At 73.1% G+C, this 53,614-nt stretch carries 53 protein-coding genes and 1 riboswitch (1 of these 54 running past the window's edge); of the genes, 33 read left to right on the forward strand and 20 right to left on the reverse strand.

Translation table 11 applies throughout. The features are described 5' to 3' along the window. From ABZX22_RS21875 to ABZX22_RS21895, 5 genes are all read right to left on the reverse strand, one after another. On the reverse strand, window positions 1-140 hold the start of the coding sequence (locus tag ABZX22_RS21875) for a hypothetical protein (RefSeq protein ID WP_354911862.1). The gene continues 241 nt to the left of window position 1, outside the view; 140 of the gene's 381 nt are visible here — the first part of the coding sequence; it begins with the start codon at window positions 138-140; its stop codon lies beyond the left edge, outside the window. Further along, the gene (locus ABZX22_RS21880) at window positions 130-324 is read right to left on the reverse strand and encodes a helix-turn-helix transcriptional regulator (protein WP_354911865.1); all 195 of its coding nucleotides are present in this window, start codon (window positions 322-324) and stop codon (window positions 130-132) included. The genes ABZX22_RS21875 and ABZX22_RS21880 overlap by 11 nt, the downstream gene beginning before the upstream one ends. Window positions 325-395: 71 nt before the next feature. Next, window positions 396-611 carry a hypothetical protein gene (locus tag ABZX22_RS21885; protein ID WP_354911867.1) on the reverse strand — a complete coding sequence of 72 codons (216 nt, stop codon included), beginning with the start codon at window positions 609-611 and terminating at the stop codon, window positions 396-398. Between the two features lie 11 nt (window positions 612-622). Next, complete coding sequence (locus tag ABZX22_RS21890; protein WP_354911869.1) at window positions 623-958, reverse strand: glycosyltransferase; 336 nt, start codon at window positions 956-958, stop codon at window positions 623-625. Between the two features lie 174 nt (window positions 959-1,132). After that, window positions 1,133-1,711 carry a TetR/AcrR family transcriptional regulator gene (locus tag ABZX22_RS21895; RefSeq protein ID WP_354911871.1) on the reverse strand — a complete coding sequence of 193 codons (579 nt, stop codon included), beginning with the start codon at window positions 1,709-1,711 and terminating at the stop codon, window positions 1,133-1,135. A gap of 74 nt (window positions 1,712-1,785) precedes the next feature. On the opposite strand from ABZX22_RS21895, the gene ABZX22_RS21900 reads away from it, so the two are divergent. Together ABZX22_RS21900 and ABZX22_RS21905 are read left to right on the forward strand one after the other, a co-directional pair. Further along, entirely contained in the window at window positions 1,786-2,610 is an 825-nt protein-coding gene (locus tag ABZX22_RS21900) for an alpha/beta hydrolase (protein ID WP_354911875.1), read from the forward strand. 371 nt (window positions 2,611-2,981) lie between these two features. Next, window positions 2,982-3,746, forward strand: a complete 765-nt coding sequence (locus ABZX22_RS21905; RefSeq protein WP_354911878.1) for an ankyrin repeat domain-containing protein — start codon at window positions 2,982-2,984, stop codon at window positions 3,744-3,746. Between the two features lie 151 nt (window positions 3,747-3,897). Here ABZX22_RS21905 and ABZX22_RS21910 read toward each other — a convergent pair whose 3' ends face one another. After that, window positions 3,898-5,070: an MFS transporter gene (locus tag ABZX22_RS21910; protein ID WP_354911881.1), complete on the reverse strand. Its 1,173-nt coding sequence runs from the start codon at window positions 5,068-5,070 to the stop codon at window positions 3,898-3,900. Window positions 5,071-5,143: 73 nt separating this feature from the next. On the opposite strand from ABZX22_RS21910, the gene ABZX22_RS21915 reads away from it, so the two are divergent. The 10 genes from ABZX22_RS21915 (at window position 5,144) to ABZX22_RS21960 (ending at window position 16,414) form a co-directional block, all read left to right on the forward strand. Beyond that, window positions 5,144-6,166, forward strand: coding sequence for an ROK family transcriptional regulator (locus ABZX22_RS21915; protein WP_354911884.1), 1,023 nt, complete (start codon window positions 5,144-5,146; stop codon window positions 6,164-6,166). A gap of 144 nt (window positions 6,167-6,310) precedes the next feature. Further along, complete coding sequence (locus ABZX22_RS21920) at window positions 6,311-6,595, forward strand: hypothetical protein (protein ID WP_354911886.1); 285 nt, start codon at window positions 6,311-6,313, stop codon at window positions 6,593-6,595. Window positions 6,596-6,879: 284 nt separating this feature from the next. Continuing rightward, the gene (locus ABZX22_RS21925) at window positions 6,880-8,091 is read left to right on the forward strand and encodes a hypothetical protein (protein ID WP_354911889.1); all 1,212 of its coding nucleotides are present in this window, start codon (window positions 6,880-6,882) and stop codon (window positions 8,089-8,091) included. Between the two features lie 25 nt (window positions 8,092-8,116). After that, complete coding sequence (locus ABZX22_RS21930) at window positions 8,117-9,901, forward strand: hypothetical protein (RefSeq protein ID WP_354911892.1); 1,785 nt, start codon at window positions 8,117-8,119, stop codon at window positions 9,899-9,901. After that, window positions 9,898-11,349 carry a hypothetical protein gene (locus tag ABZX22_RS21935; RefSeq protein ID WP_354911895.1) on the forward strand — a complete coding sequence of 484 codons (1,452 nt, stop codon included), beginning with the start codon at window positions 9,898-9,900 and terminating at the stop codon, window positions 11,347-11,349. The genes ABZX22_RS21930 and ABZX22_RS21935 overlap by 4 nt, the downstream gene beginning before the upstream one ends. Window positions 11,350-11,371: 22 nt before the next feature. Then, window positions 11,372-12,361 carry a MinD/ParA family protein gene (locus ABZX22_RS21940; RefSeq protein ID WP_354911897.1) on the forward strand — a complete coding sequence of 330 codons (990 nt, stop codon included), beginning with the start codon at window positions 11,372-11,374 and terminating at the stop codon, window positions 12,359-12,361. 11 nt (window positions 12,362-12,372) lie between these two features. After that, on the forward strand, window positions 12,373-13,071 hold the full coding sequence (locus ABZX22_RS21945; protein ID WP_354911900.1) for a hypothetical protein: 699 nt from the start codon (window positions 12,373-12,375) through the stop codon (window positions 13,069-13,071). 520 nt (window positions 13,072-13,591) lie between these two features. Then, window positions 13,592-14,581 carry a hypothetical protein gene (locus tag ABZX22_RS21950; protein WP_354911902.1) on the forward strand — a complete coding sequence of 330 codons (990 nt, stop codon included), beginning with the start codon at window positions 13,592-13,594 and terminating at the stop codon, window positions 14,579-14,581. Then, window positions 14,578-15,318 carry a glycoside hydrolase family 16 protein gene (locus ABZX22_RS21955; protein WP_354911905.1) on the forward strand — a complete coding sequence of 247 codons (741 nt, stop codon included), beginning with the start codon at window positions 14,578-14,580 and terminating at the stop codon, window positions 15,316-15,318. Before ABZX22_RS21950 ends, ABZX22_RS21955 begins: the two co-directional genes overlap by 4 nt. 259 nt (window positions 15,319-15,577) lie before the next feature. After that, on the forward strand, window positions 15,578-16,414 hold the full coding sequence (locus ABZX22_RS21960) for an SAM-dependent methyltransferase (protein ID WP_354911908.1): 837 nt from the start codon (window positions 15,578-15,580) through the stop codon (window positions 16,412-16,414). Window positions 16,415-16,593: 179 nt separating this feature from the next. Here ABZX22_RS21960 and ABZX22_RS21965 read toward each other — a convergent pair whose 3' ends face one another. Then, entirely contained in the window at window positions 16,594-18,816 is a 2,223-nt protein-coding gene (locus ABZX22_RS21965; RefSeq protein WP_354912009.1) for an excinuclease ABC subunit UvrA, read from the reverse strand. Between the two features lie 320 nt (window positions 18,817-19,136). Between ABZX22_RS21965 and ABZX22_RS21970 the strand changes: the two genes are divergently transcribed. The 5 genes from ABZX22_RS21970 to ABZX22_RS21990 all read left to right on the forward strand — a co-directional run bounded on the left by ABZX22_RS21970 (window position 19,137) and on the right by ABZX22_RS21990 (window position 24,963). Beyond that, the gene (locus tag ABZX22_RS21970; RefSeq protein WP_354911910.1) at window positions 19,137-19,898 is read left to right on the forward strand and encodes a MerR family transcriptional regulator; all 762 of its coding nucleotides are present in this window, start codon (window positions 19,137-19,139) and stop codon (window positions 19,896-19,898) included. 177 nt (window positions 19,899-20,075) lie between these two features. Next, on the forward strand, window positions 20,076-21,704 hold the full coding sequence (locus ABZX22_RS21975) for a hypothetical protein (RefSeq protein ID WP_354911911.1): 1,629 nt from the start codon (window positions 20,076-20,078) through the stop codon (window positions 21,702-21,704). Window positions 21,705-21,716: 12 nt separating this feature from the next. Further along, window positions 21,717-23,540 carry a PQQ-binding-like beta-propeller repeat protein gene (locus ABZX22_RS21980; RefSeq protein WP_354911914.1) on the forward strand — a complete coding sequence of 608 codons (1,824 nt, stop codon included), beginning with the start codon at window positions 21,717-21,719 and terminating at the stop codon, window positions 23,538-23,540. Between the two features lie 104 nt (window positions 23,541-23,644). Beyond that, window positions 23,645-24,127, forward strand: coding sequence for a metallophosphoesterase family protein (locus ABZX22_RS21985; protein ID WP_354911916.1), 483 nt, complete (start codon window positions 23,645-23,647; stop codon window positions 24,125-24,127). 77 nt (window positions 24,128-24,204) lie between these two features. Beyond that, on the forward strand, window positions 24,205-24,963 hold the full coding sequence (locus ABZX22_RS21990) for an IclR family transcriptional regulator (protein WP_354911918.1): 759 nt from the start codon (window positions 24,205-24,207) through the stop codon (window positions 24,961-24,963). Window positions 24,964-25,038: 75 nt separating this feature from the next. Here the strand turns inward: ABZX22_RS21990 and ABZX22_RS21995 are convergent, their stop codons facing one another. Continuing rightward, window positions 25,039-25,194 carry a hypothetical protein gene (locus tag ABZX22_RS21995; protein ID WP_354911921.1) on the reverse strand — a complete coding sequence of 52 codons (156 nt, stop codon included), beginning with the start codon at window positions 25,192-25,194 and terminating at the stop codon, window positions 25,039-25,041. 58 nt (window positions 25,195-25,252) lie between these two features. Here ABZX22_RS21995 and ABZX22_RS22000 point away from each other — a divergent pair, with 58 nt between their 5' ends. Next, entirely contained in the window at window positions 25,253-26,350 is a 1,098-nt protein-coding gene (locus ABZX22_RS22000; RefSeq protein WP_354911923.1) for an endo alpha-1,4 polygalactosaminidase, read from the forward strand. Window positions 26,351-27,054: 704 nt separating this feature from the next. Here ABZX22_RS22000 and ABZX22_RS22005 read toward each other — a convergent pair. Next, window positions 27,055-27,807 (reverse strand): fumarylacetoacetate hydrolase family protein, encoded by a 753-nt coding sequence (locus ABZX22_RS22005; RefSeq protein WP_354911926.1) that lies wholly within the window; start codon window positions 27,805-27,807, stop codon window positions 27,055-27,057. Here ABZX22_RS22005 and ABZX22_RS22010 point away from each other — a divergent pair. After that, on the forward strand, window positions 27,691-28,191 hold the full coding sequence (locus ABZX22_RS22010) for an SDR family oxidoreductase (RefSeq protein WP_354911929.1): 501 nt from the start codon (window positions 27,691-27,693) through the stop codon (window positions 28,189-28,191). The two genes, ABZX22_RS22005 and ABZX22_RS22010, sit on opposite strands and share 117 nt — an antisense overlap. Window positions 28,192-28,259: 68 nt before the next feature. Next, complete coding sequence (locus ABZX22_RS22015; protein ID WP_354911932.1) at window positions 28,260-30,029, forward strand: cytochrome P450; 1,770 nt, start codon at window positions 28,260-28,262, stop codon at window positions 30,027-30,029. An 86-nt stretch (window positions 30,030-30,115) separates the two neighbouring features. Here the strand turns inward: ABZX22_RS22015 and ABZX22_RS22020 are convergent, their stop codons facing one another. Further along, window positions 30,116-30,913, reverse strand: coding sequence for a phytanoyl-CoA dioxygenase family protein (locus ABZX22_RS22020; RefSeq protein WP_354911934.1), 798 nt, complete (start codon window positions 30,911-30,913; stop codon window positions 30,116-30,118). Between the two features lie 59 nt (window positions 30,914-30,972). On the opposite strand from ABZX22_RS22020, the gene ABZX22_RS22025 reads away from it, so the two are divergent. From ABZX22_RS22025 to ABZX22_RS22040, 4 genes are all read left to right on the forward strand, one after another. Further along, window positions 30,973-31,863: a helix-turn-helix domain-containing protein gene (locus ABZX22_RS22025; protein ID WP_354912012.1), complete on the forward strand. Its 891-nt coding sequence runs from the start codon at window positions 30,973-30,975 to the stop codon at window positions 31,861-31,863. A gap of 75 nt (window positions 31,864-31,938) precedes the next feature. Further along, window positions 31,939-32,637 carry a carbonic anhydrase gene (locus ABZX22_RS22030; protein ID WP_354911935.1) on the forward strand — a complete coding sequence of 233 codons (699 nt, stop codon included), beginning with the start codon at window positions 31,939-31,941 and terminating at the stop codon, window positions 32,635-32,637. 38 nt (window positions 32,638-32,675) lie between these two features. Beyond that, window positions 32,676-33,470, forward strand: a complete 795-nt coding sequence (locus ABZX22_RS22035; RefSeq protein WP_354911938.1) for a maleylpyruvate isomerase family mycothiol-dependent enzyme — start codon at window positions 32,676-32,678, stop codon at window positions 33,468-33,470. A gap of 133 nt (window positions 33,471-33,603) precedes the next feature. Then, on the forward strand, window positions 33,604-34,467 hold the full coding sequence (locus ABZX22_RS22040; protein WP_354911941.1) for an SDR family oxidoreductase: 864 nt from the start codon (window positions 33,604-33,606) through the stop codon (window positions 34,465-34,467). Between the two features lie 29 nt (window positions 34,468-34,496). On the opposite strand, the gene ABZX22_RS22045 is transcribed toward ABZX22_RS22040, so the two are convergent. Then, complete coding sequence (locus ABZX22_RS22045; RefSeq protein ID WP_354911944.1) at window positions 34,497-34,943, reverse strand: MerR family transcriptional regulator; 447 nt, start codon at window positions 34,941-34,943, stop codon at window positions 34,497-34,499. 28 nt (window positions 34,944-34,971) lie between these two features. On the opposite strand from ABZX22_RS22045, the gene ABZX22_RS22050 reads away from it, so the two are divergent. The 7 genes from ABZX22_RS22050 to ABZX22_RS22080 all read left to right on the forward strand — a co-directional run bounded on the left by ABZX22_RS22050 (window position 34,972) and on the right by ABZX22_RS22080 (window position 40,871). Further along, a complete protein-coding gene (locus ABZX22_RS22050) occupies window positions 34,972-35,913 on the forward strand; it encodes an NAD(P)/FAD-dependent oxidoreductase (protein ID WP_354911947.1) in 942 nt (313 codons plus the stop codon). A gap of 5 nt (window positions 35,914-35,918) precedes the next feature. Beyond that, window positions 35,919-37,307 carry a DHA2 family efflux MFS transporter permease subunit gene (locus tag ABZX22_RS22055; RefSeq protein ID WP_354911950.1) on the forward strand — a complete coding sequence of 463 codons (1,389 nt, stop codon included), beginning with the start codon at window positions 35,919-35,921 and terminating at the stop codon, window positions 37,305-37,307. 273 nt (window positions 37,308-37,580) lie between these two features. After that, window positions 37,581-38,189 carry a hypothetical protein gene (locus tag ABZX22_RS22060; RefSeq protein ID WP_354911953.1) on the forward strand — a complete coding sequence of 203 codons (609 nt, stop codon included), beginning with the start codon at window positions 37,581-37,583 and terminating at the stop codon, window positions 38,187-38,189. Between the two features lie 65 nt (window positions 38,190-38,254). Continuing rightward, entirely contained in the window at window positions 38,255-38,824 is a 570-nt protein-coding gene (locus ABZX22_RS22065) for a DsbA family protein (RefSeq protein ID WP_354911956.1), read from the forward strand. A gap of 76 nt (window positions 38,825-38,900) precedes the next feature. Beyond that, window positions 38,901-39,467: a CGNR zinc finger domain-containing protein gene (locus ABZX22_RS22070; protein WP_354911958.1), complete on the forward strand. Its 567-nt coding sequence runs from the start codon at window positions 38,901-38,903 to the stop codon at window positions 39,465-39,467. Between the two features lie 84 nt (window positions 39,468-39,551). Then, window positions 39,552-39,998 carry a VOC family protein gene (locus tag ABZX22_RS22075; RefSeq protein ID WP_354911961.1) on the forward strand — a complete coding sequence of 149 codons (447 nt, stop codon included), beginning with the start codon at window positions 39,552-39,554 and terminating at the stop codon, window positions 39,996-39,998. 3 nt (window positions 39,999-40,001) lie between these two features. Beyond that, window positions 40,002-40,871, forward strand: a complete 870-nt coding sequence (locus tag ABZX22_RS22080; protein WP_354911964.1) for a pyridoxamine 5'-phosphate oxidase family protein — start codon at window positions 40,002-40,004, stop codon at window positions 40,869-40,871. Window positions 40,872-40,886: 15 nt separating this feature from the next. Here ABZX22_RS22080 and ABZX22_RS22085 read toward each other — a convergent pair whose 3' ends face one another. The 4 genes from ABZX22_RS22085 to ABZX22_RS22100 all read right to left on the reverse strand — a co-directional run bounded on the left by ABZX22_RS22085 (window position 40,887) and on the right by ABZX22_RS22100 (window position 44,030). Further along, complete coding sequence (locus tag ABZX22_RS22085) at window positions 40,887-41,591, reverse strand: copper resistance protein CopC (protein ID WP_354911967.1); 705 nt, start codon at window positions 41,589-41,591, stop codon at window positions 40,887-40,889. After that, on the reverse strand, window positions 41,588-42,796 hold the full coding sequence (locus tag ABZX22_RS22090; RefSeq protein WP_354911971.1) for a Dyp-type peroxidase: 1,209 nt from the start codon (window positions 42,794-42,796) through the stop codon (window positions 41,588-41,590). The genes ABZX22_RS22085 and ABZX22_RS22090 overlap by 4 nt, the downstream gene beginning before the upstream one ends. Then, window positions 42,789-43,349, reverse strand: coding sequence for a copper chaperone PCu(A)C (locus ABZX22_RS22095; protein WP_354911973.1), 561 nt, complete (start codon window positions 43,347-43,349; stop codon window positions 42,789-42,791). Before ABZX22_RS22095 ends, ABZX22_RS22090 begins: the two co-directional genes overlap by 8 nt. Window positions 43,350-43,481: 132 nt before the next feature. Beyond that, the gene (locus ABZX22_RS22100) at window positions 43,482-44,030 is read right to left on the reverse strand and encodes an MFS transporter (protein ID WP_354911976.1); all 549 of its coding nucleotides are present in this window, start codon (window positions 44,028-44,030) and stop codon (window positions 43,482-43,484) included. A gap of 199 nt (window positions 44,031-44,229) precedes the next feature. Beyond that, window positions 44,230-44,430, forward strand: a riboswitch (cobalamin riboswitch). 29 nt (window positions 44,431-44,459) lie between these two features. Between ABZX22_RS22100 and bluB the strand changes: the two genes are divergently transcribed. After that, window positions 44,460-45,092, forward strand: coding sequence for a 5,6-dimethylbenzimidazole synthase (gene bluB, locus ABZX22_RS22105; RefSeq protein WP_354911979.1), 633 nt, complete (start codon window positions 44,460-44,462; stop codon window positions 45,090-45,092). Window positions 45,093-45,170: 78 nt separating this feature from the next. On the opposite strand, the gene ABZX22_RS22110 is transcribed toward bluB, so the two are convergent. The 4 genes from ABZX22_RS22110 to ABZX22_RS22125 form a co-directional block, all read right to left on the reverse strand. After that, window positions 45,171-48,185 carry a DUF6493 family protein gene (locus ABZX22_RS22110; RefSeq protein ID WP_354911981.1) on the reverse strand — a complete coding sequence of 1,005 codons (3,015 nt, stop codon included), beginning with the start codon at window positions 48,183-48,185 and terminating at the stop codon, window positions 45,171-45,173. Continuing rightward, a complete protein-coding gene (locus tag ABZX22_RS22115) occupies window positions 48,182-49,522 on the reverse strand; it encodes an SWIM zinc finger family protein (protein ID WP_354911984.1) in 1,341 nt (446 codons plus the stop codon). The genes ABZX22_RS22110 and ABZX22_RS22115 overlap by 4 nt, the downstream gene beginning before the upstream one ends. A 130-nt stretch (window positions 49,523-49,652) precedes the next feature. Then, a complete protein-coding gene (locus tag ABZX22_RS22120; RefSeq protein WP_354911987.1) occupies window positions 49,653-51,137 on the reverse strand; it encodes an MFS transporter in 1,485 nt (494 codons plus the stop codon). 136 nt (window positions 51,138-51,273) lie between these two features. Beyond that, window positions 51,274-51,678 (reverse strand): hypothetical protein, encoded by a 405-nt coding sequence (locus tag ABZX22_RS22125; RefSeq protein WP_354911989.1) that lies wholly within the window; start codon window positions 51,676-51,678, stop codon window positions 51,274-51,276. A gap of 129 nt (window positions 51,679-51,807) precedes the next feature. On the opposite strand from ABZX22_RS22125, the gene ABZX22_RS22130 reads away from it, so the two are divergent. After that, window positions 51,808-52,449, forward strand: coding sequence for a response regulator transcription factor (locus tag ABZX22_RS22130; RefSeq protein WP_354911991.1), 642 nt, complete (start codon window positions 51,808-51,810; stop codon window positions 52,447-52,449). Between the two features lie 34 nt (window positions 52,450-52,483). Here the strand turns inward: ABZX22_RS22130 and ABZX22_RS22135 are convergent. Next, window positions 52,484-53,614, reverse strand: a 1,131-nt coding sequence (locus ABZX22_RS22135; protein WP_354911993.1) for a GAF domain-containing protein, incomplete at its 5' end; no start/stop codon positions are given.

The following is a 53,614-nucleotide window of genomic DNA, read 5'->3' on the forward strand; positions in this document are numbered from 1 at the left end:
ACGAGGAAGGCTGCGTATCCGGCCATGACCCCGAAGAGCGCGAGCCCGAGGACGACCTGGCCGCGGAGCATGAACGGCACGCCGAGCAGCAGCCCGAGCACGAGGCTGAACGCCGTGATGAACCAGCGGTTAGTCGTCACATTGGAAGATCTCCTCGACGGTCCGGCCGAAGAATCGGGCCATGCGGATGGCGAGCGGGAGCGACGGGTCATACCGGCCCTGCTCGATGGCGTTGATCGTTTGCCGGGAGACCCCGAGACGCTCCCCGAGGGCCTGCTGGGAGAGCCCCGCGGCGTTCCGGAGCTCTCTGATGTCGTTGTCCACAACGTAAAGCTCCCTTTACTTCAACCTCACGATGGAAAGTACCCTTGACACCGGCGGGTGTCAAGGGAGCTTTACTTCGTGAGCACCCGCACGTGGTCGACCAGCATGGGCCGTCCCGGCACGGTGGCGGCCGTTGGTCCGCCACCGAACGCCTGGGGCAGCCCGCCGCCGACGGCCACGTTCAGGATCAGGAAGAAGCCGTGGCGGGTTGCTTGCTCCCAGGTGGCCGCGTCCATCCGGGTCGCCTCCACGGTGAAGGACAGCCGCCCGTCCAGGTACCAACGCACCTCGCGCTCGGTCAGCTCGACCGCGTAGGTGTGGAAGGAGCCGTGGCAGGTGGGGCACGGCCGCTCGCCCGAGGTGATCCCGCGCGGCTCTGCGGGTCCTCCAGGCAGGGGACGAGATGGCGCAGGAAGTCGGGCCGAGGGCAGAAGTCGGCGTCGAACACGGCGACCAGGTCGGCGTCGCCGAGGGTCAGGCCGTGGTTGAGGTTGCCCGCCTTCTTCAGGTGGCCACGGTCGGGCCGCGAGTCGTAGTCGAAGGCGTGCTCGCGTGCCAGGCGCTTGACCTCGGGCCGGGCGGCGTCGTCGAGCACGAGGACGCGTTGTGGAGCGTTCCAGCTCAGGGCCGCCACGTGGCGGAAGGTGTTGGCCGGCACCTCTTCCGGCTCGCCCAGGGTGTGCAGGAGAACGTCGACGGAGGGCAGGGCCGCCGGGCGCCAGGAGCGGAAGAGCAGGAGGTGCGACTCCCAAGTGGTGGTGTGCTGGCGCTTTGCCGTCGACGTAGGAGAACACCCAGCTCGTCAGGTTCAGCGCGAGGGCGGCGCGGCCAGCAGGCGGCCGAGGAGGTCGTCGACCACCCGCTCGGCCCTGTCCGTCTCACCCGTGCGCGCCACCAGCAACGCCACCTCGTTGATCGCCGCCAGCAGCATGTGGGCGTACATCCCCAGGTGGTCGTCCCGGACGGCTCCGGTGGCCCGCAGCGCCCCTCTAAGCATGCCGAAGGCGTGGCGGGCCTCGACCTCGCGCCATTTCTCCCAGCCGAGGACCGAGGGGGCGTCGACGAGGACGATCCGCCGGACGACCTCGTCGCCCGCCAGGCGGATCCAGGCCAGGACGCCCAGGCGCAGCGCCTGCTCCGGGCTCACGGCATCGCGCACGGTGTCGGCGATCCGGCGGCCGACCTCCGTCTCCACCGCCTCGAGGACCGCCTCGAACAGGGCGTCCTTGCCGGCGTAGTGGTGGTAGAGCGCTCCCCTGCTCAGACCCGACTCGTGCAGGACCGTCTCGATCGAGGTGCCCTCGTAGCCGTGCTCGGCGAACAGGCGGGTGGCGATGGCCAGGACCCTGTCGCGCGTGGCGGCGCCGCGCTCTGCCTTGCGGTTCATGACCACCACTCTAGACATACCGACCAACGGTCGGTTATTTTCCAGACCGACAGTCGGTTTGTCATGGAGGAACGATGAGGACACATCACGGCATCTCCTACGTCGACGAAGGCGACGGGCCCGTCGCGCTGTTCGTGCACGGCGCCGGCACCAACGCGAGCCTGTGGAGCAACGCCATCGCCGAACTGCGCCTCGAACGCAGGTGCGTGGCCCTCGACCTGCCGCTGCACGGTCGGAGCGAGGCGAGGGACGAGCTGTCGCTGCCCGCCCTCGCCGAGCTGGTCGAGGAGTTCTGCGCCGATCTCGGCCTCGGCACGGTCGACCTCGTCGCCAACGACAGCGGCGGCGCCATCGCGCAGGTCCTCGCGGTCAGGCACCCGGAACGGCTGCGCACGCTCACGCTGACCAACTGCGACGTGCACGACAACCTGCCGCCCGAGGCCTTCAAGCCCACCGTCGAGCTCGCGGCGAAGGGAGAACTCGTGCCGCTCACCGCCGTACTGCTCGACCGGCCCGCGCTCGTGGCCGGAAGCGTCTTCGGCGCGGGCTACGAGCGCATCGACGACCCCGAGGCGCTGGTCGAGCGGTTCCTCCGGCCGATCTTCGGCGATCCCGAGCGCGGCCGCGCCTTCGAGCGGTTCCTGGTGGGGCTGGACGCCAAGGACCTCGTCGCCATCGAGCCGGAGCTGAGGCGGCTGGCCGTACCCACGCTGGTGGTGTGGGGCACCGGCGACCCGTTCTTCGAGCCCCGGTGGGCGCGGTGGCTGCGCGACACCGTTCCAGGGGTCAGGAAGGTCGTCGAGATCGAGGGCGGCAGGCTCTTCTTCGTGGAGGAGCGGGCCGGCGAGCTCGTCCCCCACCTGCGCGAGCACTTCGCCTTCGGGCTCCGGCAGGCCTGAGGCCCACGTCCGGTGCGCCCCGCGTCGGGTCGCCGCCGCTCCCCCCGCTTCGTCGTCGCCGCGGCGGCCGGGAGCCCGTGCGCCGGCCTGGGACCCGTGCCGGTCTGGGACCCGTGCCGGACGGGGAGCCCGTGCGCCGGAAAGGCGCCCACGCGGACCGAGAAGAGCGCGCCCGGGAAAACAGGAGAAAGCCCCGCACACCCCGGGAAAACGCCCACGCACGGGGAGGAGAGCGCGCAGGGGGGTAAACGCCCCGGCACGCACAGGAAAGCTCGCACGCCTGGGGTAAACGCCCCGGCACGCTGAGGAAAGGCCCGCACGCAGGGAAAACCGGTGGAGAGCGACGCGCAGCGCCGTCCACACTGGGCCGCGTGACAGAGAACGCATTGGTGACGGCAACGACGACCGGAGCCGCCGACGAGGTGAGACGGCTGCTGGAGAGCGGAGCCTCCCCCGACGAGCCCGACGACGAGGGCAGCACCGCCCTCTACCGAGCGGCCGTCCAGGGGCACGCGGAGATCGTGCGCGCGCTGCTGGCGGCCGGGGCCGATCCGGACCGGGAGAGCGGCGGCGGCAGCGAGGGGCTGCCACTGTGCGCCGCGGCCACCTGGGGGCGGCTGGACGTGGTGGTCGCCCTGCTCGACGCGGGCGCCGACCCGGACCTGAAGGAGGATCCGGACAGACACGCGATGGCCGCCCTGCACTGGGCCGCCGCCAAGGACCATCTCGCCGTCGTGTCAGCGCTGCTCGGCAGGGGCGCCGACCCCGACGTCCTGGACAGCGCGGGCAACACCGCGCTCGTCCACGCCACCCGGTACGGCGCGGCGGCCGTGGTCCGGGTGCTCCTCGACCACGGAGCCGACCCCTCGATCACCGACGGCCAGGGACGGCTTGCCCTCGATCTGGCCCGCGACCTGGCCGGCCAGGACATCGAAACGGTGGTCCGCGACCGGGCCGGGGAGTACGCCCCGGCGGGCGCGCGGATCAGCGTGCGCCGCGAGAAGCCGGAAGGCGGTGGTGAGCGCGTCGTGGCCGAGGTGCGGGAGAGTGACGGCCGGTTGCGTTCGGAGTCGTTCCTCGGGACCGGCCACGCCGAGATCGTCCGCCTCCTGGAGGCCCGCCCGGCCGGCGCGTAGGCCTCCGTTCCCGAGGTCCCGCACCGGAAAGGAAGGCAGCCCGCCCGCGGGATCCCGCGCCAGGCCGGCCTGCGGTCCTCCACGGGGTCCGGGGCGGCGGACAGCCCCATCCACGCGAGGTCCCGTGCCGGGCGGACCGGCCGCGTCTCGTTCACACCTCGCAGGGGGTGAGTCCGGCCGCCTCGGCCTGTCGCACGCGCGGGCGCATGACCGCCGACAGCAGCACCATCAGCACGGCCACCCCGGTGATCATGGCGAAGGCCGCCGGGTAGGAGACGCCGCCCGCGACCCAGCCGGTCACCGCGGGAGCCGTCAGGCCGGACAGGTAGGTGATCGTCGCGACTCCCGCCACGCCCTCGCCGGGCGTGGGCCCCGCGTTTCCCGCCGCGGCGAACACCAGCGGCACGATGGCCGCCACGCCCAGCCCGATCAGCGCGAAGCCGATGACGCACAGCACCGGCGTGCGGGCGGCGACCACGGTGACGCCGCCGGCGACGGCCAGGACCCCGCCCGCCCTGACCACCGTCACCGGCCCGAACCGGTGGACGAGACGGTCACCGGCCAGGCGGGCGCCCGCCATGCAGAGCATGAAGATCGTGTAGCTGGCGGCGGCCGTGCCGGGGCCCGCGTCGGCGACCTCGGTCAGGTAGACGGCCGACCAGTTCGCGCTCGCGCCCTCGACGAAGGTGCCGCAGAAGCCGACCACGCCGATGCCCAGGACGGCCTTGGGCGGCAGCGCGAAGCGGCGCGGTGCGGGCGCGTCGCCGAGCGTGCCGCCCGGCGGGTCGGGGAACAGGCCGCGCCCCGCGACCGTGCCGGCCAGCAGCATCACCAGCGCCATCGCGCCGAGGTGTGTCCGGGCGTCGGTGCCCGTCTGGGCGGCCAGGATGCCGACGCCGCCGCCGGCCAGGCTGCCCAGGCACCACATGCCGTGCAGCCCTGAGATGATCGGGCGGCCCAGGCGCCGTTCCAGGACGACACCGTGCGCGTTCATGACGACGTCGCACATGCCGGCGGCCGCGCCGTACAGGAGGAAGACGGCGAACAGCACGGCGGGCACGGGGGCGAGGGCGGGCAGTGCCAGCGCGAGGCACCACAGCGCGAGCACGATCCTGGTCGCCCTGGCGCTGCCGAGCCGGTAGCTGAGGCGGCTGGCCATGGGCATGGCGACGAACGCGCCGATCGACGGGCAGAGCAGGGCCAGTCCGAGGGTGATGGCGCCGAGGCCGAGGTGGTCCTGGATCCAGGGGATGCGGGTGGCCAGGCTGCCCGCGACGGCGCCGTGGACGGCGAAGACGGCGGCGATGGCACGGTGGGGGCTCATGGCGCAGAAATTATCAGGAAGCCTTCCTGATGAAAAGAGGTAATAGGCAGGCTCCCTGCTTATTATGAGGAGCGTGAAGACCGCCACGCCGGCCATGGCCCGCGCGATCAACGACCGGCTCGCCCTCGACCTGCTGCTGGAGCGCGGCCCGCTGACCGCTCCCCAGCTGCGCGAGCTCACCGGCCTGTCCAGGCCCACCGTCTCCGACCTGGTCGAGAGGCTCATGGAGGGCGGCCTGGTCGAGGTGACCGGGGAGTGCGGCCAGGACCGGCGCGGGCCGAAGGCGCGCCTCTACGGCATCGTCGCCGGCCGCGCCCACGTGGCAGGCGTGGACCTGCGGCGCGCGACGGTCGAGGTGACCGTCGCCGACATCACAGGGACGACGGTCGGCACCGCCGTACGCGATCTGCCCGAGCATCCCGACCTCGCCGCGTTCGTGGAGAGCACGGTCAGCGCGGCCGCCGGCGACCGCGCGCTGGACACGGTGGCGATCGGCGCGCCCGGCCTGGTCGATCCGCGGCACGGCGAGCTGGTCGCCGGCAACGGCGTGCCGGGCTGGGGGCCCGGCTTCGTGCAGGAGGTACGGCACCGCCTGGGCGTGCCGGTGATCCTGGAGAACGAGGTGAACCTGGCCGCCGTCGCCGAGCACCGCACCGGGGCGGCCATGGGGAGCGACGACTTCGTCCTGCTGTGGCTCGATGACGGCGTCGGCGCGGCGGTCGTGCTGGACGGCAGGCTGCGGCGCGGGGCGTCGGGCGGCGCGGGCGAGATCGGGCTGCTCGAGGTGGACGGCACGACGTTCTGCGAGAGCGTGGCCAGCGGCGCGGCGCGCGAACTAGGCGGCGAGGAACTGGCTGGGCGGATCGCGCTGGCCGCCTTCGCGATGGTGACGATCCTCGATCCGGGCGTGGTCGTGCTCGGCGGGAAGACGGGGCGGGCCGAGGGCGACACGCTCGCCGGGCTGGTGGGCGAGCGGCTCGGCGCACTGTCGCCCGCGCCCACCAGGGTGCTGGCGAGCACCGTGGCGGGCAACGCGATCCTGCAGGGCGCGGTACTGACGGCCCTCGACACGGCCCGCGACAGGATCTTCGGCTGACGCCGGCGCGCCCAGGGCCGCGGCGATCTCCTCCCGCCGGTCGGCGGACTCGCGTTGAGCCGGCCCCCCGCAAGAACGACAAAAGGGACTTGCAACCGGCTTCGACTAGAAAGCCCCCATTGCTCCACGGACAGGGGGACGACCGTGACCGATGCGCACGAGCTTCAGCGCCCGGCGCCGGAGGCGCTTCGCGTGCGCGGCCTGCCGTTCGGCCGGGCCAAGAATGTGATCGCGGACATGGCGTTCGCCGGGCTGCGCCTGCTGATCACCATGGGCCGGTTGATCCAGCCACCGGCCCGCCGCTCGCGGCGACTCTGGCGACCCTCCCCGTCCTGCCTGGCGACGAGCCGGCGGGCGGATTTCGGTTGGGCCTTCATCGGCGAAGAGATCGACCGAAGACAATTCATCCCGACGCCGCCCAGTAAATGATCTAGAGCGGCCCGTCGAGGCCCTTCGGCATCCGGCACGACGGACGAGCCGTCCATCTATAACGTACTGTCAGGAGCCAGTCAAGGACGCAAATTATACTTTTTGGTACTTCTCTATAGACATTGCCGAAATAGCGTTCTAATAACATCCGGAAAGTTCGATTACTAGATTTATGACCCTTGAAAGGACGGGCCGTAAGTCTAATATCTGGGTTTGTGTCCCATGATCCATCGGACTTACCGGACAAGCAGGTCTGGCCACCCGGCCATTCCGATGACACCGCCGTGACAGCTCCCATCCCTCCGCTGGCCAGGCACAGGTCGCAGCCGCAGCCACCGGAGGAGTGGGAGCCCGAACGGCTGTCCGCAGGCCCGTGGCGGCTGATCATTCGTGCGGGGACCGTATTCGTCGCGCTGACCGTGGTGGGGATCGGGATCGGCGCGATTCGCTCGTCGTGGACGCCCGCGCCGAGCGTGGTCACGCCCGTGGCCAGCGCGTCCGCGCTGGCGACCGGCCGGGGATCCACCCAGGCCGGGGCGGCGCAGCAGCAGGCCACGCCGGTCGGACCCGGGACCTCGGGCGAGCCGGTCGAGCCGGGGGCTTCGGCGCCGCCGCGAGGGGGCGGAGCCGAGCCCGCGGTCTCGACCCGGGAGGCCAAGCGGGTGCACGACCGCTTCCAGCGCGACCTGTCGGCCGTCCAGCTCGACATGGACGACAAGGCCGTGGCCCAGCTCGAGCAGGGGCTGGCGCTGGAGATGACCAGGGCGAGCTTCGAGACGGCCAGGCTGCGCGACGACCCGGTGGCGGCCGGCATCTGGCCGGGCACCAAGGTGTGGGTGCCACGCCGTACGGCTGAGGCGGGCGAGTGGTTCGTGGCCGCCATGCACGAGCCGGGCGTGGCGCGCGTGACCGACGTGCTGGTCAGGACGAAGCAGGGGTGGCGGCTGGTGGCCTCCACCGCCGACACCCGCAACCCCGCGCCCGAGCTGCCGGCCATCGCCGTCGACGCCGACGGGTACGCCACCAGCCTGGACGAGTTCACCTCGGGCCTGCGCGGCACGCCCAAACAGGTCGCGCTCGCGCACCTGAGAAGCCTGGAACGGGCCACCGACGACGAGCGGTTCGCCGACGGGCCGTGGACGTCGACGGCGGTGCGGCTCTGGCAGCGCGAACGCGCCCAGCTCCGCAAGGCCGGCTGGAAGCTCGAGCTGTCCTACCGCCTGACCGGGAAGGTGCGGGCGCTCAGGACCGTCGACGGCGGCGCCCTGGTCTGGTACGCGGCCCGCTCCACCGAGGTGCGCACGGCCGAGCGGCCGGGCACCACGGTGACGCTGAAGGGCTCGGCCGCCGTCCGCACCGCCAACCGGCCGTTCGCTCAGACGGCCAGCGCGACCTACGGGCGGATGTACCTGGCGTACGTTCCGCCGATCGACTCCACCGAGCCCATCAGGGTCCTGGGCGACTGGACAGACGTACTGGAGAGCCACGGCACCTGACGGACCACCAGATAAGAGGAGCACCATGGCGACATCCCCACGCAGACCTTCCAGGTCAACGGTCGTCACGACAGCACTCACGATCGGCGTGTTCGGCGCCGGGGCGGGACTCGGCGGTTTCCTCCAGAGTCGTGCCCCCGAGCCCCGCAGCGAGGTCCTCCGCCTGGCGGCGGGCACCTATCAGCTGGACGAGCAGGAGGGCGGGTCGTCCTCGGACGCGCTCACCGCCCGCTCGCTCACCGGCGCGGACGGCGGCAGCACGCTGTCGGGCGGTTCGGGGGGCCCGCCGTTGTGCCTGGCGGCCACCGTCGACTGGCTGGCTGTCCAGGGGTCCGGTGAGGCGTGCGCGTCCATCCCCCTGCTGGGCAAGGAGATGACGGATCCGCCCCTGCTGCGCCCGGGAAACCCGGCGGAGCGGTCCACGCCGGTGCCGAAGGCGCCGGAGCCGAAGGATCCCGCGCCCAAGAAGAGCGATCCGCCGCCGGCCACGCGGATGAACGAGCCGCCGCCGCAGCGATCCGACCCCCGGCCGCCCGCGAGGGAACGGGACGACTCCCCCGAGCCCAGGAGGAGCGAGGCTCCCGCGCCCAGGCGCAGCGAGCCCCCCGCGCCGAGGAAGAGCGAGCCGGAGGCGGACAGGAAGGACGAAAACGATAGGAAGGAGGACAAGAAGGCCGAGATCCCGGCGCCTGGCTTCCCGAAGGGCACGCTGCGGGCCGTCGAGCCCAACGCGCAGCCGCTGCCCAGCGGCCCGCCCCGCCAGCCGGTACGGCCCCGCCCCGCCGACCAGAACCCGCCTGACCAGGTGCCGCCGGGCCAGAACCCGTCCAGCCAGAACCCACCACGGCAGACCTCACCACGGCAGAACCCGCCGCAGAATCCGCCGCGGCAGACCCCACCGAGCCAGAACCCGCCGGACCGCGGCACCCCGGACCGCGGCACCCCGGACCAGGGCACGCCACGCCGGCACCCGACCGTCCGGCCGCCGGACCAGTACCCCACGGCCCGCCAGCCGGCCCCGCGGATCCCCACCCGCGTTCCCACGGCCCCTCCTCCTGGAGGCAACCCGACGGTCCGGCCCCCCGACGACCGGCAGTGCCTGGTGACCGGCCCCGACGGCAACGCGCTGCGCCCGGCCGTGGCCGGCAGGATCGCCCCCGGCTGCGAGGACCCCGCGCAGACCGCGTTGCCGACGGCCAGGCCCGCGCCGCCGACCGGCAGGACCACGCCCACCGCGGCGCCCAAGGCCACCCCCAGGGCCACCGTGAAGGGGACCGCCAGGACCGCGCAGCCGTCCATGCCGACGTCGCTGCGGCCCGCCGCCAGCCCGGGCCGGCGCACCGGGGCGCCCGCCACCTCGGGCCCGCGCGTCGGCGACGGCACGGCCCTGCGCCCGGCCACCGTCGAGGGCGAGAGCCTGCCGATCTTCCAGGATCCGGCGCTCATGCGCCGCGCCGAGGAGGCCCTCGGCCTCGACGGCACCAGGTCCTACGTCGACGCCAACGGCGAGTGGGACCTCACCGTCGCCCCGCCCGGTACCCCCGAATGCCGTGACTACAGCGAGCAGCAACTGCAGGCCATGGGCGTCTCCACCGCCTCGCCCGCCAGCCTGCCGCGCGACTCGTGCCTGTGGCCGGCCTTCATCCGCTGGCTGTACGCCGATCCCGCCCCCGGCGAGGTGAGCAACTGGACGAAGTTCACCGGCCTGCCCGACCGGAACCTCCAGCTCGTGGTCGTCGACCCGAACAGGGCAAGCCTCCAGCCGCCCGAGACCGCGCCGGGCGCCGTCGACCCGGATCAGGGGCCATGAGCTCTCTTCACGACACGGGAAACGCCATCCTCGGACCCGATCGGGCGGCCGCGTGGGTGCGGGAGCACGGCGGCCACCTCATGGACTACGCCTGCTACCGGCTCGGCGAGGCGGCGGCGCCGGCCGCCGTCGCCGCCGCGCTCGGCGCGTCGCACTGGCGTGCCGTGCCGGAGAACGTCTCCGAGCGCGGCCTGCTGTTCGCGGCGTTGCGGGGCGTGTGCCTGGCCGATCCGGCGTGCCGGGACGGTTACCACCCGGGGACGGGGCCCGGCCTGCCCGACGCCGAGCTCATGGCGCGGGCCTGGGGACTCGTCGACCCGCTGGGCGTGGAGGCGCTGCTGCTGCTGTTCCGGCACGAGCTGACCCTGGCCGACCTGTCCCATGTCCTGGGGCTGCCGGAGGCCGAGGCGCACCGGCTGGTCACCAGGACGCAGGACCTCATCGAGACGCTGGTGAGCGGGCTGGACGCGCTCGCCCGCGGCCGTCCGACGTGTGACGGCCTCGTGGCGCTGGTGGCGGCCGCCTTCCCCGCCGGCTCCGACGCGGCGCGCGCCGACCTGGTCACGCACATGATCGAGTGCGCGGCGTGCAACCGGCCGTTCAACATCCACTACACCGTCCCCCAGATGATCGACCAGGTGCCGGTGGCCCCGCTGAGCGCCGCGCGGCGGGAGGAGGTGCTGGGCCTGCTGCCCGCCGTGCCCGACCCCTCGCCGCCGGCCGTTCCGCGCCAGGCCGCGCCCGCCGAGCCCGGGGCCGATCTCGACGTGCGGCCGCCCGCGATCCCGACCCCCGGCCAGGACACGCCGCTGTTCAACGCGCTGGCGTCGGTGGTGTGGGCGCGCGAGGTGCTGTCCCCCACCGACCAGGCGAGCGCGCCGCCCGCCCGGCCGGTCCAGGACCGGCCGGGCGAGACGGCGCCGTCGCCCACCGAGTCCCCGCCATCGCCGCGTCCTTCCCTGCGGCCGTCGCTGCGGCCGCGCTCGCGGCTGCCGGAGGCGCTGGCCGCCGCCGGGGCGCGCACCCGCCGTACCGCGGTCAAGGTCGCCATCATGCTCGTCGCGGGTACGGCCGGCATGGTCACCGGCCTGCAGATCCTCGGGCCCGCCCCGGAACCGCCGCGGGAGACCACGTTCACCCCCTCGTCGGGCAGCGACGCGCTGGTGGGGCGGCTGACCCTTCCCGCTTCGGTCACGCTGGACGAGTTCGGCAGGGGCACGATCACGCTGAATCTTCCCGGCGAGCCGGTGAGCTGGCGGATCATCGCACCCGGCCTCGCCGTCACGCCGTCGAGCGGCACCTCGGGAGACGGCGACCCGGCGGTGATCCACGTGCGGGCCGTGCGCTTCCGGCACTGGTGCGGCGACCCGTCGCCGGTCGAGATCGTGCTGACCGTGCAGGGACCCGCCGACTCGCTCACCACCCGCGTTCGCTGGAACACCTGCTGACCCCTGTGAAAGGACGCTTGCCATGACGGAGACCCCTTCCAAACTGCAGAAGCCGGCCACACAGGCGGAGCAGTTCGACCAGACCATCCCGCTGACCGCCGAACGCCTGCTGACCAACCGGCGGCCCGAACCTGCCTCCGGCTGGCGGCGCCTGGTGTGGCAGCTGTCGGGGCGCCGGTACATCCCCGCCGAGTCGACGGCCGAGGTTGAGCGCCGCAAGCTGATCGCCCAGGCGCAGACCCCGGTGGCCAGCGGGCACCACAGGATCGCGGTCATGAGCCTGAAGGGGGGCGTCGGCAAGACCACCACCACGGCCGCGCTGGGCAACACGCTCGCCTCGCTGCGGGGCGACAGGGTCATCGCCATCGACGCCAATCCCGACAGGGGGACGCTGGGGCTGAAGGTGAAGTCGGAGACCGCCGCGACCATCCGCACGCTGCTGGCCGAGGCCGAGCACATCGTCAGGTACGCCGACGCGCGGGCCTTCACCTCCCAGTCGCCCGCACGCCTGGAGGTGCTCGCCTCCGACACCGATCCCGCGGTGAGCGACGCGTTCGACGCCGACGACTACCGTACGGTCGCCGGGCTGATCGAGCGCTACTACTCCATCTGCATCACCGACTGCGGCACCGGGCTGCTGCACGGCGCGATGGGCGCGACCCTGGACCTGGCCGACCAGATCGTCCTGGTCAGCCTGGTGGCGGTGGACGGCGCCAACTCGGCGGCGGCCACGCTCGACTGGCTCACCGCGCACGGGCACGCCGACCTGGTCAAGAACGCGATCGTGGTGCTGAACGCCGTCGAGGAGCGCTGCGACGTCGATGTGGACCTGCTGGAGCAGCACTTCGCGGCCCGCTGCAGGACCGTCATCCGCGTGCCGTTCGACCCGCACCTGAAGGAGGGCGCCGAGGTCGACCTGCTGCGGCTGCGGCCGACCACGGCGGGCGCCTACCTGCGCCTGGCCGCCGCCGCCGGGCAGGCCTTCAGCCTGCGTCCCGATCGGGGCCGCTAGTGCCGCCGGTGATGGAGGACCCGGCCCTGCGCTGGGATCTGGGTCCGGTACGGCGCCGCCACCGCGCACGCCGGGTGGCGATCGCGGTGGTCGCGGTCCTCGCGCTGGCCGTGGCCGCCTGGACGCTGCTGCGTCCAGGAGCGGACGACGGGCCCGTCACCCTGGCAGAGCCCGCCGGGTACCACGGCGCGGCGGGTTTCCCCATCGGTTTCCCGCACACCGAGCTGGGCGCCGCCTCGGCCGCCGCCGCGACGTTGGAGGCGGCCTGGTCGCTCGACGACGTGCAGGCGACGGCCGCCGCGCAGCTGTACGCGCCGCCGGAGCAGCAGGAGGCGGCCCGCGCGGGCGCCGTGAGCGCGACCAAGGGCTGGCGGCGCACCCTCGGCCTGCCCGAGGAGGGGTCGCTGCCCGCGGGAGCGGCGATGCGGTCGAGCACGATCGGCATCCGCTGGCAGGAGCGCGCCGAGGACCAGATCCTCGTCTCGGTCCTCGTCCAGGTGACGGCCACCAAGGGCGACTCGGGCCCGGTCTACTCCAGCCCCTACGCCATGAACCTGCTCATGACCTGGCACCCGACGCTGCGCGGCGGGGACTGGGTCAACACCCCCGACACCCGGCCCGCCGCGGCGCCGCCCGCTGCCGCGCCGGGCACCCCCCAGTTCACCGCGGCGGGCTGGCGGCCCATCGCCCGTACCCAGCCCACCTCGTGACTCCAGGAGACAGCCGCTCATGACCCCCAGCCGCCCCTCCCGGCGCCTTTCCTTAGCCTCCGGCCTGCTGCTGGCCTGCGTGTCCGTCGTGGGTGGCGGAGCGCTCGCCCAGCCGTGGACCTCGCACGCCGACGTCGACCCGTCCTCTCCTGAGGGAGGTCCCGCGGGGACGATCGCGCCCGAGCCGGCTCCCGAGCCCGCCCCTGAGCCGGCTCCTGAGCCTGCCCCTGAGCCCACGGAAGAGCCGACCTCGAAACCGACCTCGGAACCAACCTCGGAACCGACGTCGGAACCGACCGAGCAATCGACACAACGATCGACGTCGGTACCGAGCCCGGAACCGACGGACACGCCCACGGCATCCGACAGCCCCACGGCGACGAAGGCCCCCAAGGCCACGCACTCGCCCGAGAGGAAGAAGCCCGACCCTCCTGCCACCGCGAAGCCGGCGCCCAAGCAGGAGGAGCCGAAGCCGCTGCCGTCCGATCGGCCCGCGCCGGTCGAGTGGCCGCCCGCCAAGATGGAGTTCCCCCTCCCGCTGCCCGGCAAGGGCACCACGGCCAAGCCGACCGTGCCGAGCATCCCCAAGCCCGCCGCCACGAACAGCGCCGCACCCAAGCCGACGGCCAGCACCGCGCCGAAACCGACGGCAAGCACCGCGCCCAAGCCCACGCCCGTCAAGGTCACGCCCACCGGGGCCGCGACGAGTGCCGCCAAGAACACCGCCGAGCCCGGCGCCCGCCCCACGCCCGCCGGTCAACCGCCCGCCGTCAAACAGCCCCCCGTCAAGCAGCCCACCGTCAGGCAGCCCGCCGTCACGACGGGACCGGTCCGGGCGTCGACCCCGGCCCGCGAACCCGCCCCCCAGCCGCCGGTGCCGGCGGAGGCGAGTCCCCCGCCTTCCGTCCCGCCCTCGGTGCCTCCCTCGGTGCCCCCCTCGGCGCCTCCTGCGGTGGCGCTTCCCTCCGCGCCGCCCGCTTCCGTGAGCGCCCCCACCGCCCAGCCCGCCCCGAGCACCGGACAGGCCGCGCCCCGCGCGCTCGCCCTCAACCCGCTCAACGCCCTCACCGCCCGGACCGTCCTGCCGCTGCCCGCGCTCGCTCCGCCGGCCACCGCCACCGGGCAGACCTGCCTCGCCCAGGACAGCGCCGCCTGCTGGGGCCTGTCGCCGTGGCACGGCACGGCCGGCACCGGGACGGGCGTGCAGGCGCCGGCACCCGGGTGGGCCTTCGTCCCGCCCGCCGCCGCCCAGCCGTTCACCACCGGTGCCCAGCCGTTGACCACCGGTGCCCAGCCGTTCGCCGCCGGCGACCGGCCGCTCACCACGGACGGCCGGCAGCCCGGCGCCCGCGCGATCGGTGACCTGGCCGGTGCACCCGAGGCCCAGCCGCCGGCCGTGTCCGGCGACCCGGCCGGAACCGGCGCCGCCCAAGCGACCCTCGGTCCTACGATGTGCTGGGTGTTCGGGCCCGCGGCCGGCTGCGCCAGGGCGGAAGGGGGTGCGCCGTGAGGTCGACCACGCGATCCCGCCTCGCCGTCATCGGGGTGGTGGCGGCGCTGCACTGGAGCACGCCGGGGTTCGTCGGCGTCGCCACGGCCGCCCCCTGCGCGCAGCTCCCTGACCAGCGCGGCTGGGGGCAGCCGGTGTGGTGCGCCGAGTTCGACGACTATCTCGACCCCAATGAGTGGGCCGTCTACGACTCCGCCGGCCACGCCGGCAACGGCCGCCGCTCGCCCGGCCAGCTGTACCTGGGCGACGGCTCGCTGTTCCTGTACGGCGCGGCCGACGGCACCACCGCCGGGCTCGCGGCCAGGTACACCCAGCTGTACGGGCGGTGGGAGGCGCGCATCCGGCTGTATCCCGGCGCGGGCTCCTACCATCCGGTCGCGCTGCTGTGGCCGGCCGGCGGAGGAGGCGGCGTGGTGCCCAACGGCGGTCAGGAGATCGACTTCCTCGAGGTCATCGACGATCCGGAACGGCAGCGCCCGAACTTCTTCATGCACAGCCCCTCGGGACGGCAGGAGGCGCACGCCGACCTCGACATGACCACCTGGCACACCTACGCGGTGGAGAACTCCCCCGAGGGCGTGGTCGGCTACATCGACGGCCAGGAGTGGTTCAGGTCCTCGATCGCGGCGACCACCCCGATGTCGGCGTGCCTGCAGCTGGACTGGTTCCCCGGCGAGGGCAGTGCGGGTGACGCCTGGATGGAGGTCGACTACCTGCGCATCTACGCCCTGACGTGACGCCCCGGCCGCCCGGCCGTCGAGTCCGGAAACGTCCTCGCGACCACAGGAGGAGTGAGACGTCCTCGCGGCCGTGAGTGGAGCGGGACGTCCTGGCGGCCGTGGGTGGGGCGGGACCGGCGAGGAGAGAGGCGTGCCCGATGGGGTCAGGTCCCGATCGGGCACGTCCTTCCCGGGCCGAGGGCCGGCGGGGTCTGCCAGGCGGAACGAAAGCGACAGTCTCTGCCGAATCGCGCTCTACCCGCCGTACCGGGGCCCTATGATGATCTTCACTGCCCGCGAGGAGGAACCTGTGGCCGACCAGCAGCCCGAGTGGAACAACGCCATCGACACGACCAGGCCGAGCATCGCGAGGGCCTACGACGTCGTCCTCAACGGCAAGGACAACTTCGAGGTCGACCGTGAGTTCGTCGCCGAGATCGTGAAGGTCGTCCCCGAGATCTACGACGTGGCCACCTACAACCGGCAGGTCCTCGGCCGCGGCGTGCGGTTCATGGTCGAGCAGGGCATCACCCAGTTCGTCGACCTCGGCTCCGGGCTGCCGACGGTTGAGAACACCCATCAGGTGGCCCAGCGCGCGAACCCCGCGGCGCACGTCATCTACGTCGACAACGACCCGATGGTGCTGGCCCACGGCAGGGCGCTGCTGGCGGAGAACGAGCGCACCGCGGTCGTCACCTCCGACCTGCGCGACCCGCACGCCATCCTCAAGGACGCGGCCGTCCAGCGGCTGATCGACTTCGACCGCCCGGTGGGCGTGATGCTGGTGGGCATCCTGCACCACCTGCACGACGACGAGGACCCTCGCGGGATCGTCGAGGCCTACATGAACGCGGTCCCGTCGGGCAGCCACCTGTTCATCACGCACTTCTGCGACTCCAGCCAGGACTCGCGCGACGCGGAGAAGAAGTTCCTCGCGCTGCTCGGGACCGGCCGCTTCCGCACCGCCGCGGAGATCACCGCGTTCTTCGACGGGTTCGAGCTGGTCGAGCCGGGCGTGGTGCCGCTGCCGCTGTGGCGCCCCGAGCAGGACGTCCCCGCCAAGCTGACGGTGGGGCAGCGGCTGATGTACGGCGGGATCGCCCGCAAGCCGTAGCGCACCCCGCCGCCCGCCGGCGGTCAGCACGCGCACGACCACGTCGGCTCGCGAATCGCCTGCCCGTACGGCAGGCACCCCACCCCCTGCCTGACACGCGACGCCGTCGCCGGCGCGTCCCCCTGAACACCGGGCGACGGGTGGGGTGCCCCCGGCAACGCCCGGGAGCACCCCGTCGCTCAGCCGACGTACCGGCGCAGGTGCTGGGCGGTCAGCGAGGTCCCGGTGTCGACCAGGTCGGCCGGCGGCCCGGCGAACACGACCTGCCCGCCGTCGTGGCCGGCTCCCGGCCCGAGGTCGATGATCCAGTCCGCGCGGGCCATGACCGCCTGGTGGTGCTCGATCACGATGACGGTGTTCCCGTCGTCCACGAGCCGGTCGAGCAGGTCCAGCAACTGGTCGACGTCGGCCAGGTGCAGCCCGGTGGTCGGCTCGTCCAGCACGTAGGTCGTGCCGTTCTTCGCCATGTGGATCGCCAGCTTGAGCCGCTGCCGTTCGCCTCCGGACAGCGTGGTGAGCGGCTGGCCGAGACCGAGGTAGCCGAGCCCGACCGACGTCAGCCGGTCGAGGATGGTCCTGGCCTGGCCGGTGGTGAAGAACTCGCGCGCCTCGGACACCGACATGCCGAGGACCTCGCTGATGTTCTTGCCGCGCAGCCGGTAGGTCAGCACCTCGGGGGTGAAGCGCCGGCCCTCGCATTCCTCGCACACCGTCGCCACCTCGGCCATCATCGCCAGGTCGGTGTAGATGAGGCCGATGCCCTTGCAGGCGGGGCACGCGCCTTCGGAGTTGGCGCTGAACAGGCCGGGCTTGACGCCGTTGGCCTTGGCGAAGGCCGCCCTGATCGGGTCGAGGAGCCCGGTGTAGGTGGCCGGGTTGCTGCGGCGGGAGCCGCGGATGGCCGACTGGTCGGCGACGATCACGCCGTCGCGCCCGGCGACGTAGCCGTGGATCAGCGAGCTCTTGCCCGATCCGGCGACGCCGGTGACGACGGTGAGCACGCCGAGGGGGATGTCGACGGCGACGTCCCTGAGGTTGTGCAGCGAGGCGCCCCGGATCGGCAACTGCCCGGCCGGCGTGCGGACCTTCTCGCGCAGGCTGACCCGGTGGTCGAGGTAGCGCCCGGTCAGGGTGCCGGAGGCGCGCAGGCCGTCCAGGTCTCCGGCGTAGCAGACGCGGCCGCCCGCCGTGCCGGCGCCGGGGCCGAGGTCGACCACGTGGTCGGCGATCGCGATCGTCTCCGGCTTGTGCTCGACGACCAGGACCGTGTTGCCCTTGTCGCGCAGCCTGAGCAGCAGGCCGTTCATGCGCTGGATGTCGTGCGGGTGCAGCCCCGCGGTGGGCTCGTCGAAGACGTAGGTGACGTCGGTCAGGCTCGAGGTGAGGTGGCGCACCATCCGCACGCGCTGCGCCTCGCCGCCGGACAGCGTGCCGGACTCCCGGTCGAGGCTGAGATAGCCGAGGCCGATCTCGACCAGCGCGTCGAGGGTTTCGAGCAGGGTGGCCAGCAGCGGCGCCACGGAGGCGTCGTCGATGTCGCGGACGAACGCGGCCAGGTCGTTGATCTGCATGGCCGAGCATTCGGCGATGCCGCGGCCGTTGATCAGGGCGGACCTGGCGGCGGCGTTCAGCCGGGTGCCGCCGCAGGCGGGACAGCCGGTGAGCTTGACCGCCCGGTCGGCGAACGCGCGGGCTCCCGGCTGCATGGACTCGCGGTCCTTGGCCAGGTAGAGCCGCCTGACCTTGGTGACGAGTCCCTCGTAGGTGAGGTTGTTCGAGCCGATCTTGATCTTGGTGGCGGGCTTGTGGAGGAAGTCCTCCCACTGCTCGGGGGTGAAGTCCTGCAGCTTCAGGTCGGGGTCGAACAGGCCCGAGTGCGCCATGAGCTGCCAGTACCAGGTGTCGACCGCGAACCCGGGAACCTTGATCGCCCCCTCGTTCAGCGACCGCTCCCTGTCGACCAGTTCGTCGATGTCGATGTCGGTGACCTTGCCCAGCCCCTCGCACTCCGGGCACATACCCTCGGCCCTGTTGAAGCTGAAGGCGAAGGGCGGGCCGACGTGCGGGAGGCCGATCCGGCTGAACATGATCCGCAGCATCGTGTGGGCGTCGGTGGCGGTGCCCACCGTGGATCGCGCGTTGGCGCCCATCCGCTCCTGGTCGACGATGATCGCCGCGCTGAGGTTGCGCAGCGCGTCGACGTCCGGACGGTTGAGACTGGGCATGAAGTTCTGGACGAAGGCCGTGTAGGTCTCGTTGATCAGCCGCCGCGACTCGGCGGCGATCGTGTCGAAGACGAGCGAGGACTTGCCGGATCCGGAGACCCCGGTGAACACGCTGAGCCGTCGCTTCGGGATGTCGAGCGACACCCCGGTCAGGTTGTTCTCCCTGGCGCCACGCACCTGGATGAGATCGTGGCCGTCCGCGGCGGTGTGCTGCGATCCGCGGACGCTGTCATGACGAAGGTTGTCTGCCTGCTGGCTGGAAACCACGGAAACCTTTCCATACTCGTGTGATGGTCACTGCGGCCGAGAGGTCAGGCGGATGCCCGTGCGTGCCCGGAAAGAGGGAGCGAGCCGGTGATCGGGCGGCCGTCGCCGCCGCCGGCATCCGCGCTTCAAGTGTCTCATTGAAGCGCTCGTGAAGACTTTTTCCGAAGATCCGCCGCTCTCGCCGAGTCTGGGTGCCGATAACCTTCAACCACGACGTAAGGGGAGAGGCGATGAGCCCACAGCGGACGGCGCTGCGTCCGATCGATCTGGCGCGCATGGCCGGCATATCCACCCAGCAGATCCGCAACTACGCCGACACCGGCATCCTGCCCCCCAGCCCCCGGACGGCCGCCGGATATCGCCGATTCCACGAGGGGCACCGCGCCGCGCTGGTGACCTACCGGACGCTCGCCAGGGGATACGGGTGGGACACCGCGCGCTCGGTCATGCAGGCCGTCCACGCGGGCGACCTGCCCGAGGCGCTCACCCTCGTGAACGCGGGGCACGCGGCGCTGCACGAGCAGCGGCTGTCCCTCCAGGCGGTGGGCGAGGCGCTGGAGGCGGTCGCCGAGCAGGCACCGGACGACTCGGCGCTGCCCCGTGCGGGCATGCGCATCGGCGAGGTGGCCGCCTACCTCGGCGTGCGCACCTCGGCGCTTCGGGTGTGGGAGTCGGCGGGCCTGCTGTCCCCCAGGCGCGAGCCCGGCACGCGGTACCGCATCTTCGGCCCCGCCGACGTGCGCGACGCCCGGATGATCAGCATGCTCAGGCGGGGCCGCTACCTGTTCCCGCAGATCCACGTCATCCTGGACGGCCTGCGCCGCACGGGCAGCAGCGACGCGCTGCGCGCGGCCATCGCCCAGCGCCAGGCGGAGCTGGTCGAGCGGGCCACGGCCATGCTGGAGGGCTCCGGCCACCTCCACCACTACCTCACCCACCTGGGCGGCCGGCCGCCCGCCCCGCCGGACGGAACGTCAGGGAGCTGCCATTGACTGAGGTCCTCCTTCGCGGCGGCCGCCCGTGGGGAGCGCGGACTGCTGACCGCTCCAGGCACCGCAGGGCACGCCGGTGATGAAGGATGGCCTGATCCCCTGACCCTGCATGACCGTCTCTGTAACCGCTGATACGATTTTGGCCTTTCGTGACCTACGAGCTCTAACGGGGCAATTGTGACGACGGGGCCCGGTTTTCAGCAGCAGTACCCGGCGCAGTCTCCGCCGTGGCAGCAGGGGCAGCAGGCGCAGGAGCCGTACCAGGCGCAGTGGCCGCAGGCGCAGGGACAGCAGCAGTACCAGGCGCCATGGCAGCAGGGACAGCAGGGGCAGCAAGGGCAGTGGCAGGAGGGGCAGCAGGCGCAGTGGCAGCAGCCACCGCCGCCCCCGCCCCCGCCGCCGTCACCCAGGCGCAGGACCGGGCTGTGGGTGGCGCTCGGCGTCCTGTCCTTGGTCCTGGTGATCGGTGTCGGCGCGGGCGTGGGACTGGTGCTGAGGGGCGGGAGCTCGGCGGGCGCCCTCGACCCGGCCCCGACCGGAGCGGCCGAGAAGGGACAGAACGGCCAGGGGTCGGATCCCGCCGCCGTCGTGGTCACCGACCAGGAGATCGACGCGCTGCTGAAGTCGCACGGCGACGCGCTGACCGCAGGCGACGCCAAGGCGTTCACCTCGATCTTCGACCCGGGGAACGCGGCTTTGGTCCGTGGCCAGGCCAGGCTCTTCGCCAACCTGCGCAAGATGCCGCTGAGCGAGATGTCGTACCAGACGCTGCGCCGCAACGGCCGGGCGGAGGACAGCTTCGGGCGCGGCGTGACCTTCACCCAGGACGTCGCGTTCGTCCACCGCTTCACCCGCATCGACCTGAAGCCGGTCTCGGAGTGGTACCGCTGGACGATCAAGAAGGCGTCGGCCGACGCCCCCCTGGTCGTCACCAAGGTCGGCGGCGCGCCGCCGCCGATCACGGGCGGTGAGGGCTCCAAGACCGTGTACTACCCCGGCCCCTGGGACATCTGGCCCGGCGTGGCCGTGGTGGAGGCGGGCCCCAGCCTCGTGCTGGCCAGACCGGAGGACGCCGGACTGGCCAGGCGCATCGCGCCGACCGTCGCCCAGGCCACCGCCGACGACCTGGACTACTGGCGGCGCAACGGGCCGCCGGACGCCACCGTGCCGAGCGGGTTCGTGGTCGCGTTGGCCAAGGGCCAGGCGCAGCTGGGCAACCTGTTCCGCAAGGAGAAGGCGCACGAGGCGGGCGTGTCGATCCCGATGCTGAGCTGGCGCCCCGGCGACGACGTCAAGATCGGCGGTAGCCGGATCGTGCTCGACACCACCTCGCCCTTCTTCTCCGACACCGCGGGCATCAAGGAGGTCAGCCAGCACGAGATCGCCCACTCGCTGGTCGCGAGCCTCGACAGCGCCGAGATGTCCCTGTTCGGCAAGCCCAACTGGATCGTCGAGGGCTTCGCCGACTACGTCGCCACGCGGCACCAGAGCGTCGCCCAGGTGCGCCGGTACCCGGACGGCAGGGCCTACGTGGCGGGACGGATGGCCAGGCCCTTCGACGGCCGGCTGCCCGACAACGTGTTCTGGGACTACAAGAACATGGTCAACACCAACTACTTCATGGGCAACCTCGCCATGCGCTTCATCGCGACGAAGTTCGGCGAGCGCAAGCTGGCCGAAGGCGTGGTCGCGGCCTACCGGGCGCAGGGCGACGAGAGCGAGGCGGCGCTGTTCGAGGTGCTCGGCGTGAGCAAGGCGGAGTTCGAGCGGCAGTGGGCGGCCTACGTTCGCCGCCAGCTGGCGTAAGGGGGGACGGGGATGACCGATCAGCACAACGGCCACCAGTACGGCGGGCAGCCCGGGTACGGCTCCCCGACCGGGGGCCACCCGGCCTACGGGCCCCCTCACCAGGGTCAGCCTGGCTATGGCGCCCCTCAGGGCCAGCCGGGCTACGGCGCCCCTGAGGCCCAGCCCGGCTATGGGCCTCCTGAGAGCCAGCCGGGCTATGGACCTCCTCAGGGCCAGCCGGGCTATGGGCCTCCTGAGGGCCAGCCGGGCTATGGAGCTCCCCAGGGTCAGCCGCCCTACGGGCCGCCGAGCCAGGCGCACCCCGCTCAGCCGGCGCCGCCGAACCACGGGCAGCCCGGATACGGGCCACCGAACCAGGCGCAGCCTCCCTACGGTCCGCCGCCCCAGGCCCAGCCCTCCTACGGCCCGCCCGGCGGGCCCTCCTACGGGCCGCCCTCGGGGCCCGGCCCGCAGGCCGAGTCGTGGAACCAGCAGGCGCCGTACCCGACCGGCCCGGCCAGTACGCAGCAGCCGCCGCGGCAGGCGCAGGGGAGCAAGGGCCGCACCTCGCTGTTCGTCGTGCTCGGCCTCGTGGTTTTGCTGGCCGTGGGCACCGGCACCGCGTGGTTCGTGGCCACCTCGGGCTCCGGACCGCAGGGGACGACCGCGCAGAGCGGCGACGGCGAGGCGCTCGGCCAGTGGGCGGTGCCGCTGACGAACGCCGACAGCACCGACTTCACCGCGGGCATGGCCTTCGCGGCATGGCTCACCGACACCACGATCGTCCGCGCCCAGAAGGACGGCCTGCTCGCCTACGACCTCAAGAACGGCAAACGAGCGTGGGGCGTGCCCTCCCCCGGCGAGCAGCTCTGCGGTGGCACCGGCCAGCTGGCGGCGGGCAAGGGCGCCGTCGCGTACGGCAGCGCCAGCATGTGCGACCACCTGGCGGGCGTCGACGCGGCCAAGGGCCGGCTCACCTGGAAGATCAAGATTCCGGCGGAGAAGTCCAGCCTGGCCAACATGATCACCGCGCCGCAGCTGATGAGCGCGGGCGACATGGTGGTGCTGTCGGTGAAGGAGACGGTGTACGGCCACCGGCTGTCCGACGGCGCGAAGCGGTGGACCGTCGCGCCGCCCGAGGGCTGCCACCTGGAGGACGTCGACGCGGCCGCCGCCCGCGTGGTCGTGATCTACGACTGCTCGTTCGCCGGCACCCCGAACCGCGTGGAGGTGCTGGACCCGCACAGCGGCAAAGCCGTCAAGCGCTACCCGCTGGGCGAGACGGGCCTCGGCCCCTCCGTCCTGTCGGCCGACCCTGTCATCGTCCAGGTGGAACGTGGTGGCGAGGAGATCTTCCTCGCCTTCGACGCGGGGGGCCGCGAGGTCGCCATCAAGCCCGGCCACGTGGACATGTTGAGCATGAACAAGGTCGCGACGTTCGACGGCATGGCGGAGAAGTACCGCTACGCCGTCCACGGCGACCGGTTGTACCTGGCGACCTTCCCCGAGAACGTGCCGAACGAGCTCCGCTCCAGCAACAAGGCGCTGGCCTTCGATCTCAAGACGGGCAGGCGGCTGTGGGAGTCGTCGGGCACCAACGCCACCAAGCTCACCTACGTCCGCGCCGACGACAAGGGGCTGCTGGCGCTGGAGGTGGGTGACCGGCGGGACCTGGCCCCCCGACTGGTACGGCTCGACGCCGCGTCGGGCAAGGCGACGCCGGTGGCGACGTTGCCGCAGGAGTTCGGCACCGAGGGCGACAACGCCATGGTGTTCGAGCGGAAGGGCGGCGTCGTCATCGTGCCGTGGACGTCGGTGGCGACCAAGAACGCGGTCACCTTTTTCGGCGGTTGATCGGTCTCGGCGGTCGATCGGTCTCGGCGGTTCATCAGGTCTCGGCGGTTCATCAGGTTTCGGCGGTTCATCGGATTCCGGCGGTTGACGGGTAGGGACAGCCCATGAACGTCGTGGTGCTGTCCGACACGCACGCGCCGCGCCGCTGGAGGTCGTGCCCGCCGAGAGTGGCCGAGCATCTGCGCGGCGCCGACGCGATCCTGCACGCGGGGGACGTCTGCGTGCCGTCCGTGCTGGCGGAACTGGCCGCGTTCGCGCCGGTGCACGTGGTGAAGGGCAACAACGACGGCCCCGAGCTGGCGGCGCCCGAGACGCTGGAGCTGACGCTCGACGGTCTGCGGGTGGGCATGGTCCACGACAGCGGCCCCGCCAGGGGCAGGCTCGCGCGGATGCGCCGGTTGTTCCCCGAGGCCGACCTGGTCGTGTTCGGCCACTCGCACATCCCGCTGGACGAGTCGGGCGAGGGGTTGCGCATCTTCAACCCCGGTTCGCCCACGGACCGGCGCCGCCAGCCGTACGGGACGCTGGGGGTGCTGAGGATCGAGCACGGGGTGCTGGCGGAGGCGCGGATCGTCCCGGTGACGTGAACCCGCGGCTCGCGAAACGCGCCAAGTTCCGTATCACGCGCTAGCATTCCACAAAGCGGAACTTGGAGGAGAGTGCAGTGGCTGAGGCTCAGTCCCCCGTCGGCAGCGTCGATCGCGCCCTGCTCATCCTGCAGGAGATCGGAAAACACAGCAGGGGCGTTACGCTCGACGAGCTGGCCACCAGGCTCGGCCTCCCCAAGAGCTCGCTCCACCGGCTGCTGGGCGCGCTGAAGCACCGCGGGTTCGCCGCCCAGCCCGAGCCGAGCGGCCCCTACTTCCTCGGCACCGAGATGCTGGCGACCGCGTTCAGGTTCTACGAGACGATGGATCTGCGCACGCTGGTGCGTCCCCTGCTGCTGCGGCTGAGCGAGGAGTTCACCGAGACGGTGCACATGGCCATGCTCGACGGCGGCGAGGTCGTCTACCTCGACAAGGTCGAGGCGGTGCGGTCGATCACGATGACCTCGGTCGTGGGCGGCCGCAACGCCGCCCACTGCACCGGCGTCGGCAAGGCGCTGCTGGCCTGGACGTACCCGACCGACGAGGCGATCAAGGCGTGGGCCGACAGGTACGGCCCGCTGGCGGCCAGGACCCGCAACACGATCACCAACCCGGCGAAGCTGGCCACGCATCTCGACCAGGTACGGCAGCGCGGTTACGCGCTCGACCTGGAGGAGAACGAGCCGGGCGTGCGGTGCGTGGCCGCCCCCGTCTTCATGGGCAGGACGGCGCCCGTGGCGGCGGTGAGCGTGACGGCGATCAAGGACCGCATGTCCCCGGCCAGAATGGAAGAGGTGGGCAACGTGCTCAGGCGGGCGGTCGCCGAGCAGGCCTGAACGTCCCGGCGGGGAGCGCGCAGGTCTCCCCGCCGGGACGTCGGCTGACGGCGCCGGTGGGTGCGGTATGCGCCGTCAGCCTTTCACCGCGCCGGTCAGCGCCTGGACGAAGCGGCGCTGGCCGGCGAGGAACACCGCGAGCACCGGCACCGTCGTCAGCACCGTGCCCGCCATGATCGCCGGCCAGTCGGCGCGGTGCTGGCCCTGGAAGGTCGTCAGCCCGACCTGCACCGTGTTTTTCCTTAGTCGCGGAATATCATTTCGCTATATGGAATAGAAGGTGAGTAGATTGACCAAGCTCCGATCGATCTCGACCCGGTTGACCGCGGTCACGGCCTTACTGCCGCTCGCCGTCACCGGCCTGTACGCCTCCGCCGAGGCCGCCACGACGGCGACGCCCGGGACTACCGGTGTCACCGTCACCGCCGGCGTCACCGCCGGCGCCGCCACGGCAGGCCCGGCGGGTGGCACGGCGTCGGGCGGCGCGGCGAGCGCCGTCACGGGCGCCGCCACGAGCGGCGGGCGGTCGGGCGCAAGCGCGGCGATCTGGCGCCCGCCGGTGCAGAGCCGCTGGCAGTACCAGCTCCAGGGCACCAAGGCCTTCGCCGCGACCGGCGGCATCAACGTCGGCATCTGCGAGACGCCGCAGAGCGGCGGGGCCTGCGTACGGCCCAGCATCTTCGACATCGACCTGTACGCGGACGCCGAGATCGCCGGCAACAACACCACGCTCAACACCGCGGCCGTCAAGGCCATCCACGCCAGGGGCGCCAAGGCCGTCTGCTACGTCGACGCCGGCTCCATCGAGGATTTCCGGCCGGACTACCAGGAGTTCGTCGACTGGCACGAGAGCCACGGCAAGTCCCTGCTGGGCAAGCCGTTCAGCGACGAGTTCCCGAACGAGCGGTGGGCCAACATCAACAACGACAAGGGCCAGCGCGACTTCCTGCTGAAGATGATGGAGGCCCGCGTCGACAAGTGCGTGCAGGCCGGCTTCGACGGCGTCGAGTTCGACGTCGTCCACGCCCACGAGGAGGGCAAGTCGGTCACCGGCTGGGACATCAGCCCGCAGACCCAGCTGGTCTACAACAAGGCGCTGGCCGACATGGCGCACCGCAAGGGCCTGTCCGTGGCGCTGAAGAACGACCTCAGCCAGATCGACGAGCTGGTGTCGGTCTTCGACTACGCCGTCAACGAGGGGTGCTTCCAGTGGCAGGAGTGCTCCGCCCTGTCGGCCTTCGTCAGGGCCGGCAAGCCGGTCTTCCAGGTGGAGTACAAGACCTCGCCCGGCGGCTACTGCGCCAAGGCGAACCAGCTGAAGTTCAACTCCATCAAGAAGGCCGCCGACTACTCGCTGTACGACAAGCCGTACAAGCCGTGTAGGTGAGCCCGCGCCGCGGCCCTGCCGGGCGCGGGGCCGCCCGCTCATGCCAGCCTCGGCACGAGCTTGAGCGCGTTGCCGGCGTCGACCTGCCCGAGCACCTCTTCGGGCAGGTCGAGCCCGCTGATGGTCCACCGCCCCCATCAGCGGCGGGTCCTCCAGCGAGTGGGCGAAGGCCTCGTCGGCGGTCTCCATGAAGCGGAAGTTGATGCGGTGGACGTCGGGGTGCGTGACCGAGGCGCGCAGCTGCGCGGCCAGCCGCTCGCCGAAGCCGTGACCCGGTTCCGCGGTCAGCGACCAGTCGACGTGGCAGAAGGTGGCGAACCTGCCGGGATGGGCGGCGTCGTAACGTTCCAGGTTCGCGGCGAGCTCCCGGCCCCACCGGCCGTCGAGGTTGACCATGCCCCGCAGGTTGAGCGCGTCCATCGTCGCCAGCAGCGCGGGCACGTCCTTGACCCCCCAGCCGCCGTCGCCGGTGAGCCGGCGGCCGAGGTGGACATGGGCGTCCACGGCCGGTACGCGCGCCCGCTCGACCGTGGTGACGGGGACCCGCAGCTGGGAGACCGGGCGATACTGGGACAGGAGGAGGTCCACGCTGCCTCGCTTCATGGCGCGAGCAGGGCCTTGACGGGAACGGCGGCACCGTTCATTAGGGCGGTGAAGACCTCGGCGCCCTCGCTCAGCGGGAAGGTGCCGACCCAGCTGAGATCTTAGCCGCCGACGAGCTCGGCGGCCGTGGCGAAGTCCGCGTCGGTGTAGGCGAACGAGCCGAGCACCCGCTTCTCCCCGCGCACGAGGGCGGCGGCGTCGAAGCCCGCGACAGGATCGGCCAGGCCCAGCCAGACCGCAACCCCGCCGGGCCGCAGCAGGGCGAGCGACCGCTCGTGGGTGGCGGCGCCGACAGCGTCGAAGATCACGTCGTACTCGCCGGTCAGCTCGGCGACGGCCGCGTCCGCGCCGAGGCGTCCCGCGATCGAGCGGCGGCTTTCCGCGCGGTCGGCGACCTCGATGCAGGCGGCCTTGCCGGACAGGGCGACCTGCAGGCAGGCCAGCCCGATCGCGCCCGCGCCGATGATCCCCACGCGGGCGCCCGGGGCGGGCGCGGCCAGCGACCAGGCGTGCACAGCGTTCGCGGCCAGCTCCACGACGCCCGCCGCCGTCCACAGCCGCAGCGCCTGGGGGTCGCCGAGCTCGTCGGGGGTCACGATGACCGGCCCGAGCGGGCAGAAGGTGTCCAGGCTCTTGCCGCGCGTCCACTGGCCGTCGGCGAACTGCAGGTCGCGGGCGGAGACGTCGTTGGCCACGGTGTAGCCGGCCACTGCCGCCAGCGCCTGCGCGGGGGACGCGTGCCGCAGCGGCGTGCCGACGACCACCGCCACCTCGACCTCCCAGTCCACCCGCCCGGTGAGGCCGGCGTCGATCACGATGGGCTCGCCGGGCCCGATCATGCTCGAGGCCGTCACCTGGTCGAGCGGGGCGAGGGCGGCGTCATCCTCAACATGTCCTCGACCAACGGGCTGGGCGGTGAGGCCGACTACGCCCACTACAACGCCTCCAAGGGCGGCGTGCTGCTGCTCACCAGGACCATGGCGGTCGAGCTCGGCAAGCACGGCATCAGGGTGAACGCCCTGTGCCCCGGCTACATCAGGACCCCGCTCAACGCCGCCATCTCGGCCGGGCTCGCCGACGACTTCGTCTCCTCCTACGAGCGCGACCACATCCCCCTGGGCCGGGCCGGGCTCGCCGCGGAGGTCGCGGCCGGCTACGCCTTCCTGGCCTCCGACGACGCGGCCTTCATCCACGGCACCGAGCTGGTCATCGACGGCGGCCAGCTGGCGGTCATGTAGGGAAACCATGGCGGGGAGCTGACAGGGGGCACGGTGTCATCGCCACGGCACGGGGTAGCCGTTCCTGCATGTCGACGATCACCCGAGTCGCGCACTTCCGGCAGGGACGAGCCCTCCACACCGTGGGCGAACTCTTCACCGGCACGCTCGAGATCGACGAGCACCCGCCGCTGGGCGTGCCCGCGCTGGACCGCGGGCCGCGGCCGGTGCGGGCACGGCTGTCCAAGGGCCTGTCGCTGCCGGGCTCGCTGCCCGACGTGCTCGGCCTCGCCATCAAGATCCTGAATCCGGACGGGGACCTGGACCTGCTGCTGTCCTGCCTTCCCGGCACCCGGCACTACTCCACGATCCTGTCCTACCGGCACGACGGGGGACGGGTCCGCTTCACCGCCGAACCGCTCGGCGAGCAGCCGCCCGCCGATCCCGTGCGCGCGCATCCGCCACTCGCCTTCGCGCTCAAGGCCAACGGGCGCAGGATCGCGATCCTGCGCCTGACCGGGCACGCCGAGGGCGAGGCCGACTTCGACCCGATCGTCAACCACCACCCCGCGCTGCGGCCCGCCGGCTGGGTGCAGCGCCTGCGCGGCAGGGCCTACGCGCGTTCCCGGCTCGGCCGCGCAGGTCTGCCGCGCGCCTCGGTGCTGGAGAGCGCGCGCCTGGGCGTGGGCGTGTTGCTGCCCGCGCTCGCCCAGGGCGTCGCCCTCCGCCGGCCCCTCGGCGTACGGCTGGCCGCCCTCCTCGACGCCGACCGGCGCGGCGCGCGCCTTCTCGAACGGCTCAGGGCCAGGCACGGCGAGGGCCCGCTGCTGGTCCGGATCCCGGTGCGGGGCCCGGCGCTGATCCCGCTGGCCGCCGCCGACGTGCGCAGGGTACTGGAGGATCACGCCTTCACCCCCGCCAACCTGGAGAAGCGCGCCGCCCTCGGCCACTTCCAGCCGCACGGGGTGCTCATCACCCTGGACCCCGGCCTGCGCGAACGCCGCCGCCGGCTCAACGAGCAGATACTGGAGCCCGGCCGGCCGCGCCACAGCCTCGCCGGCCCGTTCACCGCGGTGATCGAGGAGGAGGTGGCCGCGCTGCCGAGCGAGGGCGAGCTGACCTGGCCGGTGTTCACCGCCGCGCACGGGCGGATCGCCCGCCGCCTGGTGCTGGGCGACGGCGCCCGCGGCGACGAGCGGCTGACCCTGCTGCTGAACCGGCTGCGGGCCGACGCCAACTGGTTCTACCTGAGGCGGCGCCATCGCCAGGCGCGGGCGGCCTTCCAGCGCCGCCTCGACGTCCACCTCCGGCGGGCCGAACCGGGCAGCCTCGCCCCTCTCCTGATGGCGGCCCACGCCGATCCCGACGTGCACGCCGAAGGGCAGGCCCCGCACTGGCTGTTCGCCTTCGACGCCGCGGGCATCGCCGCCTACCGGGCGCTGGCGCTGGTCGCCGCCCACCCGGGCACCGAGGACCTGCGCGCCGCGGTGGAGGAGTCGGTCCGGCTGTGGCCGACGACGCTGGCCGTGCTCAGGGACACGACCGAGCCGATCGAGTGGCGGGGCGAGATCCTGCCGGAGGGCACGATGGTGGCGATCTTCAGCCCGTACGCCAACCGTGACCCGCACGCGATCGACGACCCCGACGCCTTCGTCCCCGGGCGCACGGGCTGGACCGGCATCCCGTTCAGCGCGGGCTTCGCCCGGTGCCCCGGCCGGGACCTCGTGCTGTTCACCGCCGAGACCGTGCTCGCCGCGCTGCTGCGCACCAGGCGGGTGCGGCCCGTGACCGCGCTGCCCACGCCGCTGCCGGGCACGCTCGACCACTTCAGGCTCCGCTTCGCCGTACGGCCCGCCTAGAAGCTCCGCCGCACGGCCCGCCTTCGCAGTACGGCCCGCCTGGACATGGCGGCCTTGGCGTGCGGGGGCCGGCCGGCGGTGGCGGGCTAGTGCGGTCCCCCGGCGTCGGTGCCGCACGGGCCGCCGCCCGTCGACTCCGCGAAGAACACCCGTTGCCCGTCCAGCGTGAGCGTGGGGTAGTAGGAGGAGATCCGCTCGGTCGAACGGCCGACGTAGTGGCAGATGAAGCTGCGGCGGAAGCGGTCGGCGGTCGTGTTCGGCTCGGAGCCGTGGACCAGGTTGCCGTTGAAGAACAGCACGTCGCCGGGGTCCATGTCGACCGGCACCCGCGCCAGCCCCGGCGGGGGCGGGACGTACTCCCGGGTGAAGGAAAGGCCGGGGTCGGCCTCCTCCGGGCAGAACAGGTCCATGCGGTGGGTGCCGGGCACCACCTCGAGGCCGCCGTTGTCGCGGTCGATCCGGTCGAGGGCGATCCAGGCGGCCACGCACGTGCCCGGCTCGACCCTCAGGTAGAAGTTGTCCTGGTGCAGCGCCTGGCCGCGGGCGCCGGGCGGCTTGAAGTAGAACATGCTCTGGGCTGCCACCGGCTCCTCGCCGAGCATCCGGCCGACGATCGCGGTGATCCGGCCGTCGAGCAGGTAGCGCAGGGCGAGGTCGTTGATCTGGTGCGGGTGCATGACCCGGGGATAGTCACGCAGGATGTCATAGGGGGCGCCGGGATCCTGCGGTCCGGGCGTGAAGTGCCCGGGCACCGGTCCGGCCGCGTGCAGGGCCATGAACTCCTCCCGCAGCGCGGCGGCCTCACCGGCGGTCAGGAGCCCGCGCACGAGCGCGAACCCCTCGTCGTGGAAGGTCCTGAGCTGCGGTTCGTCGAAGGTCAGCACGATACGTTCACTCCTTGTTCGGCTGATTCCCACGCTAGGAGGGCCAACCGGTGAAACGTATGCCTGCGACGGCTGAGGACATGTCCGTTCCTGCCGCCGACCTGGTGATCGTCGGACACTTCGACCGGACGCCTGGCTACGCCGTGCGCCGCGGCACGGGCGCGCCCAGCTGGCTGCTGATGTGGACGCAGGCCGGGGCGGGTCATGTGGAGCAGGGCGAGGTGGCCTGCACGGTCGGCCCCGGAGACCTGGTCGTGCTGGGCTCCATGACCGGCCACCACTACCGGGTCGCGCCCGGGGCCGCCCGCTGGGCGTTCTGGTGGGTCCACTTCCAGCCCCGCCCGTCCTGGCTGACCTGGCTGCGCCCGTACGCGCGGGGCTCGCGCTGCCATCTTCTGCGCGGGGTGCCGGAGACGGTGCACGGGCGTCTGGACCGCGCCTTCCGCCGGGCCGACGCCGACGCCCGCCGGCCGGGGCAGGGCGCACCGCCCGCGCCGGCGCGACGGCCGCCCAGCCCGGCCGTCGCCGCGGCGCCGCCGGCGCGCGAGCTGGTGCTCAACGCCGTCGAGGAGGTGATCATGCTGGCCTGCGCCGCGACGGCGGGGCCCGAGGAGGGCGGCGACCCCCGTGTCCGGCAGGCCGAGGCGCTCATCGCGGCCGAGCCCGACGCCCGCCACAGTGTCGCGTCGCTGGCGGCGTCGGTGGCGCTGTCACCGTCGCGGTTCGCGCACCTGTTCTCGGCGCAGACCGGCAGGTCGCCGATGCAGGCCGTACGGGAGGCCCGGGTACGGCACGCGGCCCGGCTGCTGGAGGTGACCGACATGGATGTCGGGCAGGTCGCCACGGCCTGCGGCTTCGCCAGCCCGTTCCATTTCAGCAGGACGTTCCGCGCGGCCTACGGCCTGTCGCCCCGCCAGTACCGCTCCCGGCTGCGGGATTCCGGCTCGTGATCCGCCCGTGTGTCCCGTGTCACCTGTCGCGCGACTCGCCCCGGCGTACGACGATACATCGGCATAATCGCAGGCATGACTGCCAAGATCGTCAACCGTCGCACGCTCCTCCACGCCGCCGGTCTGGCGGCCGGCGGCCTGCTGGTGGGCGCCGGGTCCGCGCACGGCGCCACCCGGCCGGCCGAGCTCGCCACCCGCCCCATTACCCCCGACGCGGCCTGGGCCACGTTACGGGAGGGCAACCGCCGCTGGGTCCAGGACCAGGCCACGCACCCCCACCAGGACTCCGCCAGACGCGGCGAGGTCGCCCAGAAGCAGGACCCCTACGCGGTGGTCGTCTCCTGCATCGACTCCAGGGTCCCTCCCGAGATCGTCTTCGACGCGGGGATCGGAGACGTGTTCACCGTCCGCAGCGCCGCCCAGACGATCGACCCCCTGGTGACGGGCGCCATCGAGTACGGGCCCGTCGAGCTGGGCACTCCCCTGCTCGTCGTCATGGGCCACCAGCGCTGCGGCGCGGTGACGGCCGCCGCGCACGCCCTGCACGCGGGCACCACCCTGCCCGGCCAACTGCAGCGCATCGTCGAGGCGCTGCGCCCCGCCTACGACCGCGCCCACGGCGACGTGGACAAGATGATCAGGATCAACACCGCGGACGTGGTCGCCAAGCTGAAGGCCGACAAGCTTCTGGCCCCGCGCGTCCGCCGGAAGCAGCTCAAGATCGTGGGTTGTTACTACTCGCTCGACACCGGCCAGGTCACCCGGCTGGTCTAGCCTGGAAAGTCTCTGCGGCCGGATGACACAGTGGAGGCATGGACCTCCTTCCCCACTTCCGTCGCGAGATCCTCGCCTTCGAGACCGCCGCCCGCACCGCGGCCAAAGCGGCCACGGCGCCCGTCGTGCCGTCGTGCCCCGCATGGTCGATGTCAGATTTGGTGGGACACCTGGGCTGGGTGCACCGGTTCGTGGCCCGCATCATCACCGAGCGCCTGCGGCAGCCGCCGGAGGCGCTCGACCCCGAGCTGATGGGGCTGCCGGAGGACCTGCGCGACTGGCAGGGCCCCGGGCACGAACCGACGACCGGACCGGTCCCGCCGAGCCTGATCGAGTGGTTCGGCGAGGGCGCCTTCGCGCTGGAGTCGGTGTTCAGGAAGACCCCGCCGGACGAGCGGGTGTGGACGTGGGCGCCCGAGCAGACCGCCGGGTTCTGGCTGCGGATGCAGACCATCGAGGCGGCCGTGCACCGCTGGGACGCCGAGGGCGCGGTCGGGACCGCCCAGCCGGTCGCGGCCGAGCTGGCCGCGGACGCCGTCGAGCAGACCTTCACCGTCATGGCGCCGGCCCGGCGGATGGTGCGGCAGGCCCCGCCCGGGGCCGGCGAGCGGTTCAGGTTCCGGCAGAGCGACGGCCTGGGCGACTGGACGGTCCGCTTCGACGGCGACGAGGTCGTGCTGACCCGTGACGGCACGCCGGGCGACGTCGAGGTGAGCGGCACGGCGTCGGATCTGATGCTGTTCCTGTGGGGGCGGATCCCGGCCGGACGGCTGCAGGTCACGGGCGAGCGGGACCGGCTCGACCGCTACTTCGCCCTGGTGCCGCCGCTGTGACCCGCGAGGGCCCCCGCAGGCTGGGGCCGGGCGCCAGGCACACCAGGGGGTACTGACCCCGTCGCGGCACGGTGCGATCGCGCGCCGTGCCGCTTCGCCGTTAGAGGGGCGCGGACCTGGGCAATCGCACGTCATGCCAGAAGAACCGAATGCCACACCGCCCGCGCAGCGCCAGCAGTACCCGGGCACGACCGGCCAGATGTCGCCGGAGCCGCGCGACGAGATGCGCGGCTACGCGGGCCGTGACCTGCTGAGCGGCAAGAAAGCCCTGATCACCGGGGGTGACTCGGGGATCGGCAGGGCCGTCGCCGTCGCGTTCGCCAAGGAGGGCGCCGACGTGGCCATCGCCTATCTGAGCGAGCACGAGGACGCCAACCACACCAGGAAGGTGGTGGAGGCCGAGGGCCGGCGGTGCGTGCTGCTGCCGGGCGACCTGGCCGACCCCGACCACTGCATCGCGGTGGTCGAGCAGGCGGTGGCCGAGCTGGGCGGGCTGGACATCGTCGTGAACAACGTCGCCTACCAGAAGCCGGTCGACGCGTTGGAGGAGTTGACCGACGAGCAGTGGGAGCACACGTTCGCGGTCAACATCCACAGCTACTTCCGCGTGACCAAGGCGGCGCTGCCGCACCTGCGCGAGGGCAGCGCGATCATCAACACCTCCTCCATCAATGGCCTGCGCGGCAACAAGTCGCTCATCGACTACGCCGCCACCAAGGGCGCGATCAACGCCTTCACCTACTCGATGGCGCAGACCCTGATCGAACGGCGCATCCGGGTCAACGCGGTCGCTCCGGGTCCGGTCTGGACGCCGCTGATCCCGGCCACGTTCCCGCAGGAGAAGGTGGAGCAGTTCGGCAAGCAGGCCCCGATGCGGCGGGCGGCCGACCCCGACGAGATCGCGCCCTCGTACGTGTTCTTCGCCGCCGAACGGCTGTCGTCCTACTACTCCGGAGAGATCCTGGCCCCGGTCGGCGGCGAGACCCTGCCCGGCTGACGCCCTGCCCGCCGGCTGTCAGGGCCTGGTCACGCGGGCGGATCCGCCCTGACCACGCAGGTGGCCTGGCCGGGGTCGGTCAGGCCCGCCGCGCTCTCGGCCACGCGCAGGTAGCCGGGGCAGCGGGTGAAGTCGTCGGCCGTGCACTGCATGATGTGCTCGATCAGCGCCTTGGACGCGGCGATCTCGCGCAGCCGCCGCTCCAGCTCGGCGTGGTGCCGCTCGAGGATCGCCGTGCGCTCGGCGTGGCCGGCCGAGTTGAGGACCTCCCCCACCTGCTCCAGGCTCATCCCCGCGGCCTTCGCCCGGATGATCGTCAGCACCCTGACGACATGGTCGCGGGTGTAGAGGCGCCTGCCGTTCACCCTGGTGGCAGGGGTCAGCAGGCCCATCGCCTCCCAGTGGCGCAGCACGTGCGGCGCCAGATCGAACCGCTCGGCCAGCTCCCCGATGCGCATCGAACCACTTGACTTCATGTTGACATTAACTTGCAGACTTGCGCGCATGTCAAACATCTTCGATGTCGCGATCGTCGGCGGCGGCCCCGCCGGCATGGCCGCGGCCCTGACCCTGGGCCGGATCCGCCGCAGCGTGCTCCTCCTCGACGCCGGCCACGGCCGCAATGCCCCCGCCGAGGCCGTGCACAACTTTCTGACCAGGGACGGCACGCCGCCCTCCCGGCTGCGAGAGCTCGGCAGGCAGGAGCTGTCGGCCTACGCCACCGTCGAGGTCCGCGAGGAGACCGTGACCGGCGTGCGGGCCGGCTTCCACCTCCAGCTGTCCGGCGGCGGCACGGCACAGGCCAGGCGGCTGCTGCTGGCCACCGGACTGGCCGACGACCTGCCCGGCCCGCGCGGCGTCGGCCCGATGTGGGGCCGCTCGGCCTTCCACTGCCCCTACTGCCACGGCTACGAGTGCACCGGCAGGACCGTCGCGGTTCTCGGCGCCGAGCCGGCGCGGGTACGGCTCGCGCTGCAGCTCACCCGCCTGGCCGCCGACGTCACGCTGTGCACCGACGGCCGGCCGCTCGACCCCGCCCAGCGGGCCACGCTGGAGGCGAACGGCGTCGCGGTACGCTGCGAGGCCGTCGCCAGGCTGGAGGGGAGCGGCGACCGGCTCGACCAGATCGTGTTCGAGAGCGGACCGCCGCTGGCCAGGGAGGCGGTGTTCGTCGTCAACGCGCCGCGCCAGCGCTCCGACCTGGCCGCCCGACTCGGCTGCGCGACCTTCGCCGACGGGTGCGTCGAGGTCGACGAGTTCGCCCGGACCAGCGTGCGCGGCGTCTACGCGGCCGGCGACATGGCACGGCGGGCCACCGTACCCGTGCCGCTGGCCGCGGTCGTGGCCGCCGCGGCCAGCGGCACCGTCGCCGGGGCCGCGTTGGACCAGGACCTGCTCGGCGACGACTTCGGCCTGCCCGGCCCGTTCGCCGGCGCGAAGGGATGAGCGCCGTGAGCACCACCCACCTCGCCAGGAGCACGCCCGCGCGCGTGGCGCCGGCCACCGCCGGACTGCTCATCGGCATGCTGCTGTCGGTCCTGGACCAGACGGTGGTCGCCATCGCGCTGCCGGACATCGCCGCCGATCTCGGCGGCACGGACGCGATCGGCTGGATCGTCACCTCCTACGTGCTGGCCTCGACCACCACCGGCGCGCTCTACGGGCGCGTCAGCGACCGGTTCGGGCGCCGCGCCGTCTTCGTCACCGCGGTGGCCGTCTTCCTGGCCGGCTCGATGCTGTGCGGCTTGGCGCGGACCCTGCCCGAGCTGGTGGCCGCCAGAACCGTCCAGGGCATCGGCGCGGGCGCGCTGTTCGTGCTGCCGACGATCGCGCTGTCGGAGCTCTACCCCCAGCGCCTGCGCGGCAGGGTCCAGGGCCTGACCGGCGGGGTCTTCGCGCTGGCCAGCCTCGGCGGCCCGCTGGCCGGCGGCGCGATCACCGACATCGCGGGCTGGCGCTGGATCTTCTTCGTCAACCTCCCGCTGGGCCTGCTCAGCATCGCGCTCGTCGGCTTCGCCCTGCGGCTGCCCACACCCGGCGGCGGCAGGATCGACGTCGCGGGCGGGATACTGCTCGCGGGCGCGACGGTGAGCCTGCTGCTGGTGGCCGAATGGGGCGGGCGGGTCCACGCGTGGACCTCCGGCGCGGTCCTCACGCCGGCCGCGACCTGCGCGGCGCTGCTGGCGCTGTTCGTGTGGCGGCAGCGCCGCGCGGACAACCCGCTGCTGCCGCCGCGGCTGTTCGCCGTCCCGGCGCTGCGCGTCACGCTGGCGGCCACCGCCCTGCTCGGCGCGCTGCTCGGCGGCTCGATCGTGTACCTGCCCGGCTACCTTCAGGCCACCTACGGCATGGGCGCCATGCAGGCGGGCCTGGCGCTCACGCCGTACGTCATCACGTTCATGGCGGTCGCCTCGGTGTCGGGGGCGCGCGTCGCCGGCCGGCCCAAGCCTTACCTGGTCGCCGGGGCGGTGATCGTGGTGGCGGGCTTCGCGCTGCTGAGCCGGCTCGAGCCCGGCACCCCGTACGCGCTGGTGGCCGTGGAGTTCGGCGTGCTCGGCCTCGGGTTCGGGCTGCTGATGCAGAACCTGGTGGTCGTCGCGCAGAACGCCGCCGTCCCCGCGGACCTGGCCGCCGTCACGTCGGCCGCGCTGTCGGCGCGCGGGCTCGGCCTGTCGCTCGGCGTCGCGCTCTTCGGCAGCCTGCTCGCCCGGCAGTCGCACGGCCGGGGCGTCGGCGCGGCGATCCCCGAGGTGCTCGCCTGGGGCGTGCCGGTGGCGATCGTCCTGGTGGCGCTGATGGCCGCGCTGCCGCGGCCGGCCGGACGGCCGGCCGACGCCTGAGCGGGCGGCTTGCTGGGCCCATGGCCACGACGCGTGGGTGGTCGGCGACCAGCAGTGCGGGGTGTACGACTTCTCGGGTGGCGCCGCCGAATACGCCACGCCGTCGAGCCGGCCGTAGCGCTCCCGGCTCGGCGGGGCCCGCCTCCCCACCGGGCCGGCCGCCTCCGCGCGTTTGCCATTGCTTGTCCCAACCCTGCATCGGCGCAGCTCGACCGGGCGGTGCGGCCACCGTAGCCTCGGAGATCGGGAGGGGCGGGGAAGGCGGAGGTCATCATGTTCATCCAGGTCATCAAGGGCCGCACCGGCGACCCCGGCCAGCTGCGCGCCGCGCTCGACCGGTGGGTCGAGGAGCTGTCCTCCGGCGCGCCGGGATGGCTCGGCACGACCGCGGGCGTCACCGACGACGGGACCTTCGTCAACCTGGCCCGCTTCGAGTCCGAGGACGCCGCCCGCGCCAACAGCGGGCGCTCCGAGCAGCACCAGTGGTGGATGGAGACCTCCAAGCTGCTCAGCGGCGACGTCGTCTTCCACGACTCCGCCGAGGTCGTGCCGTTCCTCGGCGGGGGCTCGGACGAGGCGGGCTTCGTGCAGGTGATCGAGGGCAGGGTGCGCGACGTGCGGCGGCTGCGCGAGCTCAACGAGCTGTACGAGGCGCAGTTCAGCAACTTCCGCCCCGACGTCCTGGGCGGCATCGCGGCCCTGTACGACGACGGCTCGTTCACCCAGGCCATCTACTTCGCCTCCGAGTCGGCGGCCAGGGAGGGCGAGCGCAAGCAGCCTCCCGCCGATCTGAAGGAGCTCTTCGACGAGGAGATGGCGCTGTACGAGAGCGAGCTGGTCTTCTACGACCTACGCGACCCCTGGCTGTTCTCCCGTCGCTGACCTCCTCTCGAGCCGGTGGTGCGACTTTCCTGAAGCGGGCGCGGTCGAGTCGGTACTTTCGTGCTGTGATCACTGACTTCTGGTTCGACCCGACGTGTCCGTACACCTGGGTGACCTCGCGGTGGCTGGTCGAGGCCGCCCGGGTGCGCCCGATCGAGATCCGCTGGCGGCTGCTCAGCCTGTCCGCGCTCAACGAGCACCTCGAGGTGAACCCGGAAGGCGACACCGAGGGCTACCTCTGGTACCCGGCACGGGTGTGCGCGGCGGTCGAGCTCCGGTACGGCACGGCGGCGCTCGGCCGCTTCTACGAGACCCTGCACGATCTCGGCGGCTGGGACCTCGCCCCCGCGCTGGCCGCCGCCGGCCTGCCCGAGGAACTGGCCGAGGCCGCCAGCACGACGTCGTACGACGACCACCTGCGGGCCTCGACCGCCGACGGTGTGAGCCGGGTCGGCAACCACGTCGGCACCCCGATCATCGCGACGGGTGACGTCGCCTTCTTCGGTCCGGTGATGTCCCGCATTCCCAGAGGGGAGGCCGCCGGCCGGCTCTGGGACGCCACCCTGCTGGTCGCGGCGACCCCGGGTTTCCACGAACTCAAGGGCGGCCCGCACGCCGAGCCCTGTCTCGACTAGCGCGGCCGGGCACCGGAGCAGCCGGCCCCTGCTCCGCCTAACGGGGAGACCGCATATCGCCCATTAGCCTGGATGGATGCTCGCCCTCGACTTCGTCAGCACGATCCGCGCGACGCGCAGCGGTCTCCTCGACGCCCTGTCCGATCCCGACGCGCTCACCGCGTGGGCCCGCTCACGCGCCGGCGAGCTGGGCCTGGATCCTGGCTTCACCGCCACGTCCGAGCAGTGGCGCCAGGTCGTCGAGCTGCGGCTGGCCGTCAGGGCGCTGTTCGCCAGGGCCGTCGCGCCGAGGCCGCCCAGCGCGGCCGACGCCGCCCGGCTGCCCGCCTTCGACCAGGCGCTCGCCCAGGTGAACGCGGCGGCGCTCGCCGTACCGGCGGCGCCTCAGCTGGCCTGGGACGAGGACGGGCCGGCGCTGTCGCTCGTGCCCGTCGGACCTCCGGCGGCGTTCCTGGCCGCGCGCCTCGCGCAGGCCGCCCTGCGGTTCCTTGCCGGTCCCGAGGTCGCGGAGCTGCGCACCTGCCCCGCTCCTCGGTGCGTGCTGTATTTCGTCAAGGAGCACCCGCGCCAGGAATGGTGCTCGACGGCCTGCGGCAACCGGGCCAGGGCCGCGCGCCACTACCGCGCCCACAAGGCGGAGTGAGTGACGCACGCCACAAACTTCTAATGGGATAACGCATCAAACTCCGTTATATTTGTCGGTATCGAATCGACGGAGGAGTTCTCGATGTCCACCTTCCAGACCGGCCACATCGGCCTCAACGTCACCGACCTCGACCGCTCGGCCGACTTCTACCAGCGTGTCTTCGGCTTCGAGGTGAGCGGCAGGTCCGACCAGGACGGCAAGGAGTTCGCCTTCCTCGCCCAGGACGGCACCCTGAGGCTCACCCTGTGGCGGCAGAGCGAGGGCCGCTTCCCCACCGCGCAGCCCGGGCTGCACCATCTGTCGTTCCAGGTCGCGAACCTGCACAAGGTCCAGCAGGCCGAGGCGGTGCTGCGCGAGATCGGCGCGACCATCCACCACGGTGGCATCGTTCCGCACCGCGAGGGCGCCTCCTCCGGCGGCCTGTTCTTCGAGGACCCCGACGGCATCCGCCTGGAGATCTACGCCCCCGACGCCGCGGGCGACCGCCCGGCCCCCAGCGGCTCGGCCCCCACGTGCGGGTTCTTCTAGGCCATGGAGCACTCCGGAGAGGCCGCCGTCCAGCGCCGGGCGGGAGTGCCCAGGGCGGGGACGTGGGGATCGGCCCGGACCCGGCCGGAGATCCCCGAGGTGGCCGCCGACTTCCTGAGCCGGCAGCGCCTGCTCGTCGTCGCCGCCACCGACACCCACGGCCGGATGTGGGCCGGCGCGCTGACCGGCCCTGAAGGCTTCGCCCAGGCGCTGGACGAGCGGCGCATCATGGTGGGCGCCCTGCCGGGGCCCGGCGACCCGCTGGCCGGCGCGTTCGACAGCGAACACGAGATCGGCATGATCGCCATCGAACCCGCCACCCGGCGCAGGATGCGGGTCAACGGCACCGCGCACGCGGCCGGCGCCGGCCTGCTCGTGCACACCGAACAGGTCTACAGCAACTGCCCCAAGTACATCCAGGCCAGAACGATCATCCCAGGACCGGCCGTCACCTCCCCCGCCGCCCGTACCTCGAACACGCTCAGCGGGCGGCAGCAGGAGTGGATCTCCGAGGCGGACACCTTCTTCGTGGCCACCCACGCCGAAGGTCTCGGCGCCGACGCCTCGCATCGCGGCGGCAACCCCGGATTCGTCACGATGCTGGACGAACGGCACCTGGCCTGGCCCGACTACGTGGGCAACTCGATGTACATGACGCTGGGCAACCTGGAGCTCGACCCTGCCTGCGGCCTGCTGTTCCCCGACTGGGACAGCGGCGACGCCCTGCACGTCACGGGGCGGGCGCACGTCGAATGGGGCGCGGAGCGCACGGTCCGTTTCGAGGTGGACGGCGTGGTGGAGGTGACGGCGGCCTCGCCGCTGCGCTGGGAGTTCGGCGGGTACTCCAGGCACAACCCGCCGACCCCCACCTGAAGCGTCCGCGCAGGGTCACCCCTCCTCGCCGGGCTCCTCCCGGCGGCGCCTGAGCAGCAGCAGGGCGCCGCCGGCCACCGCCAGGACGCCGGCCGTCGCCCACAACCACACCGGCACGCCATCGGCTGCCGGATTCGCGGCCGGGGTCGCGGCCACCGCGTCCGGCGCCCCCGGCGAGGACCCGGTCACCGCGGGCGCGGGCACCGCCGAGGAATCCGGCGCGGCTTCCGCCGACGATCCCGGCGTGGCCTCTCCTGAGACGGCGGGCGTGGCTTCCGCCGACGCGGCGGTCGCGGGGTCCCCCGAGGAGGACGGTGCGGCCGAGGCGGTCGGCGTCGGGGTGGCCGAGGGGCCGCCCTTCACCGAGAACGGGATCTCCCCCTCGATCGGGTGCCCGTCGGTGGAGACCACGCGCCACCCGATGACGTACCGCCCGGCAGGCAGCGGCTCCGGCACCGCCACGGTGACGATCTTGCCATCCACCTTCGGCTTCCTGAGGGTGACCGCCGAGCCGTCACCGTCGTGCAGCACGATCGCGGGCAGCCGTACCGAGGAGGTGAACTCCAGCTCGATCTCCTCCACGGACGCCACCGTGGCGTTCCTGGCCGGCGAGCTGCTCTTGAGCCGGTCGTGCGCCAGCGCCGGCGTGGCACCGAGCACCACCAGCAACCAGCAGGCGGCCACCAGCACGAGGCCCCTGCGAACCGATCCCTTGCTCATGACAGCAGCCCCTCTCCGATCCAGCCGTCAGGGCCGCAGCCCGGCGGTATGGCGAAAACCGCCGAACCGATCGGCGTGGTCCATTCGTTCAGCAGGTCCGCCTCGGCCAGCCGTTCCTGCACGGGCACGAACTGGCGGGCGATGTCGGCCTGGTAGGAGGCGAACAGCAAACCGGTGTCGGCGCGGCCGTCGGCCGCGACGCCCTCGTCGTAGTTGTAGACCCGGCGCAGCATCCGCAGGTTCGGGTCGGCGACGTGCGCCCGGCGGATGTGCGCGTACTCGGAAATGACGGGGAATCCGGCGGGGGTGAGCTTGGCGTAGTCGGGCGCGTCGTGCTCGCGCCCGCCGGTCAAAGGGGCGCCGTCGGCCAGGCGGCGGCCCACCGTGAACTCCTTGGCCACGGTGTCGGCGGCGTCCCACGTCTCCATCTCGGCCCTGATCCGCCGCAGCACCAGGGTGGTGCCGCCCTGCAGCCGGCCGCCCTCCGCCGGGATCCAGACCGCCCGCTCGAACTCCGGCGTGCCGGGAACCGGGTTGACCGTCCCGTCGAGCTGCCCCATGACGTTGCGCTGGGTCAGCCCGCTCGGCTGCGTGTGCGCGGCCCGCCTGAACCCGCGCTGGGTCCAGCGCACCTTCGCGAACGCCCTGGCGTCCTTGACCACCATCCGCAGCGTGTGGGCGACGGTGAGCGGATCGTCGGCGCAGATCTGGACGAGCAGGTCCCCGCCGCTCCAGCGCTCCTCCAACTTGTCGATCTTGAAGGCGGGCAGCGGGGCCACCGACGCGGGCCGCCGCCCGGCCTGCCCGGCCGCGGCGAACAGGCCGGGGCCGAACCCGAACGTGACGGTCAGCCTGGACGGCAGCGCCGCCAGCTCAGGCTCGGTGTCGGCGAGCGCCGGCCGTCCCTGGGTCAGCCGCCGGGCGTCGTCGGTCAGCAGCCGCATCATCCTGGACACCTCCTCGCGGCCGATGCCCTTGCGCAGGTCGAGCCCGACGAACACGGCGTGCGCCTGCGGCGCGGTCGCCACGCCCGCCTGGTGCGGGCCGTGGAACGGCTCGACCGCCCTGCCGTCGGCGACCACCGGGGGTGCCGTGACCGTGCCCGCCCCCGCGGCGGGGGCGGAGCCGGCGACGGCGGCCACCGCCGCCACGGCCCCGCCCGCCAGCAACCGGCGGCGATTCACCGCGAGCCCGAGCTCAGCCATGGTCGCCACTCATGTCCATGCCGGGCTGGTAGTCCTCCTTGCCCCCGGCGAAGTCCTTGCCCATGGCGGTGAAGGCGAACGTGCCGCCGCCCTCGAGGACGAGCGTGAACGGAACCTCCGCGCCCGGCTTCACCTCCTCGGTGACCCCCATGAGCATGATGTGGTCGCCACCGGGCTTCAGCACGTGGGAGCTCTTGGCGGGGATGACGAAGCCGCCCTTCTTCGGCTGCATCACCATCTTCCCGCCGGACTCCACCACCTCGTGCAGCTCCACCTTCGGCGACAGGGGGCTGCTGCCCGAAACGACGGTGACGGCCGTACCGGAGTCGTTGACGAGCGTGCCGAAGGCGGCGGTCATCCCCTTCTTCGTGGTCTTGATCCACGGGTCGGTGATGGTGAGCGCGGAAGCGGCAGCCGACTGCCCGGACGATCCGGACGGCCCGGACGGCGAGGCCACGGCGACCTGCTTCGGTACGGAGTCGGCCGCCTCCTGGACGCCACAGGCGGCCAGACTGGCCACGCCGACGACAACGACGATGACGCGCGAGAACATGGATAGCCCTTCTTCCGGCTGAGCCGGCACTGGTGTCATGGCACTGATGTCGACCCGGCGCCCGTCACGACAGGGACGCCGGGGAGCACCCCTTTCCCGGGGTGGCCCGCATCGGCCTCCTCGAACGGGAGGTCAGGCGGGAACGGTGCGCATGACGCCAGGAGGGCCGCGCCGGCCCATCTCATGGCCGAGCATGATGGAGCGCAGGATCAGCGGCCGCTCGGCCGGCGCGGGGACGGCCGTGCGGGCCGCCGGATCGACGAACGCCAGCACCGCGACGAGCAGCCGTACGGCCAGCCGCCGCAGCAGCGCCCACAGGGCCGCCTCGCCGTGCGACATCCACAGCGCCGTCAGCCCGATCGCCCATCCGTGCATGACCAGCATGCCGAGGCCCGGCACCAGCCAGGACTGGCCGTGCGCGTGCCCGGCGACCACCGGCTCGACGGCATGGGCGCCGGCGAACAGCACGTGCAGCACCAGCTGCGTGGCGGCCAGGGTCACGGCGATCACGGCCGCCGACCGCTCCCGCCCGGCCAGCGCCTGGGCCGGCAGGAACGACACCAGCAGCGCCACCACCACCGACGGCGCCGACACCGACCCGCCGGCGAACACATGGGCGGCGATGCCGAGCATGACCGAGACCGCGGCGAAGGCGGCGGCTCGCAGAGCTCGAAGCGGCATCGTGGCTGACATGGCCCGGCCATCATCCCACGCTTACCCGCCGCTTCCCCAAGCGGATTCTTCGCCGCACAACCGCCCCCCTCGCGCGAGGAAGCCTGGACGAGCCCGCACCGGCCGTGGTGACAGGACCGCGGGCAGGGCGCCGGAGTCCCTGCCGACCTCGCCGACCGGGCGGGTGAAGTGATCGGCTAGCGTACTGCCCGGCGAACTGTTGCGAGGTGCCCCGCGTTCGCGGGGAGAATCGGGAAGCCGGTGAGAGTCCGGCACGGGCCCGCCGCGGTTACCGGGGAGCCTCCGCCCACGCGCGCGAGCGCAGTCACTGGCCCGACAGGGCTGGGAAGGCCGGCGGGCAGGCGTTGATCCGGGAGTCCGAAGACCGGCCTCGCGTTCACCGCCCCCACGGGGGCGCGAGTCAGCGGGAGCCTGCCCATGATCAGCCAGCTGTACGACGTCATCCACCGCCGCCGCGACGTGCGCGGCGAGTTCACCGGCGCGCCGGTGCCCGACGAGGTGCTGCACCGCGTGCTGTCGGCCGCGCACGCGGCGCCCAGCGTCGGCCTGTCCCAGCCGTGGGACTTCATCCTGGTGCGCGACCGCGCCGTCCGCGCCGCCTTCCACGATCACGTACGGCAGGAGCGGGACACGTTCGCGGCCGCCCTCGACGGCGAGGCCGCTCGGCGGTTCGCCCGGATCAAGATCGACGGGGTGCTCGAGTCGACGCTGTCCGTCGTGGTCACCTACGACCCTGACCGGGGCGGGCCCGCGGTGCTCGGCCGCCACGCCATCGCCGACGCCGGGCTGTACTCGGTGTGCCTGGCCATCCAGAACCTGTGGCTGGCCGCCACCGCCGAAGGGCTCGGCGTCGGCTGGGTGTCGTTCTACCGCGAGTCCTTTCTGCGGGACCTGCTGGGCGTCCCCGGCGTGGTGCGACCGGTCGCGTGGCTGTGCGTGGGCCCCGTCTCCCACCTGGAGGAGGTCCCTGACCTGGAACGGCACGGCTGGCGACGGCGCCGCCCGCTGGACGCCGCCGTCCACCACGACCGCTGGACCGGCGACCGCTGACCTGCGCCCGGCCGCCGGGTGGAATGCCTGCGCGAAGCCCATCCGGGAAAGCCCCTCCTACGGGCGGGCCCTCCGCGGTCAGCGGAGCCGGTCGCGCAGGCGGGCGCACTCGTGGGCGAAGCGGGTGCCGCGCCCGCTGTCCGCGTGGGCGGACACGCACGGGATCTCGCCTCGGGCGCCGGCCCACGCCGCCACGTCGGTGGCCAGCGCCACCGCCGCGGTGTGGCCGGCGGTCGGCCGCTCCCCCTCGCCTGGCAGCAGCACCGGCAGCATCCCCCTGAGGATGTCCCAGACCTGCTCGTGCGCGCCCCGGCGGGCGGCGTCGGTGAGGGAGTCCAGCACCGGAGGGATCGGGTATCCGGCGCGGCGGATCAGGAACGCGAGTTGGCGGCCGACCGCCTCGGCGGGCAGGCTGTCCCGGGCCGCCATCCGCAGCAGCAGCGGCACCGCCTTCGGTTCGCCCTTGGCGAGGAAGTAGGCGAGCATGACCGCGATGGCGTCACCGGCCGGGCCGTCGGCGTCGGCGAGTATCGCCAGGTGCGGCGGGTAGATCCCGGGGCGGGTCCACCGGTACAGCAGGTAGGGCAGGTAGTTGACGGCGACGACCTCGCGGTGCGACGGCAGGACCGCCGCCCACCAGGCCATGGAGTTGCTGTGGTCGTCCCAGTGCCAGGACGACGGCTCGCTCAGCAACTCGTCGACCAGGTCGTGCCCGGTCGGCTCGGCGCGGAGCACCGGCACCAGCTCGACCTGCGTGGCGTCTTCGGGCGTGCGCTCCTCGAAGAGATGGCGAGTGCCGCCCTCGACGTAGGCCCACGCCACGCCGGTCTCCGGGTCGGGCGGGCCGCCCGCGGACAGCCAGGCGGCGGCCTGGACGGCTCCCCGCGAGCCCACGCGTGCGGCCCGCTCGGCGGCGGCGGGGTGGGCTCCGCGCGGCAGCCGCAGCAGCGCCTGCCCCAGGTCGGCGGCCAGCGGCTCGACACCGGCGGCGGCGCACGCCTCGAGCCGGTCCACCAGCGTCGCGGGGTCCAGGTGCCCGGTCATCAGGGTGGGCGTGGCCAGCAGGACGGGCGGCAGCGTTCCCTCCCGCAGGGCCACGTAGATCTCGCTCAGCCGGCGCAGCAGGAACAGGTGCGGCGGCGAGGCCCGCCCCGGGTCGGGCAGCCGCTGCCGCCTGCGCAGCTCCGCCGCGGGGTCGGGCTCCTGTTCGTGACCGGTCAGCGGGTGCGGGCCCGCGGACGGATGCGGGCCCGCGGACGGATGCAGACTCGCGGACGGATGCAGGCCAGCGGACGGATGCAGGCTCGCGGACGGATGCAGGCTCGGGGAGAGGAAAGGCACGATGAACGCCGGCTCACGCGGGTCGGGCGGCGGGGCCGCCTCGTCGCCCGGCGGCTCGACCTCGGCTCCGGAGCCGCGAACGCGCCGATCCGGTCGCGGGCCTCGACGGGCGACGCCCTCCAGGAAGTTCGCCAACATCCACCGGTCGGCGGGCTCGGCGGCGGGCACACCCGGATCGGCGCCCGGCGTGATCACCTCCCTGACCAGGGCGGTGATCCAGTCGCCGGTCTCTGTCCAGCGCTCCTTGGCGTACAGCTGAGCGGGGTCGTCCAGCTGGGCGGGGTCGTCGTCGAAGGCGCGCTTCAGCTTCGCGCGCAGGGCCGGACGGTCGCCCGCGGCCGCCACGAAGGCGGCCAGCCACCGCTCGTCCTGCATCCATCCGCGCCGGTACCGCTGCCACGCGTCGAGCGCGGGCGCGGGGAACCGGCCGGGGCCCGGCAGGACGGGCAGCGGCGCGGGGGTGAACGGCTCCGGCGCCTCCTCGGCCGCGAGGTCGCCGCCGAACACCGCCGCCACCTGCGCGCCGAGGTCGGCGGGCAGGGCGGGGACTGCCTCGGCGATCAGCGGAGCGGCCGGGCCGAACGCGGCGGCGTGCTTGACCGCGAGGGCGGCCGCGCGCCGCCGCACCCCGTAGGAGGTGTGGGAGAACGCCGTGACGAGCGCGGGCGCCAGGTCGGCGGCGCGCGCGGGCGCCTGCCGTACCTCCTCCTCCAGCCAGGTCAGGCCGGCGCGGGCCAGCTTGGCCTCGGGACGGAAGGTCAGCGCGTCGACCGCGTCGACGACGTCGGCGGCGTCGTGGGGTCCGGTGCGGCGCAGCTGGGCCAGGGCCAGCTCGGCGACCGTGCCGGGGGCGGCGGGCAGCAGCCGCAGATGGTCGCGGGCCCGCCCGGCCGACTCGTGCGGCTGAGGGTCGACCAGCTCGTACAGGCGGACGAAGAAGCGCAGGTCAATGGCGTCGCCGCCGCGCAGGAACCGGCTCACGCAGCCGTCGAGGATCTCCTCGCGCGACACCGTGCCCGCCGCCAGGAGCTGCCCGAACAGGGCGAGCCAGCGGGTGGGTCCTGGCTTCGGCCGTTCGTCCCTGAGGGCCCGGCCGGCGCCCTCCGCGTGGAAGATCCTCGGCAGCAGCGGGCCGACCAGCGGGTCGTCGTCCACGGGCGGGGCCGACAGCCAGGCGACCACGAGCGGGTCGTGCTCGGGCGGCTCGGCGCCCGAGGCCCGCAGCGCCCCGAGGGCCAGCGGGACGACGCGGTCGCGCGGCCTGCGGATCTTCGCCGCCAGCCGTGCGGCCACATCGGCCTGGAAGGCGACGGGGCGCGCGGCCAGCGCGCGGAACACCTCGTCCAGCTCGTCCGGCTCTTCACGCCACGGGTCCGGGGCCGGCAGCAGGTCACGGCGGGTCAGCCAGGCGGCCGTGGCCGCGGGGGCGGAGAGCGTGCCCGCGCCGGCGACCAGCAGCGGCGGCCCGAACGCGCTGACCGCGTCGGCCACCGCCCAGCGCACCTCCAGCCGCATCCACTCGGCGTCGTCGTCCTCGGCGACGTCGTCCTCGGCGGGGTCGCCCTCGGCACCCCCGCCCCGCCGGCTCTCCCTGGCCATCCGCGTCGCGGTCTCGCGCAACTCCTTGAGGAAGCCCGGCAGCCGGCGGCCCGCCTCGGCCCGCTCGGCCTCGGTCAGCGTGGTCACCAGGTCGGCGAGCGCCACCGTCTTGCGCTCGGTGACGAGGTCACGCACCTCCTGCCAGACGCTCATCGCACGGCCGCCACGTCGGCGCGGGCGGCGATCCTGGCCGCCAGCACGTGCTTGCACGGTCCGCGCGAACCGCGGTGGTCCCACCACCACGGGCAGGTGCACGAGCCGTCGCTCACCCTCACCTCGCGCACCCCGCCGCCGGTCCGCACCCGCGCCGTGTCCCCCTCGATCCGTACGGCACCGGCCGCCACCAGCGCCCTCGCGGCGGCCAGGCGGGGATTGAGGTTCTGCACGTGCTCCCTGTCGTAGGGCAGCTCGCGGTGGAAGTGCGCGGCGTCGGACAGGTCGTAGCCGACGCGGCCCGCCGTACCCAGCTGGGTGAGCGCGGCCCGGACCCGGGCGGTGGGCAGGCCCGCCCGGTCGGCCAGCAGGCCGATCTCCACCTCGGGCTCGAAGTTGAGCAGCATGCCGACCACGTCGGCGTCGCCCTCGGCCTCCTCGGACGACAGGTCCTCCAGCACCGCGCCCTCCCCCGAGAAACCGCGCCAGCGCTCCGGCGACAGGGCGAGGGTGTAGCGCATGCCGGGCAGTTCCAGCTCCCAGGCGCTCGACGCCGCACCGCCGGCGCCGCCGGCCGGGCCGTACACCCGCAGGCTTCTGGCGAAGCGCAGCAGCGGCAGGAGCGTCGCCAGGCGGCCCACGCCGGACAGGCACACCGCGCCCGCGCCGGGCCGGTCGCCCACCCGCAGCTCGCGGCCCACGGGAGTGACCCACAGGTCGGCCGTGGCCCGCTTGGGCAGCGACCGCAGGAACCGCACCGCGTTCATCCCCGGCAGCTCGGCCTTCAGGTCCATGCCCGCCGCGATCACCTGCACCTCGGCGAAGCCCCTCAGCCAGCGCTCGGGCAGCGGCACCTTCTTCTCCACGACCGCGCCGTCGAGGGTCGTCACGGTCAGCTCGTCGGCGCCGACGCCGAGGTGGAGCGGGTCGCGCGGGCCGACCCTGGCCAGCGCCTCGCGCAGCGGGCCGTTGACGTCGACGTTGGTGGTGCCCCGGTCGAACACCTCGCCGTCCAGGGCGCCGTCGAGCAGGTCGAGGCGGGCGTAGACGCCGCCGCAGGCGGAGAACGACTCGAACCTGAGCCGGTCGCCTCCGCACGTGACGACCGGGTCGCGGGTCCAGCCCGGACGGGGCTGGTGGTAGCGGGTGAGGGCCACGTCGGCCACGCCGAGCAGCGCCGCGGCCGCGGGCGCGGCCTGCGTCACCACCCCGCTGAAGAACCGGGGCGCGAGGGCGGGGCCGCTGAGCGCGGTGCCGCCGGACGTCGACAGTCCGAGGCGGCCGTCCACCAGAGTCGAGGGCGCGGCGTAGCTGTACGCCTGCGTCGCAGATGTCATGCGCGGGACAGTAGAGATCACTACTGACAGAATCCGGCTACCAGGCGACGCCGGGACGAGAGGATCCAGCAGACCGGGGGCGCGCACCGCGCCGGCCTGCTGGATCGACGGTCCGGCCGTCCTGAGGGGTTTACCCGGTGACCTCGCTGTCCTCCCTGGCGGGAGCCGGGGCGGGCGCCGGCGCCGTACGGCGCAGCACGGCCATCGCCAGGGCCGCGGCCGCCAGGCTGCAGGCCACGCCCACCCACGAGCCGAGCGACATCGCCGCGCCGAAGGCGTCGCGCGCGGCGGCGAGAACGGCGGGATCACCCAGCACGACCGCCTGCCCGATCGACTCGCGGGCCGCCGCGGGCGCGGAGTGCGGCATCCGGGCGGTGTAGACCCCGGCCAGCACGCTGCCGAGGACGGCGATGCTGAGCGCCATGCCCACCTGCTGGACGGTGTCGTTCAGCGCGGAGCCGGCACCGGCCCGCTCCACGGGCACCGCGCCCATCAGCGTCGTGTAGGCGGCCGGCCCCGCCAGGCCGCCACCGGCCCCCATGACCAGCATGGAGGCGAACATCGACCAGTAGCCGCCGGTCATGGCCAGGCCCGCGAAGGAGACGGCCATCACGGCCAGTCCGACGACGACCAGCGTCCGGTTGGAGACCTTCTGGCCGAGCGCCACGCCGACGTAGTTGAAGACCGTGGCCGCCAGCGCGTACGGCAGCAGCCCCAGGCCCGCCTGCGTGGCCCCGTAGCCGAGCACGAACTGCAGGTACTGGGTGAGCATCAGCATCACCGCGCCGATGCCGAACGACATCAGCAGGATCGAGAACGAGGCGCCGGTGAAGTCTCGGCTGCGGAACAGCTCCAGCGGCAGCATCGGGTGCGGCGTCCTGCGCTCCCAGAGCGCGAAGCCGCCGAGGGCGACGGCGGCGATGACGGCCACCGGCAGGTTCACGCCCTGCTGGGGCGCCTCGATCACCACGTAGACGAGCGCGGTCAGCCCGACGGTGGACAGCAGCACGCCGAGCGGGTCGAGGCTGCGCTCGGGGCCGCGCCGTTCGGGCATCAGCGCGTACGCGGCCACGATCGCGATCACCGCGACGGGGACGTTGAGCAGGAACACCGAGTTCCACGAGAAGCGCTCGATCAGGAACCCGCCGAGGGTCGGCCCGCCGATCACGCCGACCGTCGCCACGACGCTCCAGGCGGCCATGGCCTTGCGCCGCTCGTCGTCCTCGAACGTGGTGATCAGGATGGACAGCGTGGATGGCATCAACATGGCGCCACCGACGCCCATCAGGGCGCGGGCGGAGATCAGGTGCCACGGCTGCGTCGCCAGCGTGGCCAGCAGGGAGGCGCCGCCGAACACGGCCAGGCCGAGGACGAGCAGGCGGCGCCTGCCGTACCGGTCGGACAGGTTGCCCGTGGTGAGCAGCAGACCGGCGTAGACCAGCACGTAGGCGTTGATGATCCACTGGATGTCGGAGGGGGTGGCGCCGAGGTCGGTCATCAGTGACGGGATGGCGACGTTGAGCACGGTGGTGTCGATGACCAGCACCATCAGGCTCAGGCAGAGGACGACGAGGACCCACCAGCGGCGGGGGTCTCGGCCGGCGTGTTCGGACACGTTCAGGCCCTTTCGGGGGAGTCGGGGAGGGAGAGCGGGCGGCTTTCAGCGCACCCAGCCGGTGTGCCGCCGCCCGCCGTCGCGGTCGAGCGCGGCGCCGACCGCGCGGACGAGCCAGGCGTTGACCGACAGCCCTTCACCGCCGGCGGCCGTCTCGATGCGGTGCTTGAGCGGGTCGGGGACGCGCAGGGGAGATCCGCGAGGTGCCGCTCTCCTCGCCGTCGGCGGGCGAGGTAGCAGGCGGGAAGGTCGAGGAGAGGGCGGACGGGTGGGAGCCGGGCGGTACGGCGGGGCCGCCCGGCGGCGGCGTCACGACGAAGCAGGGATCCCGGCCGCGCAGGCGCAGCTCGACCGAGCCCGGCGCGAGATCACGGGTGATCTCGACGGCGGCCCTCGAGAGCGCCTCGAGGAGGACGAGCCTGGCGGTGGAGTCGAGCGGGACGACGAGCCGCTCGGCGAGCGCGCGGGCGTCCTCGCCGGCCGCCTCCGCGGAGGCGGCGAGCTCGTGGTGGAGGCGGTCGACATACGGCGTGAGGTGCATGGCATCACTATGGCGCCATCATGGCGTCATTTCAACCCTTCGATCTGGCACCTGTGGCGCCACCCTCGCCGAAGTGTCCGGGACTTTGGTCCCTACCAGCGCCCATGCCGAATGGATAGCGTCGGCATCATGATTCGCGTGTTCCTCCTCGACGATCACGAGGTGGTACGACGGGGCGTCGCCGCCCTGCTGGAGTCCGAGGACGACATCGAGGTGGTCGGCGAGGCGGGCACCGCGTCCTCGGCCCTGGCTCGTATCCCCGCGCTCCGGCCCGACGTGGCGGTCCTCGACGTGCGCCTGCCGGACGGCGACGGCGTCGACGTCTGCCGCGAGGTCCGCTCGCAGATGCCCGAACTGCAGTGCCTGATGCTGACCTCCTACGCCGACGACGACGCGCTGTTCGAGGCCGTCATGGCGGGCGCCGCGGGGTACGTGCTCAAGCAGATCCATGGCTCCGACCTGGTCGGCGCGGTGCGCACGGTGGCGAAGGGGCAGTCGCTGCTCGATCCGCAGACGACCGCGACGATGCTGCAGCGGCTGCGCGAGCAGGCCGACCGGACCGACCCGCTCAAGGCGCTGTCGGAGCAGGAGCGCCACATCCTGGAGCTGATCGGCGAGGGCCTCACCAACCGGCAGATCGGGCAGCGGCTGCACCTGGCGGAGAAGACCGTCAAGAACTACGTCTCCAACCTGCTCGGCAAGCTCAACCTGCAGCGCCGTACTCAGGTCGCGGCCATGGCCGCCAGGTTGAAGGCCGATCGCGGGCGCTGACGCGCGCCGCGCCGGGAGGCGCCGGGCGGGGGGTTCAGAGCGGGACCCGCCAGCAGATCCGCGTGCCGCCGCCGGCCGGCTCCTCGACCTCCAGCACGCCGTTGAGCTGGGCGGCGCGGTCCTCCAGGTTGCGCAGGCCGCTGCGGTGACCGCCGTCGCCCATCCCCACGCCGTCGTCCTGCACCACGAGCGTGAGCGTGCCGTCGGCGATCTCGACCGACACCTCCGCTCTGGAGGCCTTGGCATGGCGGACGACGTTGGACAGCGCTTCGCGCAGCACCGCCAGCAGGTGGGCGGCGACCTCCTCCGGCACCTGGTGGTCGAGCGGGCCCTCCATGCGCAGGCCGGGCATGAACCCGAGGTGACCGCGCGCGTTCTCGACGAGGTCGACGACGCGGGCCCGCAGGCTGGGCGAGCCGGAATCGCGCGGCACCTGCAGGGCGAAGATGGTCGAGCGGATCTGCCTGATGGTCTCGTCGAGCTCGTCGATCGCGTGCTGCACGCGGTCGGCCGCCTCCGGGTGCTCGACCAGCCGTACCGCGCCCATCAGCGTCATGGCGACGGCGAACAGCCGCTGGATGACCACGTCGTGCAGGTCCTTGGCGATGCGGTCGCGGTCCTCCAGCAGGCCGAGCCGTTCGGCGTCCTTGCGCGTCTCGGCCAGTTCGAAGGCCAGCGCTGCCTGCGCGGCGAAGGAGCCGAGCATCTCCACGTCCGCGCCGGTGAACGGCATCCGGCCGGGCTGCTTGACCAGGGCCAGCACGCCGCGCACCGGGAGCGCCGTGCCCAGCGGCACCAGCAGGCCGGGCGCGTCAGGGCCGGAGGAGTCGTGCATGCTCTTCTCGAGCCTGGACTCCCCGTTGGTGTAGACGGCGCCGACGGCGCTTCCCTCCAGCGGGAAGCCGGTGCCGAGCAGGTCCTCGGCGTCCTCGCCCTCGGCGACGGCCACCGACAGTCCCTCCCCTGGCGCCTCGGGCAGCAGGACCATGGCCGCGTCGGCGCCGGTCATCCTGCGGGCGCTGGCGGCGAGCATGCGGAGCACGTCGTGCGAGGCGGCTCCCGACAGCAGACTGGTGGTGATCTCCGAGGAGGCCTGCAACCACGTCTCCCGGCGCCGCGTCTCCTCGTACAGCCGGGCGTTCTCCACCGCCACACCCGCCGCCGT

The sequence above is a fragment of the Nonomuraea sp. NPDC003804 genome (assembly GCF_040610675.1).
Classification (GTDB): Bacteria; Actinomycetota; Actinomycetes; order Streptosporangiales; family Streptosporangiaceae; genus Nonomuraea.

Excerpts from the sequence above, each read along its gene's own strand:
- ABZX22_RS21940 (WP_354911897.1), top strand. The coding sequence starts at position 11,372 with ATGACGGAGACCCCTTCCAAACTGCAGAAGCCGGCCACACAGGCGGAG.
- ABZX22_RS21935 (WP_354911895.1), top strand. The coding sequence starts at position 9,898 with ATGAGCTCTCTTCACGACACGGGAAACGCCATCCTCGGACCCGATCGG.
- ABZX22_RS22095 (WP_354911973.1), bottom strand. The coding sequence starts at position 43,349 with ATGTTCTCGCGCGTCATCGTCGTTGTCGTCGGCGTGGCCAGTCTGGCC.
- ABZX22_RS22100 (WP_354911976.1), bottom strand. The coding sequence starts at position 44,030 with ATGCCGCTTCGAGCTCTGCGAGCCGCCGCCTTCGCCGCGGTCTCGGTC.
- ABZX22_RS22085 (WP_354911967.1), bottom strand. The coding sequence starts at position 41,591 with ATGAGCAAGGGATCGGTTCGCAGGGGCCTCGTGCTGGTGGCCGCCTGC.
- ABZX22_RS22050 (WP_354911947.1), top strand. The coding sequence starts at position 34,972 with ATGTCAAACATCTTCGATGTCGCGATCGTCGGCGGCGGCCCCGCCGGC.
- ABZX22_RS22130 (WP_354911991.1), top strand. The coding sequence starts at position 51,808 with ATGATTCGCGTGTTCCTCCTCGACGATCACGAGGTGGTACGACGGGGC.
- ABZX22_RS22090 (WP_354911971.1), bottom strand. The coding sequence starts at position 42,796 with ATGGCTGAGCTCGGGCTCGCGGTGAATCGCCGCCGGTTGCTGGCGGGC.
- ABZX22_RS22110 (WP_354911981.1), bottom strand. The coding sequence starts at position 48,185 with ATGAGCGTCTGGCAGGAGGTGCGTGACCTCGTCACCGAGCGCAAGACG.
- ABZX22_RS22040 (WP_354911941.1), top strand. The coding sequence starts at position 33,604 with ATGCCAGAAGAACCGAATGCCACACCGCCCGCGCAGCGCCAGCAGTAC.
- ABZX22_RS21930 (WP_354911892.1), top strand. The coding sequence starts at position 8,117 with ATGGCGACATCCCCACGCAGACCTTCCAGGTCAACGGTCGTCACGACA.
- bluB (WP_354911979.1), top strand. The coding sequence starts at position 44,460 with ATGATCAGCCAGCTGTACGACGTCATCCACCGCCGCCGCGACGTGCGC.
- ABZX22_RS22075 (WP_354911961.1), top strand. The coding sequence starts at position 39,552 with ATGTCCACCTTCCAGACCGGCCACATCGGCCTCAACGTCACCGACCTC.
- ABZX22_RS21960 (WP_354911908.1), top strand. The coding sequence starts at position 15,578 with ATGATGATCTTCACTGCCCGCGAGGAGGAACCTGTGGCCGACCAGCAG.
- ABZX22_RS22025 (WP_354912012.1), top strand. The coding sequence starts at position 30,973 with ATGCCTGCGACGGCTGAGGACATGTCCGTTCCTGCCGCCGACCTGGTG.
- ABZX22_RS21910 (WP_354911881.1), bottom strand. The coding sequence starts at position 5,070 with ATGAGCCCCCACCGTGCCATCGCCGCCGTCTTCGCCGTCCACGGCGCC.
- ABZX22_RS21970 (WP_354911910.1), top strand. The coding sequence starts at position 19,137 with ATGAGCCCACAGCGGACGGCGCTGCGTCCGATCGATCTGGCGCGCATG.
- ABZX22_RS22080 (WP_354911964.1), top strand. The coding sequence starts at position 40,002 with ATGGAGCACTCCGGAGAGGCCGCCGTCCAGCGCCGGGCGGGAGTGCCC.
- ABZX22_RS22125 (WP_354911989.1), bottom strand. The coding sequence starts at position 51,678 with ATGCACCTCACGCCGTATGTCGACCGCCTCCACCACGAGCTCGCCGCC.
- ABZX22_RS22015 (WP_354911932.1), top strand. The coding sequence starts at position 28,260 with ATGTCGACGATCACCCGAGTCGCGCACTTCCGGCAGGGACGAGCCCTC.
- ABZX22_RS22070 (WP_354911958.1), top strand. The coding sequence starts at position 38,901 with ATGCTCGCCCTCGACTTCGTCAGCACGATCCGCGCGACGCGCAGCGGT.
- ABZX22_RS22045 (WP_354911944.1), bottom strand. The coding sequence starts at position 34,943 with ATGAAGTCAAGTGGTTCGATGCGCATCGGGGAGCTGGCCGAGCGGTTC.
- ABZX22_RS21900 (WP_354911875.1), top strand. The coding sequence starts at position 1,786 with ATGAGGACACATCACGGCATCTCCTACGTCGACGAAGGCGACGGGCCC.
- ABZX22_RS21895 (WP_354911871.1), bottom strand. The coding sequence starts at position 1,711 with ATGAACCGCAAGGCAGAGCGCGGCGCCGCCACGCGCGACAGGGTCCTG.
- ABZX22_RS21945 (WP_354911900.1), top strand. The coding sequence starts at position 12,373 with ATGGAGGACCCGGCCCTGCGCTGGGATCTGGGTCCGGTACGGCGCCGC.
- ABZX22_RS22060 (WP_354911953.1), top strand. The coding sequence starts at position 37,581 with ATGTTCATCCAGGTCATCAAGGGCCGCACCGGCGACCCCGGCCAGCTG.
- ABZX22_RS22030 (WP_354911935.1), top strand. The coding sequence starts at position 31,939 with ATGACTGCCAAGATCGTCAACCGTCGCACGCTCCTCCACGCCGCCGGT.
- ABZX22_RS21980 (WP_354911914.1), top strand. The coding sequence starts at position 21,717 with ATGACCGATCAGCACAACGGCCACCAGTACGGCGGGCAGCCCGGGTAC.
- ABZX22_RS21985 (WP_354911916.1), top strand. The coding sequence starts at position 23,645 with ATGAACGTCGTGGTGCTGTCCGACACGCACGCGCCGCGCCGCTGGAGG.
- ABZX22_RS21950 (WP_354911902.1), top strand. The coding sequence starts at position 13,592 with ATGGAGTTCCCCCTCCCGCTGCCCGGCAAGGGCACCACGGCCAAGCCG.
- ABZX22_RS22035 (WP_354911938.1), top strand. The coding sequence starts at position 32,676 with ATGGACCTCCTTCCCCACTTCCGTCGCGAGATCCTCGCCTTCGAGACC.
- ABZX22_RS22115 (WP_354911984.1), bottom strand. The coding sequence starts at position 49,522 with ATGACATCTGCGACGCAGGCGTACAGCTACGCCGCGCCCTCGACTCTG.